Genomic DNA, 54,653 nt, shown 5'->3' with positions numbered 1-54,653 from the left:
GAGCGAGTGGAAGGCCGCGGCGGCCTCGGCGACGTCGTCAACGTCAAGGACGGCTACGCCCGCAACTTCCTCCTGCCCCGCAACAAGGCGCTGCGCGCCACCGAGGCCAACCTCAAGGTCTTCGAAGGTCAGCGCGCCGATATCGAGGCCCGCAACGCCAAGGCCAAGCAGGCTGCGGAGACGTCCGGCGAGAAGCTGGACGGCGCCTCCTACGTGCTGATCCGCCAGGCCGGCGAGAGCGGCCAGCTCTACGGCTCGGTGTCGGGCCGCGACGTGGCCGACGCGGTCAACGCCGAGGGCGGCAAGGTCGAGCGCGCCATGGTGGTGCTGGACAAGCCCATCAAGACGCTCGGCCTGCATGAGGTGAAGATCCGGCTGCATCCCGAGGTGTCCATCACGGTCACGCTCAACATCGCCCGCAGCCCAGACGAGGCCGAGCGTCAGGCGCGCGGCGAGAACATAATCTCGGCGGCGTTCGAAGAAGAGCGCCTCGCCGCGGATCAGGCGGCTGCCGAGCTGCTGGAAGGCGGGGCGGGCCAGATCGCCGCGGACTTCACCGAAGCCGAGGCGTAACGCCGCAGCCCTTACAAAGTACGCGGCCCGGGAGGCCCTTTTCGAGTCGTTTTGCATCTGCTGTTGCGAAAATGTCATTCCGCGTTGCAGCAAAGCCGCCTAGCTAGGCCCCTGATCATTGTTAAGGTCCCGCGTGCTGCGGGACCGCAAGGGGGTCTTGCGTCCATGAAATCACGGATCTTGCTGTTCACCGCAGCCTCCGCCGCTGCGCTGGTCTCCTCGCACGCCTTCGCCCAGACCGCCCCGGCCACCAAGGCCGCCGCCCCCTCCGAAGTAGAGGAGTTGGTGGTCACGGGTTCGCGGGCCCAGCCACGCTCGGCGCTGGAGTCGCTGTCGCCGGTCGACGTGGTGAGCTCCCAGACCCTCAAGCACGTCGGCACCACCGAACTCGGCGCGGCGCTCGCCATCACCGTCCCCTCGATCGACTTTCCGCGCCCGTCGAACACCGACGGCACCGACGCCATCCGCCCGGCCACCCTGCGCGGCCAGGGCCCCGACCAGACGCTGGTGCTGGTCAATGGCGTGCGCGCCCACCCCTCGGCGCTCGTCAACCTGAACGGCTCGGTCGGCCGCGGCTCGGCCGGCGTGGACCTCAACACCATCCCGACCGTCGCCATCGACCACATCGAGGTGCTGCGTGACGGCGCCTCGGCGCTCTATGGCTCCGACGCCATCGCCGGGGTCCTGGCGATCAAGCTGAAGGAAGCCTCCGAAGGCGGCGGCGCATCCTTCACCCTCGGCCAGTTCGACACCAGCTTCGACGGCTTTGTCGGCGGCAAGCGGAACATCCACGACGGCGCCACGCTGACGGCCGACGCCTGGCAGGGGTTCAAGCTGCTGGGCGACGGTTTCCTGACGGTCTCCGGCGAGTACCTGCACCGCGATCCCACCAACCGAAGCGACAAGGATCCCCGCTTCCCGGCGCTCGGGATCGACTCCCGCTTCGGCGATGGAAGTGTGGTCCAGGGCACGGCGTATGTGAACGCCGGCAAACCGCTGGGCGATGGCTGGGAGCTCTACGGCTGGGCCGGCGGCCAGTACCGCCACACCGAAAGCGCCGCGACCTTCCGCGCGCCGAACGACCTCGCCAAGAACATCCCCTCGGTCTATCCGAACGGCTTCCTGCCGCACATCCGCACCCACTCCGACGACTACACCCTCGGCTCATCTCTGAAGGGCGACCTGGCCGGCTGGCACTCGGTGTTCAGCGTCGATTACGGCTGGAACCGGCTGCGGTACGACACGGTCGACACCATCAACGTCTCGCTCGGCCCGACCTCGCCGCACAACTTCTACGCAGGCAAGCTGATCTACAACCAGCTGGTCGGGAACGCCGACTTCAACCGCGACTTCGACGTCGGCATGGCCGGGCCGCTGAACGTCGCCTTCGGTGTCGAGGCGCGCAACGAGGGCTACCGTATCGGCCAGGGCGAGCCGTTCTCGTATCTCAAGGGGACGTTCCAGAACGGGACCACCGCGGCCGGCGTCGGCGCCCAGGGCTTCCCGGGCTTCCTGCCGGACAACGAGGTCCGCGTGCACCGCACCAACGTCGGCGGCTATCTGGCCCTGGAAGGCAAGGTCCTCGACCAGCTCACGCTGTCCGGCGCGGTGCGTGAGGAGCACTACTCCGACTTCGGCGACAACACCTCCGGCAAGGTCTCCTTCCGCTACGAGGTCGCGCCCTGGCTGGCGTTCCGCGGCTCGGCGGAATCCGGCTTCCGCGCGCCCAGCCTGCAGCAGGAGTTCTTCACCTCCACCGCCAGCCTGTTCATCAACGCGGTGCAGTTCGACACCGGCACGTTCCCGCCGACCAGCCAGGCCGCGGCGGCGCTGGGCGGAAAACCCCTGCAGCCGGAGAAGTCCAAGAACTATTCGCTGGGCGCCGTGATCCGCGCCGGCGGCTTCGACGTCACCATCGACGCCTACGAGATCGACGTGAAGGACCGCATCGTGCTGTCCGAGAACTTCACCTGCGATCCCACAGCCAAGCCCGGCACCAACGGCTTCGTCATCTGCCAGACGATCCAGCCGCTCGGCGCCTCGGCCGCGCGCTTCTTCATCAACGGCGTCGACACCAAGACCCGCGGCCTCGACGTCGTCGCGACCTACCGGTTGGACACCCAGCCGTGGGGCGACCTGGCGTTCACCGCGTCGGGCAACATGAACGACTTCGATGTCACCAAGACGCCGACCAGCGCGCCGGGCCTGCTGCCGACCCCGCTCAATCTGTTCGCCCGCCAGGCCACCTACCGCTTCGAACGGGGCACGCCGAAGTACAAGGCCGGCCTGCAGGCCGACTGGTCGCTCGACGCCTGGAGCGCTACCGGCCGGGTGACCTACTACGGCGACGTGCTTTCGCCCGGCACCACCGACAACTCGTTGAGCGACGTGCACGTCGGCGCACACGCCATCGTGGACCTGGAGGGCCGCTACAAGGTCGGCCACGGCGTCGAGCTGGCGCTCGGGGCCGAGAACCTGTTCGACGAGTATCCGGACCAGGTCCCCCTGTCGATCGACACCACCGGCGCCGCGCCCTGGAGCTCGTTCTCGCCGTTCGGTTTCAACGGCCGCCGGATCTACGCCCGGATCAGCGCCACCTGGTGAGCCCTGGGCGATGATCCACGACAGCGGCGCGGAGGCCATCTCCGCGCCGTTTTCGCGTGCGGCGATGCGGACTGTTTTCCTTCGCCGTCCAAGCCCCTAAGACTCGATGCCGCTGGCGGGAGGACGGGGCGCCGGCCAGATATTTGCAACGCGGCCAGATCATCGCCCAGACCCGCCCATGCCCGACGTCGACCTTTCCACCCTGAGCGCGGCGGAGCTCCGCGACCTCCTTGATTCCACCCGCCAGCGCGGCCAGGCGGCCCAGTCGTACCAGATCCTCCAGGAGATGGCGGAACGCCGGAACCATCCTGCGCGGAGCCCCGCCGGCCGCGCACGGGTGATCGCGCTCGATTTCGGCGACTCGCTCGAGACCTTCGATGGAGACCCGGTCAGGCCCGAGGCGACCGCAGCCCCCGGCGACGCGCCGGCCGAGGACGCCATGGATGCGGACCTCACCCTGAGCCTCGATGAGCGGCCGCCGCGGCGACGCAAGGCGCCGCGAGCCTCCAAGCCCGACCGCGATCCGCCCTCTGCGCGACCGCCGCAGCGCCGAGGCTTTCCCATTCTCGGCTTTTCGGTCGGCGTGGCGCTCGGCCTGGTGATGGGGCTGGGACTCGGGATCCAGTCGCGTCCGCCGGCCCCTGAACCCGGCGCCGCGGTTTTCCCGCAAGCGCCGGCCCTGCGGCCGCAACCCGCCGCGGCCCCTGCAGCGACGGCGGCGGCGGGGGAGCCGGCGTCGCCGCCGGCTCAGACCACAGAGATCGACACCGCCCCGATCCCTGGGCCGCCTGCGCCCACCGCCGGCACGCCGACCACCGCGGAAACGGCGCCGCCGCCGGCCCCCGCCGCGACTCCGAGCGCACCCACATCGGCGGCGAGCGAGACCGCCGGCCCGGCCGTCGAGCCCGCCGCGCCGGAGATCGCAAGACCCGTCCAGTCGGCCGCTGCGGCTCCGAGCTCCAAGGCCTGCGTCAACCCGCCGACCCCCGCCGACCGCGCCATCTGCGGCGATGCGCGCCTGCTCCATCTGCAGCGGGAGCTTCGCGCCGCCTATGCGCGGGCGCTCGACGCCCACAGCGATCGCGCCACCCTGCGCCAGCGCCAGCTCGCCTGGGCGGACGCCCGCAACGGCGTCACCGACCCAGACCGGCTGGCCGAGCTCTATGAGGCGCGGATCAAGCGGCTCGATGCGGCGACCGAGGCCGCCAAGCGGGGGCGCTAGCGGCCGCTTCTCCGACCCTGCGTCCGCTTCAGTCGGGCCCCATGCTCACGCTTGTCCACAGCTGATTCGTTCCTGTGGACAGCTTCGCGCGCGGCGAGGTTGTCACATGGAGCGGTCGGAAGCTTCGGCTAAACGGTAAGTCATGGCCATCGTCCCGGCGCTCGATCTCCGCCCCGTCTCCAACGATGTCGACATCCCGCACGCGCCGGCCAACGTCGAGGCCGAGCAGGCGTTGCTCGGCGCGCTGCTCTACGACAACGCCGCCTTCGAGCGGATCGGCGACAACCTGCAGGGGCGGCACTTCTACGAGCCTTTCCATCAGCGGCTGTTCGAGACGGTCGAGGCGCACATCCGCAAGGGCCAGCTCGCCGAGCCGATCCTGATCGCCGAGCAGTTCGCCCGCGACCCCGGGTTCGAGGAGCTCGGCGGCGTCCGCTACCTGGCCGACCTTGTCGACCGCGCCCCACCGGCCGCCAATGCGCCGGATTACGCCCGCGCCGTCTACGACCTGGCGCTGCGCCGCGACCTGATCCGCATCGGCGGCGAGATCTCCACCCTGGCCGCCAACGGCGATCCGGAGCTCGACGCCAAGGAGCAGATCGAGCAGGCCGAGCAGCAGTTATATGCGCTCGCCGAGACCGGCGGCGTCTCGCAGGGCTTCGTCTCGTTCGCCGAGGCGCTGCACGGCGCGGTCACCATGGCGGCCGAGGCGCACAGCCGCGACGGCGGCCTGGCCGGCCTCTCCACCGGCCTGATCGACCTCGATTCCAAGATCGGCGGGCTGCACCCCTCCGACCTGGTCGTCATCGCCGCCCGCCCCTCCATGGGCAAGTCGTCGCTGGCGGCCAACATCGGCTTCGACGTCGCGCGCAACTATGCCTGGGAGCCCCAGCCTGACGGCTCGAAGAAGACCGTGCGCGGCGGCGTGGTGGCGTTCTTCTCGCTGGAAATGAGCGCCGATCAGCTGGCCATGCGCATGCTGGCGGAGGTCTCGGGCGTCTCCGGCGACCGGCTGCGCAAGGGCGAGATCGACGCCTCCGAGTTCGGTCGCGTCCGCGACGCCGCCCTCGAGATCCAGGACGCCCCGTTCTACATCGACGACACCGGCGGCATCACCCTGGCCAAGCTCGCCGCGCGCGCCCGGCGTCTGAAGCGCACCGTCGGGCTCGACCTCTTGATCGTCGACTACCTGCAGCTCATCACCATGGGTCTGGCCAGCCGGCAGGAGAACCGGGTGCAGGAGGTCTCGGCCATCACCCAGGGCCTGAAGGCGCTCGCCAAGGAGCTGGCGATCCCGGTGATCGCCCTGGCTCAGCTGTCGCGGCAGGTGGAGAACCGCGAGGACAAGAAGCCCCAGCTCGCCGACCTGCGGGAATCCGGCTCGATCGAGCAGGACGCCGACATGGTGATGTTCATCTATCGCGAGAGCTACTACCTGAGCCGCCTCGAGCCGCGCGAAGGCAGCGAAGAGCACTTCAAGTGGCAGGAGCAGATGGATCAGGTGAAGGGCCTCGCCGAGATCATCATCGGCAAGCAGCGCCACGGCCCGATCGGCACCGTCAAGTTGTCCTTCAACGAGGACCTCACCAAGTTCGGCAACCTGGCCCGCGACGGCCGCTACGACCCGCGCTGAAATCGGCCGCTGCGTAGGCCGGCTCCGCCGCGGAAGGGCTTGACTCTAACGTTTACACGCGTAAACATTCGGACGTTTACGGAGGTAAACATTCATGAAGGTCAGCGCCGCCGAGAGCGTCATCATGGAAGCCTTGTGGCGACGGGCGCCGCTCACCGCCGAGGAGATCATGGACGAGGTGGCCGAGGGCCAGGGCTGGTCCGACGGCACCGTGAAGACCCTGATCAACCGGCTCCTGACGAAAGGCGCAATCGCCGCCGAGAAGGACGGGCGGCGCTACCTCTACCGCCCGATGCTGGCGCGCGAGGCCTATGTGGCGTCGGAGAGCCAGGGCCTCCTTGACCGGCTGTTCGACGGGCGCGTGGCGCCGCTGGTCAGTCATTTCTCGAAGAACCGCAAACTTTCTGCCGAGGACATTGCCGAGCTGAAAAAGCTGATCGGGGAGCTCGACCCATGATGCGCGATCTGTTGATGGCGGTCGCGGCCGCCAATCTCGCCGCGGGCCTCGCGGTCGTCGCCATCCTGCCGTTCCGCCGGCCGATGCGGCCGAGGTTCGGCGCGCGGGCGGTCTATGCCTTGTGGATCGCCCCGCCCCTCGCTGCGCTCGCCGTGCTGATCCCGCACCGGACCGGCGATGCCATCGCGCCGTTCGTCGCCAATGCCGGCAGGGCCGCGGCGCGGGCCCTGCCCTCCTCGGCTGCGCAGGACCTCTGGGCCACGGCCCTCGTCACGATCTGGGGGCTGGGCGTGGTCACGTCAGTTATGATGCTGGCCAGGCGCCAGGCCGCGTTCCTGAAGAGCCTCGGGCGGCTGACGGCGGTGGCCGGCGAAGGCGGCGTGCTGCGCGCCGAGCGGGCCGTCGCGGGCCCGGCCCTGATCGGCGCGTTCAGGCCGCAGATCGTCACACCGGCGGATTTCGACAGGCGCTACGGCCGGGTGGAGCAGACGCTGATCCTGACGCACGAGCGGGCCCACCTCGCCAGCGGCGACGCCTTGGTCAACGCCGCGGCCTGCGCGGTCCAGTGCCTGGGCTGGTTCAACCCGCTCGCCCACCTGGGCGTCCGCCTCATGCGCGTCGACCAGGAGCTCGCCTGCGACGCAGCGGTGATCGGCAGGTTCCCGAGCGCGCGCCAGCTCTACGGCGAACTGCTCCTGAAGACCCAGCTCGCGCAACAGGCCCTGCCGCTCGGCTGCCACTGGCCGGCCAAGGGCCAGCATCCCCTGAAGGAGAGGATCGCCATGCTGAAGTCTCCCCTGCCGGCGCTCGGCGAGCGCCGCGCCGGCCTCGCCGTCGCCGTCCTGCTGGCCGTGGCCGCCGGAAGCGGCGCGTGGGCCGCGAGCGCCAAGGCGCGGCACATCGTAACCAAGCCGGATTGGGCGACGAAGCCGGTCCCCTCCGACCTCACCGACGTCTATCCGCGCGCGGCCGGGAAGTCCGGGCTGGGCGGACGCGCGACGATCGAGTGCGGGGTCGCGCGCGATGGTCTGCTGATCCATTGCAAGGTGCTTGCCGAGGATCCTCGCGGGGCGGGCTTCGGCGAGGCGGCGCTGAAGCTCTCCGAGCGGTTCAAGATGAAGCCGATGAGCCGCGACGGCCAACCGGTGGCCGGGGGCGTGGTGCGCATCCCGATCAAATTCCGCATTCCGACGCCGCCGGCTCCGCCGCGCGCGAGCTAAAGCCTCCCCGCCTCCCGCAGCCGGTCGACGAGCCAGAGGCGCGCCGGGGGCAGAGGGCGGTCCATCGGGTTGAAGATGAACGCGGCGAGAAAGTGCGCGGTGAGGGCGAGCCCGGCGGCGACATCGCCGGCCTCGAGCCGCGACTGGGCCGACAGCAGGAACGGCGGCAGCGGCAGGAGGCGATCCTTGTACGGCTCACCGGCGCCCCTGGACACCGCGCGGCCCGTGCGGGGGCTGAGGTAGACCAGGTCGTCCGCCTGGCCGGTCACGGCGCATTTGGAAAGATCGAGCGCGAAGCCCAGCTCCTCCAGCAGGCCGGCCTCGAAGCGGACGAAGACGGCCGGCCAGATATCCGGTTCGGCCAGCGCTTGCGAAAGCGCCTGGAAGGCCAGGTAGGCGCCCGGATGCGGCTCGCGCTCGGGCAGGGCGCCCGCCGCCACGGCGGCGGCGGCGGAGAGCCCGGCCAGCGCCAGGGCGTCGTCGAACAGCGCCGCGGGCCCCTCCCCTTGCGGCTCCAGGACGGCGGAGCCGAGTTGCTCGGGCGTCCGCGCACGGAAGCGCGCTAGCACGGGGGCTCCGGCCTGCAGGAAGGGGCGCATGCGCTTCGAAGCGCCGCCGGCGACATGCGCGGCGTAGCGGCCATGCCGGGCGGTCAGCAGCTCCACCACCGCCCCGGTCTCGCCGTGCGCGCGGGCTGCGAGCACGAACGCCTCGTCCTCGAATTCCATGCGGGCGATTGTTTCACGGATTGCGCGGATGGCCGACCGACCATCTCGACCCTCGCGGCGGGTCCTTACTTCTTCTTCCCCTCGTAAGCCTTGATCCGGTCGGTCATGTCCTTGGCCAGATCGTTGGGGATCGGGAACGTGAGGGCGTACTGCGCGACCTTCCAGCCGTTCAGGGTCTTCAGGAGCACGCCGGTGCCGCGGCTGGACCCGTACGACTTCGACTCCAGAATTTCGTCGAAGTACGCGACGCAGCGGCAGGGAATGCGCGCCAGCGTCAGGTGGCGCGAGCGGGGCGTGTAGACCCAACCCTTGCCGGCCGCGAAGGAGGCTTTCGCGTAGGCCTTGAACTGCGGCACGGTCCAACGTTCGTGGGCGTCGGTGCCGATGAACACCCCGTCGGGCGTGAAGAGGTCGAAGTAGCCGTTGAAATCGGAACGCGCCGCTGCGGCGTGGAACGCGTCGAGGGTCGCGGCGGCCGCGGCTTCATCGGGGGTCTGGGCGGGCGCCGGGTTGGCGAGGACTCCGCTCAGCGTCATCCCGGCCGCGGCGAAGCGGAGAGCCGCGACCCACGGCGTCGGATGCCTCCACAGGAGGCGCATGCTCGGCCGCTGTGCGCGCTTACCGCGATCGGGCGCTGAGGGTCCCAGCGAGGCGCTGCGCGCAGTCCGGGAGGACAGGTAAAGGTCAGACATCGAAATCGAGCCCCAGGTCCGCGTAGCGCTCGCGGCGTTCGGGCCAGGCCTCGTCGACCTCGACATGGAGGAAGAGGTGAACGGGATGGCCGAGAAGCTCGCCCAGCTCCTGGCGGGCGTGCTGGCCGATCCATTTCAGCGTCTGGCCATGCTTGCCGAGCACGATCGGACGCTGGCTCTCGCGCTGCACGAAAATGGTCTGCTCGATGCGCGCCGAGCCATCGGTCTTCTCCTCGAACTTCGTGGTCTCCACGGCCGCCGCGTAGGGCAGCTCTTCGTGGAGGCGGAGGTAGAGCTTTTCGCGGGTGATCTCGGCGGCCATCAGACGGGCGGGCAGGTCGGCGGTCTGGTCCTCCGGATAGAACCAGGGCGCCTCGGGCATCAGCGAGGCCAGACGCCGCTTCAGGTCGGCGACGCCGGACCCGGTCTTGGCGGATATCATGAAGACCTCGCCATAGACGCCGGTATCGAAAAGCCTTTTGGAAATCTCCAGAAGCGCCTCGCGCTTGACGCCCTCCACCTTGTTGAGCGCCAGGATGGCCGCACGGCCCGCCCGCTTGAGGCCCTCGATAATGGCTTCGACATCGGCCTGGGCGCGCCGGTCGGCGGGGCTCTGGCCGAGCTCGGCGGCGGCGTCGACCAGGTGAACCACGGCGTCGGCCTCCTCGGCCCGGCCCCAGGCGGCGCGCACCATGGCCCGGTCGAGCCGGCGGCGCGGCTGAAAGATGCCCGGGGTGTCGACGAGCACGATCTGCGCGGCGCCCTCGATCGCCACGCCGCGGATCGGGAACCGGGTGGTCTGCACCTTCTGGGTGACGATCGACACCTTGGCGCCGACCAGCCGGTTGGTGAGGGTCGACTTGCCGGCGTTGGGGGCGCCGATGATGGCGACGAAGCCCGCACGGCGCGGCTCATCGCTCATGGCGCCAGCGTCCGCTCGTCCGGCGGGCCTTCCCGTTTCAGGAGCATGACCTGGGCGGCGGCCTTCTCGGCGTCCTGGCGCGAGCGGCCCTGGGCGCGCTCCGGGGGGAAGCCCTCCACCCCCACCTCGACGGTAAAGCACGGCGCATGCGCCGGACCTTCGCTGGAAATGATCTCGTAGCGCGGCAGCGGCAGCCCGCGGCCCTGCGCCCACTCCTGCAACTGGGTCTTGGGATCCTTCCTCTGCGGCTCGTCGAGGCGGTCGAACTCCTCGGTCCAGGTGTTCAGGAAGAAGGCGCGCGCGGCCTCCAGTCCGCCATCGATGTAGAGCGCCGCGATCAGGGCTTCGCAGGCGTCTCCGAGGACGGCGTCGGAGCGGCGGGCGCCCACCTTGGTGGCGCTGGCGGAGAGCCTGAGCGCCTCCTGCAGCCCGATCCGGCGGGCGATCCGGGCGCAGGCGTGGTAATTCACCAGGCCTGCCAGGAGCCGCGACATCTCGCCCTCCCGCACGTCGGGAAACAGCGCCATCAGCCGCTCGGCGGCGCACAGGTTGAGCACCCGGTCGCCGAGGAACTCCAGACGCTCGTTGTGGCGCACCTCCTTGGCGCCGTCGCCGACGCTGGAATGGGTGAGCGCTCGCTCCAGGAGATCGCGGTCGGCGAAGAAATGCCCGATCCGCGTCTGCAGGGCCTCGACCGCCGCGGCCCTCCCGTTCATGCCCCGCGGGTCACTGGAGAAGGTGCGCGAAGCGGCTCGGGCGGGCGTCGAGCACCCAGGTCCACGGCTTGAAGATCGAGGCGCCCGGCTTCCAGGAGAGCAGGATGATCTGCGCCTTGCCCTCGAGATTCTCGGCCGGCACGAAGCCGACGCCGCCGTCGGCCGGCGCCACCCGGCTGTCGGAGGAGTTGTCGCGGTTGTCGCCCATCATGAAGTAGTGGCCCTCGGGCACGACGAAGACCCCGGTGTTGTCGAGGTCATTGTCGGGCCCCCAGTCGTCGGTGACGAAGGTGGCGCCCCCGGGCAGGGTCTCGCGGTAGCGGAACACGTCGCGCACGAAGCCGTAGCCGGTGTCCTCCTTGACCGTGCCGGCGTACTGCCGCGGCACCTGCGCGCCGTTGATGTAGAGCAGGCCCTTCTTCATCTGGATTCGGTCGCCGGGCAGGCCGATCAGCCGCTTGACGTAGTCGGTGTGGTTGTCGCGGGGCAGCTTGAAGACGACGATGTCGCCGCGGTGCGGCTGGCGCTCGAGGATGCGGCCGTGGAACAGCGGCGGGCTGAACGGGATCGAGTGCCGGGACCAGCCATAGGTCCACTTGGAGACGATGATGTAGTCGCCTTCGTAGAGGTTGGGCTCCATCGAGGCCGAAGGGATGGTGTAGGGCTGGAAGAAGATCACCCGCAGGAACAGGGCGATCAGCAGGGCGTAGACGACCGTCTTGATGATCTCGACGACTTCCCCCGCGGCGCTGGTTTTCGTTTGGCTCTGCGCGGCCACGTTCTCGCTCATGGATGGTCCTGGATCGCGTCCGGCGCGCCGGACGGGCTGTTGCTACGCGCTGGATACGGCATGAGCAAGGCTGATGCCCGTGAACTTCTGCTCATGACCGCGCCGTAAGCCAGGCGGCCGGCGGCGGGTTCCATTCGCCAGGCCAGCGCTAATCGCGGGTTAACCGGGCGGGCTTAGGCTGCTCTCGATCCATCCGGGGAGCCGCCGAATGGCCGACTTGGGCCCATCGTGGTGGCCGGCTGGCCTGAACCGTTGGGGAGTGGATTCCAGCAAACCTCTCCTCCCGCAGGTCGTCTCGTCGCTCGCCCAGCTGGCATTCATCCTCGGCGGCCCGATCATAATGCTGGTCATGGTCGAGGTTTGGCCGCCTCTCGTGTCCGATCGGACCGTTTACGCGACCGGCCTGGGCGCAATGGTCGCCTTTTTCTTGCTCAGCTTCGCGGTCGTTCCAGGGCGGAGCCTGCCGCCCAAGCTGCCGACGATCATGCGGATCATGTACCGGCTGGGTTTGGCCCTGGCGGCGACCGGCTGGCTCCTGGGCGTGGGCGGAATCGTCAACGGCTGCGGCACGCCGGTCGCACAGCGCGACGTGCCGGTCGTGGCCAAGCACGAGACGCTGCAACGCGATCCCGGCCGGCGGACGCTCTACGTCTCGCTTCGGCCATGGCCCGGATCGCGCGAGGTCCTTGACTGGGGCGCGCGGCGCCGGGTCTACGATGCGCTCGAGGTCCCGATCACCGGTATCCATACGCCGCGCTCGCAGCTCGAGGCGATGCCGCAATCGGCGACCGCGCGCCTGGTCATCGGCCACGGCCGCCTCGGGCTCGAATGGATCAAGGCGGTCCGGACAACCAGTCCCGCAGAACCTTGATTCCGCAGCCGTATCGCGAGCCGGACGATGCTGCCGCGGTGAGCGGCCGGGGCGGGTCGGGAGCCGCCCCGGCTCACGTCAGGCGGCCTTCGAGGCGGCCATGTTCTGGACGTCGCGGGCGGTCAGCGCTTGTCCCCCGATCGCCCAGTCGCCCTGCTCGATCTCGTTCACCTTCACCCAGGTGACGCCGCGCAGCGCCTCGCCCTCCACGGACACCATGGCGTCGGTGACCCGCTGGATGAGGTCGTGCTTCTGGGTGGGAGTGAAAGCGTCCTTGATCACGTCGATCGTCACGAGCGGCATCTGAAGCCCTCCTTGTTCGCGGCCCGGCGCCTGTCACCGGAGCCATGGTGAGAGCTTGCGCGGGTTCGGCCGGCGCCGCTTGGAGAGCGCCTGGAGGCTTTTGGGAGGAGGTCTGGAGATATGCTAGGCTGAGCCCGGATGATCTATCGCTTCGGGACATTCCGTCTCGACACTTCGACGTACGAACTCCGCTCGGGCGGAGACGTCGTGGCGGTCGAACCGCAGGTCCTGGCGCTTCTTCGCCTGCTGATCGAGAACCGGCATCGGCTGGTCGGCCGCGACGAGATCATCGAGAGCATCTGGAACGGGCGGATCGTCTCGGACGCGGCGATCTCCAGCCGCATCAAGTCGGCCCGGCGCGCCGTCGGGGACGACGGGGCGACGCAGCAGGTCATCCGCACCGTGCCGAAGCTGGGCCTGCGCTTCGTGGCCGCGGTCGAGGTGGAACGCGGTCTCGAGCCTGCTCCGGCGGCGCCGCAGCCGGGGCCGGGCGACGCGCCGCCCGCGGAGGGCCCTTCGCTCGCCGTCCTGCCCTTCGCCGTGCTCGGCGAGCCGGGGCCCAGCGCCTGGATCGCCGAGGCCCTGCCGCATGACCTGATCACCGCCCTGTCGCGCTTTCGCTGGCTGTTCGTGATCGCCCGCGGCTCGTCGTTCCGTTTCCGCGGGCCCGAGGCGACCCTGGAGAAGGTGCGCGAGGCGCTGAAGGTCCGCTACTGCCTCTCCGGTGCGGTGGAGATCGACGGCGCGGCCATGGCGGTCAACGTCGAGCTCAGCGACACGCGCGATGGGCGGGTGCTGTGGAGCGAGCAGTTCCAGGCGCCGCTGGCGGCGGTGCACGAGATCCGCGAACAGGTGACGCAGGCGGTGATCGGAGCGCTGGAGCTGCAGATCCCTTTCAACGAGGCGCGGCGCGCACAGCTCAGCGCGCCGGAGAGCCTCGACGCCTGGTCCGCCTATCACCTGGGCCTGCGCCACATGTATCGCTTCAACCAGGAGGGCACGGCGCGCGCGGCGGCGCTGTTCGAGCAGGCGATCGCGCTGGAGGCGGGCTTCGCGCGGGCGCATGCGGGCCTCTCCTTCGCCCAGTTCGAGACCGCCTTCCTGAGCTTCACCGACGATGCGGCCCGGGCGGCGGCCCTGGCCAGGCGCACCGCCGAGGCCGCGCTGGAGCGCGACGCCCTGGATCCGTTCTGCAACCTGGTCATGGGGCGGGCCTTCTGGCTCACCGGCGAATTGGAGGCGAGCCTGCCGTGGCTCGAGCGGGCCGTTCGGCTCAACCCCAACTACGCCCAGGCGAAATATTCCCGCGGTTGGAGCGAAACCATGCTCGGCGCGGCCGACGCCGGCCGCGCGAGCGCGGACGCGGCGCTGTCGCTGAGCCCGCTCGATCCCCTGGCCTACGGCATGCTCGGGGTGAAGGCGATGTCGCACATGGTGACGGGGGATCCCGCCCAGGCCGCCGAATGGGGCGAACAGGCGGCGCGCGCGCCCGGCGCGCACCCGCTGATCGAGATGATCGCCGCCGTGGGCCACACCATGAACGGCGACGAGGCGCGCGCCGCCGCCTGGGCCGCCTCCGCCAGGCGCCGCAACCCGAAACTGCGCGCCGCCGACTTCCTGCAGGCCTTTCCCTTCCGGGAGGCGGCGACCCGGCGGCGGATCGCGGAGGCTCTGCGGCGGCTGCAGATGCCGTCCTGATCGCGGCCGATGGTGCGAGGGCGCGGCGAAGCTATAGTCGCGCCATGATCCACCCCGCCCTGCTCGTTCTGACGCTCGCCCTCACCGCCCCGGCGGCCCGCGCCGCCGAGGCGCCGGCGCTCTGTACGGCGCTGAAAGGCCTGGCGGCGGAGGCGCAGCGCACGGGCGAGCCGCAACGTCTCTCGCTGGCGGTGAGCGGCGACGAGGTCAGCTGCGGCGCAGACGCGACGAGCGGGCCGGCCCGCGCGTTCTGCGAGGCGGCGCAGGCGAGCCTCGGCAGGCGCCCCTTCCCCTGGCCGCTCAGGACCTGCGTCGACAGCATGGCCGACGACCCGCGGCTGTACGCGGACCCAGGCGGGGCGTTCCTGCGGCTGGGCGCGAAGCTCGGCCGGGGCGTCAGGCTGGACGTCAGCGCCGCGGACGGCGCGCGCGGCCGCTACGACCTGGTGGTCTGGAAGGCGCGCTGAGGCGCCTCACTGGCCGGCCGTAGGATGGCGACGTCATCCCTGGTCTGGAAGATCTGCAGCAGGTTGGCGTCGTCCTTGCCCGAGGGTGGGCGGTAACACCGTCGCGCGAGGGGCGCAGCGCTACGCGCGGCTTGGCGCGGGCGCCGGTTCGGTGGCAGCCTGGGCCCGAGAAGGGAGCCCGCGATGACCCGCCCCGAAGCTTCGCTGCCGCAACGCCTGGGCTACGCGCCGGACGCGCGGCTGGTGATCATCAACTGCGACGACATCGGCTCCAGCCATGCGGCGAACCTCGCCAGCCTGGAGGCCATGCAGAGGGGCGTGGCGACGAGCGCCACCCTGATGGTCCCCTGCCCCTGGGCGCGGGAGGCCGTGGAGCTGTTCGCGGGCCAGGACGTGGGCGTGCATCTCGTGTTGACGGCGGAATATCCGACCTACCGCTGGCGCTCGCTCACCGGCGCCAAGTCGTTGCACGACAACCAGGGCTACCTGCCGTGGACGGTGGCCGAGGCGCGCGAGCGGGCGCGGGTGGAAGATGTGGCGGCGGAGTGCCGGGCGCAGATCGAGCAGGCTTACGCCTGGGGCGTGGACGTCACGCACTTGGATTCGCACATGGGCACGGTGCAGCTCGATCCCCGCTTCTTCGAGGTCTACCTGGCGCTCGCCGAGGAATTCCGCCTGCCGGTCAGGATGGTGAGCGCGCGGGCCGAGCCGGTGCTGGGCTTCGAGAGCCGCGCGCCGGCGGCCGGGCGGGGCATCCTCTTCGCCGACGAGGTCTGGGCGCAGTGGGGCCGGCCCACCGGCGAGCAGATGCGCACGGTGATGCCACGGCTGAAACCCGGGACGGTCGCCGAATTCCTCGTGCACCCGGTCTTCGACGGGCCGGAGCTCAGGGGCTACGACCTCACCGAGGCGCAGATCCGGGTGGACGACCACGCGGTCGCTGTAGACCCGGAGATCCGGGCGCTGATCGAGGCCGAGAGCCTGATCCCGATCAGCTACCGGCCCCTGCGCGAGCTGCAGCGGGCGGGCGCGCTTGAGGCGGCCTGATGCCGGACGATCTGCCGCCCAGGGAGACGACGGCCGAGCGCGGCAGGGCGAAGCGGCGTTGAAGCGCTAGGGCTTCGAGAGCGTGTCCGCCTTGCCGGTGTCCAGATCGACCGGCACCGAGACGTGCTCCTGGACGATGCGCCATTGGCCGCCGAACTTGCGATAGACGTCGGTGACCCGGACCACGATGTGGTTCTTGCCGCCCTTGGCGTCCGAGAGCGTGACGTCCTGGATGGAGTGGCCCCAGGCCACCGGACCCACGACGTCGACGTGCAGATCGGAAATAGCCATCTTCGCCGGGCCCGAGAACTGCTTGAAGAGACCCTGCCAGTCCTTCCGGTAGGCCTCCCAACCGACGTACTGGCGTGGGGGTGTGACGTCGAACACGAAGAGGCCCTGCTTGGCGTAGCAGGACATGATCTTGCCGATGTCCTTGGCGTTGAAGGCGGCGGTGAAGCCGTTCTCCAGCGCCACGATCTGATCGTGGTCGGACTTGGCCGGCGCGGCCGAGGCGGAGCCGGCGAGGGATGCGGCCGCCAAGGCGGCGAGCGCGAAGGTGCTGAATCGCATGGTGAAGGTCCCTCTTTCGTGCGCGCCAGATTGGCGTCAACAAACGCCGTCCGGCAAGATGCCTCACCGCAGCCGGCCGCCCACCCGCAGCCTGCGTGAGCCCCGAACGGCTATCCGTCCACAGCCTCGATGATCACGAAGGCCTGGGCGTAGGGGTGATCGTCGGTGAGCGAGAGGTGGATCACCGGCTTGGCGCCCGGCGGCAGGATCTCGGCCAGGCGCGCGGCCGCGCCGCCGGTCAGCGCCATGGTGGGCTGGCCGGAACGCATGTTGACCACGCCCATGTCGCGCCAGAAGACGCCCCTGCGGATGCCGGTGCCCAGCGCCTTGGCGCAGGCCTCCTTGGCCGCGAAGCGCTTGGCGTAGGAGGCGGCGCGGTCGGGCTTGCGCTCCGAGCGGGCGCGCTCGGTCTCGGTGAAGACGCGGTGCGTGAACCGCTCGCCGAAACGCGCCAGGCTCTGCTCGATCCGGCGGATGTCGGAGAGGTCCGAGCCGATGCCGAGGATCAAGCGGCCCTCACCGAACGAGCCTCGTCCATCAGCGCCCGCATCCGCTGGATGGCGGGTCCGAGGCCGATGAAGATCGCCTCGCCGATGAGGAAATGGCCGATGTTGAGTTCGACGAGCTCAGGAATGGCGGCGATCGGCTTGACGGTCTCGTAGTCGATGCCATGCCCCGCGTGGACCTCCAGGCCCAGTCCCGCGGCCTGGGCGGCGGCGGCGCGAAGCTTCGCGAGCAGGGCGGCGGCGTCCGGCGAGCGCTCCCGCGCGGCGTCGCACCAGGCGCCGGTGTGCAGCTCGACGACCGCCGCGCCGCATTCCCTCGCGGCCGCGATCTGAGCGGGATCCGGCTCGACGAAGCAGGAGACGCGGATGCCGGCGGCGGCCAGCCGGCCGATGACCGGCGCGATCTGATTGTGGCCGCGCACCACGTCGAGCCCGCCCTCTGTGGTCACCTCCTCGCGCCGCTCGGGCACCAGGCACGCGGCGTGCGGCAGGTGGGCCAGCGCGATGGCCTCCATCTCGGGCGTGGCGGCCATCTCGAGGTTCAGCGGCCGGCCGCGGCGCCGGGTGATCGCGGCGAGCGCGTCGATGTCGGCATCGGAGATGTGGCGGCGGTCCTCGCGCAGGTGGGCGGTGATGCCGTCGGCGCCGGCGGCGAGCGCCATCTCGGCCGCGCGCACCGGATCCGGATAGGCCGCGCCCCGCGCATTCCTGACGGTCGCCACGTGGTCGATGTTCACGCCGAGACGGATCTTGGACACGCCTGCTCTTCCTCCGACTACCCGGTCATTACATAGGAACCACGCGCCGCACGAACCACACGAACTTGGCTGGGATCACTTCAGGCGCTTGGAGCCCGGTTCCTCGGCCGGGATGGCGGCGAGATCGGGGGGAATCTCGTCGGGGGCGTAGGAGGGCACGTCGACCGTCGCCAGCGCCACCAGCGGCCAGCCCACCTCCGCGCGGCCGCCGGAGCGGTCGACCAGGCAGGCGCAGCAGAGCACCTTGCCGCCGGCCGCCTCGATCGGCTCGACGGCTTCGCGGAAGGAGCCGCCGGTGGTGATCACGTCCTCGACCACCACCACCTTGGCGCCGGGCGCGATGCTGAACGCGCGGCGGAGCTTGAAGCGGCCCTCCTCGCGCTCGACGTAGAGGGCCGGCACGCCCAGCCAGCGGGCGGTCTCGTAGCCTGGGATGATGGCGCCGACGGCCGGGGCGACGATGACGTCGGGCTTGCCGAACCGCGCTTCGATCTTCTCCGCCAGCGCCTTGCAGAGCCGCGCCGTCCGCTCCGGATACTGGAAGACCAGGTTCTTCTGCAGGAACATCGGCGAATGCCGGCCCGAGGCCAGGATGAAATGGCCCTGGCGCAGCGCGCCCGCGCCGCGGAATTCCTCCAGCACCTCGTCCGTGTCCATGCGCTGCGCACATAGTCCGGTTCGCGGGCGAGCGGAAGGCGGGGCTACCGCGGCTGGGGCGCGAATGGCGCAAGCTCGGTGTCGCGCAGCACCGCTCGCGGCGAGACGAACCGGTAGCCCAGCGCGCGCAGGCCGCGCACCGTCGCCATCAGCTCCCGCGGATCCTCGTACCAGTGGAAGAAGAAGCTCGCGAACCCGTCGCGCACCACGAGGTCGCGCCGGGCGGTGGCGATCAGCGCCTGGCTGGAGCGGCCGAAGCCCGGGCCGCGCTGCCCCCGGGCGAGATAGCCCAGGTCCTCTGGCAGGATGACGTCACCGCGCTGGTCGACGGTCTCGAAGGGGAAGAACTGATCATACGGGCCGAAGATCGCGGCCTTGGGAAAGTAAGTGACCCGCTCGTAGCGGGCTGCAAAGCGCGCCTTGAAGGCCTGATAGGCGCTGGGCGAGGCGGCATAATGCGGGGTCGTGAAGATATCGGGCGGCTCAAGGCCGGCGGCGCGCCAGCCGCGCTCGGCCGCCGCGAGCCGGTCGCGCCACATGGGAACGCTGTCCCCCGGCAGGAGACCGGCGACCCCAAATCCGCCGCCGGGCTGCAGGCGGGCGGCGATGAACTCGTAGTCGCCGCCGCTCACCGCCGCGTAGGGGTTGGGCGTGCGGCCGAACTGATGGGTGTGGCCGTGGGCCACCAGCACGCCGCCGCGCCAGACCGCGTAGCGCAGGGCGCTCACCAGCGCGGGGCGGTCGTGCAGCTCGAAGGCGAGCGGACGGCCGTGGGTGAAGTGGCCGAGCGGATCGCGGTAGCCGTCGTAGACGGCCAGCGAGAACGGCACGCCCTCTCCCGCCAGGAGGTCCGCCAGCGCGCGGATGCGCTGCGGGTCGGCCTCGGGACCGACGTCCTCGATCCGGACCATCGCGCGATGCCGCTCCGGCGCATCGGGGGCGAGGATGTCGAACAAGAGGCCCGCGAAGGCGACGTAGCGGTCGTCCTCGGTCGCATAGGCGAACGGCGCTTCGAGCACATAGGTCAAGGCGCCGGCCCGGAGCGCCCAGGGCGTGCGTCGGCCGTCCGGCGCGACCGCCCAGGCGAGCGGCTGGACGCGGGTGGGATCTAGCACCTCGGCTTCGGCGACCTGGGCGGCGGCGCGGCGGTCGCGGGTGAAGGCCTGGCCCTTGTAGACGACCGAGAGGTAGTCGGCCGGCCGCGGCGGCGAGACCCGCCAGCCGACGACGCGGGCGTAGTCGGGGTCGGCGAACAGCTGGGCGGCGCCATGCTGCACCCAGACCACCGGGCGCCGCGCGCGGCGGACGTCGGCCAGCAGTGCCGGCGGCGCGGGCGCGCCGCCATAGGCCGGCAGGACGAACGTCGCGGCGTAGCGCGCGCTCTCGCCGGGGCGGTAGCCGGCCAGGTCCTGCAGTTCGGCGCGACCGAAGCGGCCGAGCAGGTTGGCGGTCAGCAGGCCGTAGAACCGCGTGCCGGGGCCGGCCGGCTCGGTCTGGAAGAGCACGAGATAGCGCGCCGGCGGGGGACGGATGGCGGCGGCCGGTGCGACCAGGGTCCAGGCCAGGACGGCGAGGCCGCCCACGAGGGCGGCCAGCTGCAGCCCGAGGATGAGACGCCAGACCCGCAAAATGCCACCGCCCCACGACCCTGCCGCTCAGCTAGCGGCGGAGTGGATGAGATTGGGTTAACCGGCGACGGCCGGAGAGAAGAACTAGGCCTTCGTCCGGTCCACGGTTTCGACGCTCGGGTTGGCGCGCAGGGCCGCGGCGATGTGGGTCAGGTGACGGGCGTCGTTGACGTCGACGTCGATGTCCACGTCGAAGAAATCCGACTGCCGGTGGCGCATCCTGAGATTCATGATGTTGCCGCCAGCCTGGCCGATGATCGTGCAGACTTGGCCGAGCACGCCCGGCGCGTTGCGGATGGTGGCGGTGAGCCGCGCCCGGGCGATGGCGTTGCGCTCGGCTTCCGGCGTCCACTGCAGGTCGCGCCAGAGCTCCTCGCGATCCTCGAACTCGGCCAGCCGCTCGCAGTCGATGGTGTGGACTGCGAGTCCTCGCCCGTCGCTCTCCAGGATGCCCACGATGCGGTCGCCCGGCACCGGCGAGCAGCACTCGCCGAAGTGGATCGAGACGCCCGGCGTGAGCCCGCCGCCGCGGACGTAGAGCCTGGCCTGCTTGCCGCCCTCGATGCGCCGGCGGGCGGCCGCCACCTCGCGCTCGGAGACCTTGAGCCCCGGGAAGATGGCCTCGAGCACCTGCGGCGGCGAGGTGCGGCCGCGGCCGACGGCCTCGAACAGGTCGTCCTCGCTGCCGGCCGCGAAGCGGTCGAGCGCCGGGCGCAGCGAGACGTCCTTCAGCGTCTTGCCGACGCTCTCGAAGGTCTGCTGGACGGTCGCGCGGCCGAGCTTGGTGAACTCCTCGCGCTCGGTGAGCCGGATGTGCCGGCGGATCGCCGAGCGGGCGCGGCCGGTGACGGTGAGCGAGCGCCAGTCCGGCGGGACGGCCGGGCGGCCGCCGCGGATCACCTCCACCACGTCGCCGTTCTGCAGCACGGTGCGCAGCGGCTTGAGCTCGCCGTTGATCTTCACCCCGACCGTGGAATCGCCGATGTCGGTGTGGACGGCGTAGGCGAAGTCGAGCGGCATGGCGCCCCGGGGCAGGCTGACCAGCTGGCCCTTGGGCGTGAACACGAACACCTGGTCGAGGTACATCTCGAGCTTGGCGTGCTCGACCAGCTCCTCGGCGTCGCCGCCGTGCTCCAGCACCTGGACGAGGTGGCGCAGGTTGACCAGCGGATCGCGGCCGCCGGCCTCCTTCTGGTGCTCGACGTCGAAGCCGTACTGCTCCTCATGGTTCTTGTAGCGCCAGTGCGCGGCGACCCCCTCCTCGGCGACCCGGTCCATGGCCTCGGTCCGAATCTGCATCTCGATGCGCATGCCCTTGGGCCCCACGACGGTGGTGTGCAGCGAGCGGTAGTTGTTGCGCTTCGGCGTGGAGATGAAGTCCTTGAACCGCTCCGGCACCGAGGGCCAGGCGCGGTGGATGACGCCCAACGCGCGGTAGCAGTCCTCCTCGGAATCGACGATCACCCGGAAGGCGTAGATGTCGGAGAGCTGGGAGAAGCCGATCGATTTGCGCTGCAGCTTGCGCCAGATCGAATAGGGGTGCTTCTCGCGGCCGAAGACGCGCGCCGGGATTCCCGCGGCGTCCAACCGGCTGGCGATCTCGCCCGACGCCATGGCCACGGCCCCGCCCTGGTCGTGCCGCAAGGTCTCGAGGCGGCGGCAGATCGCCGAATGGGCCACCGGGTTCAGGTGCTCGAAGGCCAGCTCCTCCAGCTCGGTGGTCATCCGGTGCATGCCGATTGAGCGGGCGAGCGGGGCGTAGATGTCGAGCGTCTCGCGGGCGATGCGCTCGCGCTTGGCGGGCTGCTTGATGTGCTGCAGCGTGCGCATGTTGTGCAGCCGGTCGGCAAGCTTGACCATCAACACGCGCACGTCGCGAGAGATCGCCAGGATGAATTTCCGCAGGCTCTCCGCCTGCCGCAGCCGCTCCGAGGAGAGCTCAAGCTTGGAAAGCTTGGTGACACCCTCGACCAGCTCGCCGATCTCCGGGCCGAACAGCTCGTCAATCTCGGCGCGGGTGACCGGGGTGTCCTCGATCACGTCGTGCAACAGCGCGGTGACGATCGTCGCGGTGTCGAGCCGGTAGTCGGTGAGGATGCCCGCCACCTCGATGGGATGGGCGAAATAGGGATCGCCCGAGGCCCGCTTCTGCGCCCCGTGCATGCGCATGGCGTAGACGTAGGCGCGATTGAGCAACGCCTCGTCGGCGGTGGGATCGTAGGAGCGGACCTTCTCGATCAGCTCGAACTGGCGAAGCAGCTTCGGACGGCCGACCGCGCGCGGGGTGTCTGTCTTGGGGCCGTCCGGGGGCGTGGCGGCGGGCGGGTTCGCCGTCGTCTGGGCTAGCGGTTCTGCGCCTTCGGCGTTCAGTACCGCTCCTCCTGACCGCCATCGCGGTCGCTCTGCAGCGCGCGCACCAGCTCCATCTCGCTCATCTGCGTGTGAGTGGGGTCGGCCAGCAGCGCGAGGGTTTCGGCCTCTTCCTCCGCCTCGGAACGCTCGTCGACGCGCTGCAGCGTGCCGATCAGGCCTTCGCGCAGTTCCTCGGGATCGACCACATCATCGGCGATCTCGCGCAGCGCCACCACCGGGTTCTTGTCGTTGTCGCGATCGACCAGGATCTGCGATCCGGCGGAGATGCCCCGCGCGCGGTGCGCCGAAAGCAGAACCAGGCCGAACCGGTTGGGGACCTTATCGATGCAGTCTTCGACGGTGACGCGAGCCATGGAGACCTCAGGGGCGCAGGGGGAGGACCCTGGAAGATAGAGGGCGGGGGGTTTTTGTGCAATGCGGGAACGGTCGCAGGGGGCGAAGAGAAGGAACCACGAAAGGCAGGAAAAACGCGAAAGACGCTTCGCGCCAGACCACGGAAAGCACGGAGAGGAGCCCATCGGCAGAGGTCCGGCCGGCACGGGTGCCGGGGGCGCGCTCGCTCGCGGTCGCCCCCGCCGTCTTACGTGTCATCCGTGTCTTCCGGGGTTCCTTCGCTTTCGTGATTTCGTCGTGGCTCCAACGAGAGGCGCCGCGTCGCGGCCGACGGTGGCGGCGCGGGCGAGGTCGGCGGCGCTCCGGCCTAGGGTGGGGTGCACCCAGCCGGGAGCGATCTCGGCCAAGGGGCCCATGACGAACAGGCGCTCGTGGGCGCGGGGGTGCGGCACGATGAGTCCGGGGGCATCGATCACTGCGCGGCCGCAGGCGATGAGGTCGAGATCGAGCGTGCGCGGCGCGTTCGGCGCCACGCGCGTTCTGCCAAAGCTCCGCTCGATGGAAAAAAGCGCCTCCAGAACGGCCTTTGGCCGCATGGTCTTCTCGACAAGCGCGACGCCGTTGCGATACTCAGGTTCGCCGGGATCGGGCCAGGCGGCCGAGCGCCACCAGCCCGACCGGGCGAGAACGGGCAATTGGGCCCCAGGGAACCGCGCCAAAGCCGCCTCAAGCAGCGCCTCGGACGACGGGAAATCGCCGGCCATATTGGAGCCCAAGGCGATGATCGTCACCTCATCCAGCGCCTCAAGCCCTGCCTTCAGGAATTTCAATTTATGACCTTTTACCCCACTGACAGGCTCGCTCTCTTCATCGACGGGGCCAACCTCTATTCGGCGGCCAAGGGTCTCGGCTTCGACATCGACTACCGCAAGCTGCTGGAGGAGTTCCGCAAGCGCGGGGTGCTGGTGCGGGCCTACTACTACACGGCGCTGGTCGAGGATCAGGAGTATTCGCCGATCCGGCCGCTGGTCGACTGGCTCGACTACAACGGCTACCGGCTGGTGACCAAGGCGGCCCGGGAGTACGTCGACAGCCAGGGCCGCAAGCGCTGGCGCGGCGATATGGACGTCGAGATCGCGGTCGACATGATGGAGATGGCCGGTCCGGCCGACCACCTCGTGCTGTTCTCCGGCGACGGCGACTTCCGCTGTCTGGTGGAGGCGGTCCAGCGCAAGGGCGCGCGGGTGACCGTCGTCTCGACCGTCAAGTCGCAGCCGCCCATGGCCTCCGACGACCTGCGACGCCAGGCCGACAACTTCGTGGACCTGGCCGACCTGGCCGAGATCATCGGCCGGCCCTCGCGCCTGCCGCGCTTCATCCAGGAGGCCCGCGCCCACGAGCGTGAGGCCGATGCCGAGGCCTGAGCCGGCCCGTGCGGCCTGTCCGCCGGAAGCGCCGCCCGACTGCCCGATCTGCCCGCGGCTGGTCGCCTGTCGCGCCGCCAACCGCGCGGCCCATCCCGACTGGTTCAACGGGGCGGCGCCCTCGTTCGGCGATCCGGATGCTCGGCTGCTGATCGTCGGCCTGGCCCCAGGGCGGACGGGGGCGAACCGCACCGGGCGGCCGTTCACCGGCGACTATGCGGGCCTGCTGCTCTACGAGACGCTTCTCAAGCTCGGCTTCGCCGAAGGGCGGTACGAGGCCAGGCCCGACGACGGCTTGAGGCTCGTGGACTGCATGATCACGAACGCGGTGCGCTGCGCCCCGCCCGGCAACAAGCCGGAGACGGCCGAGGAGGCGAACTGCCGGCCCTATCTCGCGGCGCGGATCGCGGCCCTGCCCCGCCTGAAGGTCATCGTGACCCTGGGCGACGTCTCCAGGCGCAATGTGCTGCGCGCGCTGGGCGGCAAGGCGAGCGACGGCGCGGCGGGCCATGGCTCGGAGTTCCAGGCCGGGCGCTACTGGGTGATCAACAGCTATCACTGCTCGCGGCTCAACACGAACACCGGCCGGCTGACCGCGCCGATGTTCGAGGCGGTGTTCGAACGGGCCCGGGCGCTTCTCGCCGCCTGAGCGGCTTGCCAGCCGGAGCCGGCGGCGCGAACCTTCGCCGGGTGGGGTTCGGAGGGTGCGGCCATGCTGTTCGAGCAGATCGCGACCGGCGGCTGCCAGTCGTATCTCGTGGGTTGTGCGGCGACGCGGGCGGCGGTGCTGATCGACCCCGAGCAGTCGCGGATCGCCGAGTATCGCGGCCTCGCCGGCCAGCACGGCCTCAACGTGCGCTACGTGATCGACACCCACACTCACGCCGACCACTTCTCCGGCAGCCGCGAGCTCGGCAAGGCGCTCGGCGCGCCGGTGGTGATGCATCGGCTGAGCCCCGCCCCCTACGCCGACCTGCGGCTCGACGACGGCGACATGCTGATCGCGGGCTCGCTGAAGGTGAAGGCGCTGCACACGCCCGGCCACACGCGCGATTCCATGTGCCTGCTGCTGGACGACCGGGTGTTCACCGGCGACACGCTGCTGATCGGCGGCACCGGGCGCACGGACCTGCCGACCGGGGATCCGCATGCGCTCTACGAGAGCCTGTTCGACAAGCTCCTCAAGCTGCCGGCGGAAACGCTGGTCTACCCGGCGCATGACTACAAGGGCCGCTCCCACTCCACGATCGGAGCGGAGCTGGCCGACAATCCGCGTCTGCAAAAGACCGAACGGGCGGCGTTCGTGGAGATGATGCAGCACCTCGACCTGTCCGCGCCGACGCACCTCACCGAGGCTCTGCGCACCAACATGAGCGGCGGCAAGACGGTGGACCAGCTGCTGGCGGAGGCGGCGGCCAAGGTGCCGTTCATGTCGCTGGCCGAGCTCGCCGAGCGGATCGGCGGCAACAGCCGCGACCTGGTGGTGCTGGATCTCCGCGAAAGCGAGGCTTTCCGGGCCGGCCATGTGCCCGGCGCGACGCATCTGCCGCGCGGACAGCTTGAGCTCAGGGTCAACAGCGAGCTGCCGGATCCGACGGTCCGGATCCTGACCTGCTGCGAGCTCGGCAAGATCTCCACCCTGGCCGCCGCGACCCTGCGCGAGCTGGGCTATGGGCGCGCGACCGCGCTCGATGGCGGCGTCAAGGCCTGGCGTGAGGCGGGATATCCGGTGGAGACCTGACCGGCTCGCGCGATGGCCGAGGCTCCGCTACACAGCCCAGGTCCTCGTCTACCGGAACGCCGCTAAGTGCCGAAAATGAACGTCCTGGCGGGCCTCGCCGCCCTCCTCGCCCTGCCCCTCTCCACGGCCCTGACTGCCGCGCCGCCCGCCCCCGCGCCCTCGCTCCACGAGCAGGCGCTGGAGACGCTCAAGCGCGGGGTGGCGTTCCGGACGGTGCTGCCGGGCGACCAGGTCCCGGCCTATGCCGCCTACCTGAAGTCCGTCCTGGTGCAGTCGGGCTTCGCGCCCGAGGACGTCACCGTCACGCCGATGGCCGGCACGGCGCGGCTGGTCGCTCGCTACCGCGGCGCCGATCCCGCCAGGAAGCCGATCGTGATCATCGACCACATGGACGTGGTGGAGGCGAAGCCCGCCGACTGGACCCGCGATCCGTTCACGCCGGTGGTGGAGAACGGCTACGTCTTCGGCCGCGGCGCCTACGACGACAAGTTCGACGTCTCCGTCATCGTCACCGTGCTCGGGAAGCTGAAGCGCGAAAGCTGGAAGCCGGGGCGCGACGTGGTGCTGGCGCTCTCCGGAGACGAAGAGACCCAGATGCAGACCGGCCGGGCCAACGCCGCCGAGCTGAAGGATGCCGAGCTGGTGCTGAATGGCGATGCCGGCGGCGGCGTGCTCGCCCAGGACGGCAAGCCCTTGTTCTACGGGCTGCAGGCGGCGGAGAAGACCTACGCCGACTTCGCCGTCACCGTGACCAACCCGGGCGGCCACTCCAGCCGGCCCGGTAAGACCAACGCCATCTACCAGCTCGCCGCCGACCTCGGACGCCTGGCGGCCTACCCGTTTCCGGTGATGCGCAGCGAGATCACGGATCAGGCGCTGCGCGCGGCGGCCCCGATCACCTCCGGCCCCCTAGGCCAGGCGCTCCGGCGCTATGTCGCCAACCCCCGGGACCAGCAGGCGATCGCGATCCTCTCGGCCGATCCGGACTACGTGGGCCAGCTTCGCACCACCTGCGTGGCGACCATGCTCAACGCGGGCCACGCGCCGAACGCCCTGCCGCAGCGCGCCGAGGCCAACGTCAACTGTCGCATCTTCCCGGGCACGCCCTCGGAAGAGGTGCGCAGGGTGATCGAGAAGGTGATCGCCGATCCCGCCGCCAAGGTGACCCGCAAGGACGACGGCTCGATCGACGCGCCGGGATCGCCGCTGCGGCCCGATGTGGTGGCGGCGGTGACCCGGGCGGTGCGCGCCCGCGCGCCCGGTCTGCCGATCGTGCCCTCGATGTCGGCCGGCGCGACCGATTCGATGTTCTTCCGCGCCGAGGGCGTGCCGGCCTATGGCGCCTCGGGCATGTTCATGAAGCCCTCCGACGACTTCGCCCACGGCCTCAATGAGCGCGCGCCCATCGCCTCGATCGACGGGGCGCTGATGCAGTGGGAGATCATCCTGAAGGAGCTGGCGAAGTAGCCTCGCCCTTGCGCCAGTAGTGATACCGCCAAGCGGGCGTGAAGCCGGCGGCCCTGTAGAGGCTGCGCGCGGGGTTGTCCTCGACAACCTGCAGGTAGGCGCGATCGATCCCGCGCTCGCCGGCGGCGCGGCCGATGGCGGCGAGGATGCGGCTCGCGTGGCCCTTGCGGCGCTGATCGGGGGCGGTGCGCATGCCGTGCACGCCCGCCCAGCCACGGCCGAAGGAGACGACGCCCACGGCCAGCGTGCGCCCACACCCGTGGACCGCGGCGAACAGGGCCCCAGGCGAGCGCATGAGGTTGCGGATGCGGCTTTCGGCCTCCTGCGGATCGAAGCCCTCGCCCGCGAAGCAGGCGATCCAGGCCGCGCCGGGCGTCTCGCGGAGCTCGGCGGGATCGTCGGATAGGGCGACGCACCCCGCGGGCGCGCCGAGCTTCATGATGGTGGGCGTGGCGGGCGCATAGCCGCGGGCGGCGAGGGCCTCGCGAACCGGCCCGAGCGTCTCCGTCTCGGCGATCCGGAAGGCGGGCGGCAGCCGGGCGGCGAGGTAGATCTGCTCGATGTCGCCGACGACCCCTGGGTCGGCATCGTGCGCGAGGGGCACGGCGCTCCTTGCGCGGCCGATGGCGCCCGGATCGAGCGGGACCAGCCAGCCGGCAATTTCCACCGCCCGCTCGGGCGCGACCGAGGCCACAATGGCGCGCTCGAGGGATTCGATGTCCGTGTCGCTGAGCCTCACCCCTGCCCCGCTCCGAAGGCTCAGCCCTTTTCCCGCATCAGCCTCGCCTTGTCGCGCTGCCAGTCGCGCTCGGCCGCCGTCTCGCGCTTGTCGTGCAGCTTCTTGCCCTTGGCCAGCGCCACTTCGAGCTTGGCGATGCCGCGGTCGTTCCAGTAGAGGCGGGTCGGGATGATGGTGCGGCCCTCGCGCTGCACGGCGCCGATCAGCCTGTCGATCTCGCGACGCTTGAGCAGCAGCTTCCGGTGGCGGCGCGGCTCGTGATTGAAATAGGGGCCGGCCTGCTTGTAGGGCGGGATGTCGGCGTTGATGAGGACGATCTCGTGGCCCTCCACCGCAGCGTAGGATTCGGCGATGTTGGCCCGGCCGTTGCGCAGGGACTTCACCTCGGAGCCGGTGAGCTGCAGGCCCGCCTCGAAGGTGTCCTCCAGGAAGTAATCGAACCGCGCGCGGCGGTTCTCGGCGATCAGCTTGCCGGCCATGTCAGATAACGCCGGCGTCTCGCATCGCGGCCAGGACCTCGGCGCGGGCGGCCTCGGAGCACGGGACGATCGGCAGCCGCGCCTCCTCGGAACAGAGGCCGAGCTGGGCGAGCGCAAATTTCGTGGGTGACGGTGAGGCGTCGGAAAACAGCGCCTTGTGCAGCCGGATCAGCCGGTCCTGGCCGGCGAGCGCGCCCTGCCACTTGCCGGACAGCGCGTCGTTGTAGAAGGCGGCGCACAACTCGGGCGCGACATTGGCGGTCACCGAGATGCAGCCGTGGCCGCCGTGGGCCATGTAGCCGAGCGCCGTGTCGTCGTTGCCCGAGAGCATCACCCAGCCCTCGCCGCACATCAGCCGCTGCAAGGAGGCGCGCGGCAGATCGCCGGTGGCGTCCTTGACGCCCGCCATGTTCGGCAGCTTGGCGAGCCGGGCGAGGGTGTCGTTGGAGATGTCGATGCTGGTCCGCGACGGCACGTTGTAGATGATCACGGGCAGCTCGACCGCGTCGTTGATCGCCCGATAATGGGCGTAGAGGCCCTCCTGGCTCGGGCGGTTGTAATAGGGCGTGACGACCAGGGCGGCGTCGGCGCCGACCACCTTGGCGTGGCGGACGAGCTCGATCGCCTCCTCGGTCGAGTTGGAGCCCGCGCCGGCGACGACTGGCACGCGTCCTGCAGCGGTCTTCACGCAAAGTTCGACCACACGACGGTGCTCATCATGGCTGAGGGTCGCAGTCTCACCGGTGGTGCCCACGGGAACCAACCCATGGACGCCGCCCGCGATCTGCCGCTCCACCAGGCGCACGAACGCCGGCTCGTCGAACGCGGCGTCGCGGAAGGGGGTCACAAGCGCCGGCAGGACGCCGCGGAATAGGGGCTTGGGCATTTCAGCAAATTGCCGTGAAGGGGCCGCTTGTTAAGCGAAATTCAGAATTGCCGCGACAATATGGGGGAGTGGGCCAAGCTCGCAATGTTCGTATCAGATCGTCGAGGAAAGGGGGGCAGTCCGTTGGGGGACAAGCGCGTGCTCGCAAAGGCCCGGAAAGTCGCACTGATCGCCGGCGTGCTCGGTCTGGCCGCCGCCTCGGCGCGCGCGCAGCCGGCCGACCCGATCGGCGATCTCCTGCAGAACACTGCGCCCGAGGCGCCCGTCGAGGCGGCGGCGGTGGTGCATTCCGCCGGCGGCGCGCTTTCAGCCAACGACATCTCGCTGCTCCGCCGCGCGATCGATTCGGCCCGACGCGGCGACGTGAACGGCGCGCGCGCGGCGCGCAGCGAGCTCTCCGACCCGCTGGCCCGCAAGGTGGCCACCTGGGCGCTCGCCGATTCGGACGGCGATTCGCTGGGCTTCTTCGAGATCGACAACGCCCGCCATGAGCTTGGCGACTGGCCCAGGGGTTCCCGGCGGGAGCTTTCAGCCGAGCGGCAGCTCGAGAGCTCGGGCAAGTCGCCGGCCGACATCGTGACGTGGTTCCGGGGCGACGAGCCGGAAACCCCGCAAGGCGCCATGGCGCTGGCGTCGGCCTACCAGGCGCTGGGACGTCCAGCCGACGCCCAGAAACTCATCAAGCATTTTTGGCGCGACCGGGCGTTCGACGCCGAGTCGCAGCGCGCGATGCTCGCCCGCTTCGCCGGGTTCCTCACCCAGGACGACCACGTCCGGCGCGTCGACATCCTGCTCTACGAGAAGAACACGCAGGCCGCGCGCGATCTCCTGCCCCTGATCCCGGCCGACCAGCAGCAAGCCGCCGAGGCCAGGCTGGCGCTGAGGGCCAATGCGTCGAACGCCACCGAGCTGCTGTCGGCGCTGCCGCCCAGCGTCGCGAACGCCCCGGGGGTCGCGTTCGAACGGGCGGCCTACTATCGCCGGCATAACCTGGAGACGCTCGCCCAGGCCCTGGTCAAGGACTTCCCGCGCGAGGCGCCGACCGCCGAGATGGCCAAGCAGGTCTGGGAAGAGCGCAAGCAGCTGATCATCGCAGCCCTTCGCGCCGGCGACGCCAGGGCCGCCTATGCCGCCGCCGACTGTGACAGCATGACCGGGCCCGATGCGGCTGAGGCCGCCTTCTATGCGGGCTGGATCGCGCTCAGCAAGCTGAAGGACCCTGACGCCGCGGCCAAGCACTTCGCAACGCTCGACCACATCGGCGTTTCGCCGATCACCCGCGCCCGCGCGCTCTACTGGGAAGGCCGCGCCGCCGAGGCGAAGGGCGACCAGGCCTCGGCTGCGAGCTTCTATCAGGCGGCCGCGGCGCACGGCACGACGTTCTACGGCCAGCTCGCCATGGAGAAGGTGGGCCAGAAGCTGACCCTCGCCGCCGATCCTGTGATCACCCCGGCCGACCGCGCCCGCTTCGAGGGTCGCGAGCCCGTGCAGGCGGCCCGGCTGCTCTACGAGCTGGGCTACCGCGACCTCTACCGCAGCTTCGTGCTCAGCCTCGACGACGTCCTGCCCTCCACTGTCGACGAGGCGCTGCTGATCGACCTGGTCCGCGGCTACGGCGACCAGTACCTGTCGATGCTGGTGGCCCGCTCGGCCGCACAGCACGGCTTCATCCTGCCCCAGCGGGCCTATCCCTACCGCGCCCCGCCGCAGGTGGCCGGCGCGCCGGAGCCGGCCCTCGTGCTGGCCATCACCCGCCAGGAAAGCGGCTTCGACGCCTATGCCCACTCCGGCGCGGGCGCGCGCGGCATGATGCAGCTGATGCCGGCCACGGCCGCCGTTGTCGCCCGCCGGATGGGCGTCAGCTATTCGCCGGGCCGCCTGGACGAGGCCGACTACAACATGCAGCTCGGCTCCAGCTTCCTGGGCCATCTCGTGGACCAGTTCTCCGGCTCCTACGTCATGGCCGCCGCGGCCTACAACGCCGGTCCCGGCCGCCCCGCCCAGTGGGTCTCGTTCTGCGGCGATCCGCGCGGGGCCACGGACCCGGTCGACTTCATCGAGTGCATCCCCTTCTCCGAGACGCGCAATTACGTGATGCGGGTGATGGAGAACGTGCAGGTCTACCGGGCCAAGATGAACGGCGGCACCGCGCCCATCACGCTGCACGCCGACCTGCGCCGCGGCAGCTACGGCTTCGCCGCCGCGCAAGCCGCGCCGCTCACCCCGATCAGTGCGGCGCGCTAGCCTGCGCCGCCGTCGCGGGGCGGCGCCGTTCTGAGCCAGCTCACCGCGAACAGCACCGCCCAGAGGGCGTCGACGCTGCCGATGACAAGCGGCGATCCGCGCACGCGACCCATCATCGCCAACGGCCACAGCCCGGCCAGCCAGGTGACCTTCTCGAGGACGGCGACGATCATCACCGGCCGATAGCGCCGAGGATCGGCGCTGATCAGCAGGAACAGGAACTGGAAGACCAGGGCCGCGGAGATCCAGCCGTAGAAGTACTCCGGGTGGGTGATCGCCGGCGGCGTCATCGTCGAGATCGCGCCCTCGGCGAAGTACATCGGGGCGAGCGTCAGCACGCCGTAGATCCCGGCGACCCGGAACGCCCATTTCGCGAATGTCATGCGCCCGCCCCTGATGCTCGCCCGGGCGCGGCCCTAGTCGATGACGAGACCGTCGATCAGGCCGTCGAGGGTGACCTCGATCAGCGCCTCGCGGTCCGCCCAGGCGAAATTGGGCCTGGCGGCGAGCAGCGCCACGACGCCGTGGCACGACATCCACATGGCCTGGGCGGCGCAATCGGCCGAGCCGTTGCGCAAACGCCCGGCGGCGGCGATCTCGCGCACCACGCCGGAGAAGACCTCGTAGCACTCGGCTCCCAGGTCGGCGGCCTCCGAGCCCGCCATGGCCGCTTCGGGCCGCGGCACGGAATAGACGAGCTGGTAGGGGTTGGGGTGATCCATGCCCCAACGCATGTAGGCTTCCAGGATCATCTTCAGGCGCACGACGGCGTCGATCGGCTTAACCGCGATCTCCCGGTTGCGCTCGAGCAGCACCTTGATGGTCTGCTCGCAGATCTCCAGGAGAATCGCGCTCTTGTCGGCGAAGTGCATGTAGAGGGCGGTCGAGGAGACCCCCACCTCGTCGGCGATCCGGCGTATGGTCGCGCCCTCATAGCCCTCGGCCACGAAGATCCGCTCCGCCGCCTCCAGGATCTCGGCTCGTCGCAGATGGCCGTCGCCCTTCGCCTTGCGCGAGGACCGACGGGTCGTGGTCGCTGCAACCGTCACTGGATTCCGATCCTCCCCTACCCCCAGGGCAGCGGACCCCAATTCCTTCGACGTGACAAGCCCGTAACGCACGCCTGCGGCGCCAAGCTGTCCCGGCGGAAGCCCGCGCGCACTGGACGGGCGGCGCCGGAAGCTCGTAAGGGCGCGCCATGAGTCGTTCCGGACCGGTGGTGGCCGACGCGCCCGGCCTGATGCGCACGACCGGCTGGTCGGACTATGCGCTGCTGGATTCCGGCGCCGGCCGGAAGCTCGAGCGCTATGGCCGCTACACGGTCGTTCGGCCCGAACCGCAATGCCTTTGGCGGCCGGCGCTGCCCCCGGACGCGTGGGCGGCGGCCGATGCGGTGTTCGACCCCGCCGACGAGGAGGACGCCGGCCGGTGGCGCTTCCGGGAGACGCCCACGGAGGCCTGGCCGCTCGGCTGGGGCGAGGTGCGCTTCCTGGGGCGCTTCACCAGCTTCCGGCACCTGGCCTTCTTCCCGGAGCAGGCGGCCAACTGGGCCTGGCTCGATCAGCGGATCCGCGGCCTCGCCGACCAGCCGAAGGTGCTGAACCTGTTCGGCTACACCGGGGTCGCAAGCCTGGTGATGGCCGCGGCGGGCGCGGCGGTGACCCACGTCGACGCCTCGCGGCGGGCGGTGGGCTGGGCGCGCGAGAACGCCCAGCTTTCGGGTCTCACCGAACGGCCGGTCCGCTGGATCGTCGAGGATGCGCGCAAATACGCGGCCCGCGAGGCGCGCCGCGGCTCGCGCTACGACGGCATCATCCTCGATCCGCCGAAATATGGCCGGGGGCCTGCCGGCGAGGTCTGGCGGCTGTTCGAGGACTTGCCGGACCTTATGGGGCTATGTGGCGAGCTTCTTTCGGACAATGCCTCGTTCCTGGTGCTCAACGCCTATGCCGAGCGGATCTCCGGCGCGGCGCTCTCGGGCCTGCTCGCCGAGACCCTCGCGGGTCGTGGCGGGCGCATCGAATGGGGCGAGCTCGCGCTGGCTCAGGCCGGCGCGGAGCGCCAGATCGGCATGAGCTTCTACGCCCGGTGGGCCGCATGAGCCGGATCACCTCGCTGCAGAACCCCACGGTGAAGGCGGTGCGCGGCCTGCACCTCAAGAAGGCGCGTGACGAGAGCGGCCTGTTCGTCGCCGAAGGCCTGAAGACCGTCACCGAAGGCATCGAGACCGGCCACGCGCCGCAGCTGCTGCTCTACGGTCCCGAGGCCGCCGAGCATCCGCTGGCCAGGGCCGCGATCACTGCGACGCGACAGGCCGGCGGCGAGGCCTCGGAGGTGACCGAGGCGATCCTCGCCAAGGTCTCGCGGCGCGACAACCCGCAGGCGGTGGTGGGGGTCTTCCGCCAGGCGTACCGCTCGCTCGACCAGATCGAGCCGCAAGCGGCGCGCTGCTGGGTGGCGCTGCACCGGGTGCGCGACCCGGGCAACCTCGGAACCATCGTCCGCACGGCCGACGCGGCGGGTTGCGGCGGGGTGATCCTGGTCGGCGAATGCTGCGATCCCTATTCCGTCGAGGCGGTGCGCGCGACCATGGGCTCGATCTTCGCGGTTCCGCTGACGCGGGCCTCGGAGGCGGAGTTCGCCGCCTGGCGCGATCGCTGGCCGGGCTCGGTCGTGGGGACGCTGCTCGCGGCCAACCTCGGCTATCGCGCCGCGGACTACGTCAAGCCCGCGCTGATCCTGATGGGCAACGAGCAGCAGGGCCTGCCGCCGGAGATGGCCAGCCTGTGCGACGTCAACGTGAAGATCCCCATGCGTGGCCGGGCGGACTCGTTGAACCTGGCGGTGGCGACCGGGATCATGATCTACGCCGCGACGCCTTAGGCCGGCATGGCGGCAAGGTTGCGGTAGCTGAGCGCCAGCATCTCCAGCACCGGCCTCTCGAACGGCGGCTCGTGCTCGACGAAGAACTCGCGCACGCCCTCGGCATAGGCGGCGCGCAACAGGCGCGGCCAGTCGATGACCCCCTCCCCCACCGAGGTCGTCCGGACGTGGAAGGCGTAGTTCGGCTCGACGCCCTTGGCGACGTCCTTGACGTGCATCTGGGTGAAGCGACCGCGATGCGCCTCGAGCAGGGCGGCAGGATCGTGACCCCCGGCGACCACCCAGCCGGCGTCCATCTCGAAGTGCACGAGCGTGGGGTCGGTCTCCTTCAGCAGCAGATCGAGCGCTGTTCCGCCCGCCAGCGGCGCGAACTCCGGATTGTGGTTGTGGTAGCCGAGCTCCAGGCCGTCGCGCTTCAGCGCCGCGCCGGTGCGGTTCAGGAAGGCCGCGGTCGCACGCCAGTCATCGAGCGTCAGCTCTGATCTCAGCGACCTGCCCTCGGGAACAAGGAAGCTGGGCGCCACCACCTGGCGGGCGCCCAGCACGTGCATGTCGGCGGCGAGCCGGGCGAGATCGCCGGAGAGGGTTGGCTCCGGCCCGTTTCCGCGCGTCGGGACGTGGGCGCTCGTGCAGGCAAGGCCGAATTGGTCGAAGGCGGCGCGCAGCGCCCGCGGGCTCTGGCCAGCGTAGCCCGCCGTCTCGACGGTCTTGTAGCCGATCTCGGCGACCGCCTTCAGCGTGCCTACGAGATCACGGCGCAGCTCGGCGCCGACCGAATAGAGCTGCAGGCCGATCGGCAAGCGGTGGCTCCGGAAGAAGGGCTGCGCGGCTGCGTTGGTGCCGCCGGCTGCGAGTGCGAAGGCGGCGGACGAGGCCAGGACCCCGCGGCGTGTGATGGTCATGGCCCCTCCATGGCGGCCAGTGAGCGGCGCCCGCGGCCGGTTGGCAAGCGCCAGGCGCCGCTTGAACGCGGCGCCGAGGACGGGGATGATCGCGCGATACGGACGTCACAGACCGGTGGGCCCGCGCGTCCTTGAGCGCGAAAGCAGAAGGAGCCTCCCCGTGACCCAGCGCCTCAACCTCTACGCCATGAACCAGAAGTCCATCGAGCCGATGCTCGCCATCGAAGCCTATCTGAAGGACTGCGGGCTCGAGCACGCCCTCATGCACCTGGTGAAGATGCGCGCCTCGCAGATCAACGGCTGCGCCTATTGCCTGCACATGCACTCGGCCGAGGCGCTGAAGGAGGGCGAGGATGCGAAGCGCCTGTTCCTCCTCGACGCCTGGCGGGAGTCGAAGCTGTACACGCCGCGGGAGCGGGCGGCGCTGGCCTGGACCGAGGCCCTGACCAACATTTCCGAGACCCATGCGCCGGACGAGGACTTCGCGGCGCTCAAGGCGCAGTTCAGCGACAAGGAGATCGGCGACCTCTCGCTGTTGGTGGCGACGATCAACAGCTGGAACCGCCTCGCCATCGGCCTGCGTTCCGAACATCCGAACGACAAGCCGGCGAGGGCTCGAGTCGAGGCGGCGGAATAGGCCCGATCGATCACGCGCCCCTCGGCTTCGCGCGGGTGGTGGGGGCGGCGGAAACAGGATCCTCCGGCCAGACGTGCTTGGGATAGCGGCCCTTCATTTCGGTGCGGACCTCCTTCCAGGAGCCTTTCCAGAAGCCCGGCAGGTCCTTGGTCGTCTGGATCGGTCGGTGGGCTGGCGAGAGCAGCGATAGCGTGAGCGGGACACCCGCCACCTGCGGGTGCTCAGAGAGGCCGTAGACCTCCTGCACGCGGACCTCGACGCGCGGGCCCCCTTCGGCGGCGTAGTCGATCTCGAAGGAATTGCCGCTGGGCGCGGCCCAGCGGGCGGGCGCCTCGGCTTCGAGCCGGCGCTGCCGGTCCCAGGGGATGAGCGCGCGGAGCGCATCGTCCAGGGCGGCCGGCTTGAGCGCGGCGAGCGAGCGGACGCCGGGGAGCAGCGGGGCGAGCCACTCGTCCGCTCGGGCGATGAGCGCCTCGTCCGAGAGGTCGGGCCAGGCCTCGTCCAGCCGGCGGAGGAAGGCGATGCGCTGCCGCAACGTGCGGGCGGCCGGACCGAACGGAACGTTGGCGAGCCCTTCGGCCCGCACGCGATCGGCCAATGCGCGGGAGATCAGCGCTGGATCCGGATTGTCATCGACGCTCTCGCGGACGGCGAGGCGGCCGAGGCGAAGGATGCGCTTGGCGCGCAGACGTCCGCCGCCGCTCTCCTCCAGGCGGTCCTCCTCCGCAAGCTGGCCCTGGAAGGCGGCGACGATTTCCGGCTCGGTGAGCGGGGCGGCGAGCAGGATGCGGTCGCGCCGCGGGCCGCCGCCGAGTTCGGCGACCGCCAGCCAGGTCTCGCGGGCGAGCGCGTCCGTGGGCTCCAGGAAGGCGCCTCGGCCGGACGTGAGCTGGAACTCCCCGAGCGGCCCCCGGGCGCGGGCGATCCGCTCAGGGTAGGCGAAGGCGAGGATCAGGCCATCGGAGAGCGGCTCTCCCCCGCCGGCCTGGCGGGTAAGCCTCGCCCAGCGCTCGGCGAGCGCCTTGGCGTCGCGGGCGTGGGGCGACCGGTCGCGATCAATCGCGGCGAGCCGGTGGCGCAGGTCGACGTCGCGGCCGCCGAGATTGTGCTCGCTGACGAGGGCCGCGATGCGCGAGGCGCGGGGCGCCTGGCCGGTGTCAGCGGCCTTCAACACCATGTGCGCGAGGCGCGGCGCCAGAGGGAACTCGGAAAGCGCCCGGCCGTGCGCGGTGAGCACGCCCTCGGGCGTGAGCGCTTCCAGGCGCGTGAGGAGCGCGCGCGCCTCGGCGTAGGCGGCGGCGGGCGGCGGATCCAGGAAGGCGAGGTCGGCCGGATCCCTCGCGCCCCAGCGGGCGAGGTCGAGCGCCAGGCCCGCGAGATCGGCCTGCAGCATCTCCGGCTCGGCGTAGGCCGCAAGCGCCCGGGTCTCGGGCTCGTCCCACAGCCGGTAGCAGACGCCGGGCTCCGTGCGGCCGGCGCGGCCGCGGCGCTGGTCGGCGGCGGCGCGCGAGACGCGGATGGTCGCCAGGCGGGTCAGCCCGCTCGCCGGGTCATAACGCGGGACGCGGGAGAGGCCAGCGTCGATCACCAACCGGACGCCCTCGATCGTCAGGCTGGTCTCGGCGATGGCGCTGGCCAGCACCACCTTGCGGCCTCCCCGCGGCGCCGCGGCGATGGCGCGGTCCTGGGCGGTGGGGTCCAGCGCGCCGTAGAGCGGCGCGATCTCGACGTCACGACGGCCTTGCAGACGCTCCGCCAGCCGCTCGGCGGTGCGCACGATCTCCCTCTGGCCAGGCAGGAAGACCAGCATCGAGCCGGTCTCTTCGGCGAGGCCGCGCTCGATCGCCCGGACGGTCTGGTCCTCGATGCGGAGGGCGGGGTCACGGCCGAGATAGCGCGTGGCGACCGGGAACGTCCGACCATGGCTCTCGATCACCGGAGCCGCGTCCAGGAGGCGGGCGACCGCCGCGCCGTCGATTGTGGCGGACATCACCAGCAGCCTTAGGTCCTCGCGGATCAGCCGCTGGGCGTCGCGGGCCAGCGCCAGGCCGAGATCGGCGTCGAGGCTGCGTTCGTGGAATTCGTCGAAGATCACGCAGGCGACGCCGGCGAGCCCCGGGTCGGCCAGGATCATGCGGGTGAAGACGCCTTCGGTGACCACCTCGATGCGCGTCTTCGCAGACACGCGGGACTGCAGACGGACGCGGATGCCAACGGTCTCGCCGACGCTCTCGCCCAGCGTCCGGGCCATGCGCTCGGCGGCGGCGCGCGCGGCGAGCCGCCGGGGCTCGAGCACGATGATCCTGCCGCCGCTGATCCACGGCGCGCCGAGGAGCTCAAGGGGAGCCACCGTGGTCTTGCCGGCGCCCGGCGGGGCGACCAGCACGACCGCATTGCGCCGGGCGAGCTCGGCCTGCAGCGCCGGCAAGGCCTCGTGGATCGGGAGCATGGGCCGCACATAACACGCCTCCGCCGCGCGTGCGGCAGGGCGCATCGGCTCGGGACGGAAGCCCTACTCGTCGGTGCTCGGCAGCTCCATGGGCTCGGCCTCGTGGCCGCGGACGATGATGCCGCGGCCGAGCGCCGACATGCGGATGCCGTAGAGGAAGTAGATGACGATCCCCGCCACCAGGTAGATCAGGAAGAACTTCCGGGTCGCGGGCGTCGACATCAGGCTGAGCAGCAGGATCAGACACATGATCGCGCCGAGGATCGGCACCACCGGGAACAGCGGCGTGCGGAACGGCCGCGTCAGGTTGGGCTCGCTGACGCGCAGGTAGATCACCGTGATGCAGACCAGGGCGAAGGCCGCGAGCGAGCCGACGTTCGAGAGGTCCGAAAGCGCGTCCAGCGACAGGAAGCCCGCTGCGCCCATGGCGACCACGCCCACGATGATGGTGTTGATCCAGGGCGTCCGGAACCTCGGGTGGACGGTCGCCAGCGAGCGCGGCAGGAGGCCGTCGCGGCTCATGGTGTAGAAGATCCGGGTCTGGCCGTAGAGCAGCACCAGCATCACCGAGGAGAGGCCCGCGATGGCGCCGATCTTCACCAGGGCGGAGAACCACTTCAGCCCCATCATGTCGGTGGCGAGCGCGATCGGGGCGGGCACGTCGAGCTGGCTGTAGGGCACGATGCCGACCAGCACCGCTGAGGTGGCGATATAGAGCGCCGTGCAGATGATCAGGGCGCCCAGGATGCCGATCGGCATGTCCTTGGCCGGATTGCGGCTCTCGGCCCCGGCGGTGGAGACCGCTTCGAACCCGAGATAGGCGAAGAAGATGATCGCCGCCCCGTGGATGACGCCGCCGACGCCGTACTTGGTGGAGTTGTCGCCGGTGATGACGGCGACCAGCGCGCGGCCGATCTGGTGCCACATGTCCATCGGCGTGCCGGCCGGCGGCGCCGGGATCTGCGGCGGCACGAGCGGGCTCCAGTGCGCGGCGTTCACGTAGCGCGAGCCGATGGCGATGAAGGCGATGACCACGGTCAGCTTGATGGCCACGATGATGTTGTTGACCGTGGCGCTTTCCGAGACCCCGCGCACCAGCAGCAGGGTGACCAGGGCGATGACGATGATCGAGGGCAGGTTGACGACGCCCGTGCCGACCACGTGACCGGCGACGTCCTTGATGGCCACCCCTGGCGCGGCGGTGAGCTCCGGCGGGATGATCCAGCCCAGGTCCTTCATCAGGCTGACGAAATAGCCCGACCAGCCGACGCTGACGGTGGAGGCGGCCAGGCCGTATTCGAGCAGCAGCAGCAGGCCCATGACCCAGGCCGCTCCTTCGCCCATGGACGCGTAGGTGTAGGAATAGGCCGAGCCTGAAACCGGCAAGGCCGACGCCAGCTCGGCGTAGCAGAGGGCGACCAGCGCGCAGAGCACGCCGGTGATGACGAAGGAGACCATGATCGCCGGGCCGGAGTACTGAGCCGCCGCCCGGCCGGTGAGCACGAAGATGCCGGTGCCGATGATGCAGCCGATGCCCAGCAGCACCAGGTTCAGCGCGCCCAGCGTGCGCTTGAGCTCCCCGTGCTCGTGCTCGGCCTGGATCTGGCCGACGGATTTGCGCAGGAAGATGCGCGAGATGCCTGACGCGTTGGCCATTAGGGCTTCCTCGAATCCCCGACTCCCCCGAGCGGGTGTTTGAGGGCACGCTAGCCGCGCCGCCCGCCCCCGGCAATCGGGGCTTGCAGGCTGCGGCGCAAGCGCCGGGGTTTGTTGTGGTTTCGCGCGGTCTTCCTATTCTTAGGGCGAACCGCGCCGCGCCGCGGAGCCATAGGATTCGATCTTGAACGCCCCCGCCCGCCCCGACCTGCCCATTCATGCGCTGATCGCGCCGGTCACCCCGCTGCAGCAGAACTGCACGATCGTCTGGTGCGCCAAGACCAAGAAAGCGGCGGTGATCGATCCCGGCGGCGAGGTCCCTCGCCTGCTGGCGGCGCTGCAGCAGTACGAGCTCGATCTGGAGAAGATCTGGGTCACCCACGGCCATCTCGACCACGCCGGCGGGACCGCGGCGCTGAAGGCGGCGACCGGCGCGCCGATCGAGGGGCCGCATCGCGAGGATGCCTTCTGGATCGACCAGATCGAGGCCTCCGCCGCCCGCTGGGGCATGCCCGACGCCAAGGGATTCACCCCGGACCGCTGGCTCGAGGAGGGCGACACCGTGACGCTGGGAGAAACCCGCTTCGAGGTCCGCCACTGTCCCGGCCACACGCCGGGGCATGTCATCTTCTTCCATCCGGGCGCGCGCTTCGCCCAGGTGGGCGACGTGCTGTTCCAGGGCTCCATCGGGCGCACCGACTTCCCGCGTGGCGACTACCAGACGCTGATCCGCTCGATCACCGAGAAGCTCTGGCCGCTCGGCGACGACGTGAGCTTCGTGCCTGGCCACGGCCCGATGTCGACCTTCGGCCAGGAGCGGCGGACGAATCCCTTCGTGGCCGACGAGATCCTCGCCGAAGGTCCGCTCCAAAGCTGATTTCAAGCACGAAATCCGGGTGTTACCCTCACCTTCCAGCATCCGGCGCATGGAGACCGCGCAAGACATGACCGCCCAGGGGGCTCGCATCCTGATGGTGGACGACGATCCGGGCATCCGCGACGTGGTCTCCGAATTCCTGGGCCGCCACGGCTACACGGTGTCGACCGCCGCCGACGCGCGCGAGATGGAGCGGGCGCTTGAGCGCGGGCCCGTCGACTTGATCGTGCTCGACGTCATGCTGCCGGGGGAGGACGGGCTGGCGGTCTGCCGGCGCGGCGCCTCCCGCGACGGCGGGCCGCCGATCATCATGCTCTCGGCCATGGGCGAGGACACCGACCGCATCGTGGGCCTGGAGCTCGGCGCCGACGACTACCTCGCCAAGCCGTGCAATCCGCGCGAGCTCCTGGCGCGGATCCGCGCGGTGCTGCGACGCGCCGAGTCGCGCGGCGCGAGCAGCACGGTAGGCGCCTCGTGCGAATTCGCCGGCTGGGCGCTCGATCTCGTCCGTCGCGAACTGCGCTCCCCGCAGGGCGTGGTGGTGAACCTGTCGTCCGGGGAGTTCTCGCTGCTGCGAGTGTTCGTCGAGCGGCCGCAGCGGGTGCTGACCCGCGACCAGCTGCTCGAACTGGCGCGCGGTCCCGATTCCGACGCCTTCGACCGGGCGATCGACGTGCAGATCAGCCGTCTGCGCCGCAAGCTTGACGACGGCGGCGGCGGGCAGGACCTGATCCGCACCATTCGCAACGAAGGCTATATGTTCACGGCCAAGGTGAGGCGGGCATGAGACTGGCCTCGCGGGGGCGGCCGACGGCGTCGCTGTTCGTCCAGCTGCTGGCGCTGGCCATGCTGACCCTGGTCGCGGCCGAGGTGATCAGCCTGGTGCTGATCTTCAACCTGCCGCCCCCGACGCCCGACTTCTATCGGCTGAGCGAGATCGTCCAGACCTTCCGGGGCGGAAAGGCCCTGTTCACGGAGCGGCGGCCGCTGGAGCTGCGCACCGTCAGCGCGCCGGCGGGCGTGCCGCTCGACACCCGCCTGGCTCCGACGCTGCGCGCGGAAATCGCCAGGAACCTGGCCGTCGCCCCGAACCGGGTGGTCATCGCCGTCGACCGCAATCCCTTCTCCGACCGGCGGGTGCTCCGGACATTGCGCGACAAGATCGTGCGCGAAGGCGTCAATGAGGAGCACTTCCTCGTGGCCCCCTTCGAGGTGGCCGTGAAGCGTCCCGACGGGCGCTATGACGAGGTGCGCCCGCAGCCCGCCTTCGGGCTCAATCCCTGGCAGCAGCGGATCGCGCTCTGGTTCGTGCTTTCGGCGCTGGCCATGGCGCCGGTGGCCTACATCTTCGCGCGACGGCTGTCGGCGCCGATCCGTCTGTTCGCCGGCGCGGCCGAGCGGCTCGGCCGCGATCCCCGCGCCCCTGCGCTGGCGCTCCGGGGCTCGGCGGAGATCGGCGTCGCGGTGCGCGCCTTCAACGACATGCAGGAGCGGCTGCGGCGCTACGTGGAGGACCGCACGGCCATGGTGGGCGCCATCGCGCACGATCTGCGCACCCCCCTAACCCGCCTTCGCTTCCGCATCGAGTCCCTGCCGGAGGACCAGCGGGCCAAGATCAGCGCCGACATCGACCAGATGGAGGCGATGATCTCGGCGGCGCTGACCTTTGTGCGCGACGCCGGCCAGCCCGGCCAGCGCACGCCATTGGAGCTCTCCTCCCTGCTCGAGAGCCTCTGCGACGAAATGGCCGAGACCGGCGCGAGGACCGAGATCGAGACCGGCGAGAAGGTGGTGCTGGAAGGCGATCCCATGGCGCTCAGGCGGCTGTTCGCCAACCTGCTCGACAACGCCGTGAAGTTCGGCGGCCGGGCCAGCGCGCGGGTCACGCGCCAGGGCGCGACCGCGGTGGTCGAGATCGACGACGACGGCCCGGGGATCCCGCCCACCGATCGCGAACGGGTGTTCGAGCCCTTCTATCGGCGCGAGCCGTCGCGCAACCGCCAGACCGGCGGCGCGGGCCTGGGCCTGGCCATCGTGCGCTCCATCGCCCGCGGCCATGGCGGCGACGTCGCCCTCGTCAACCGCGCCGGCGGCGGCCTCACCGCGCGGGTGCAACTGCCGCTCTAGAGCGCAGCCCGTCTAAGTATAACCTGCCGCACGACGCCGATTTTCGCCAGAAGAAGCGCCGCCAGCTTCCGCATCCCGATCGGTCCGATACAGGCCGCACGAAATAGCCGCTGGCGCGAAGCTTCGTGGCGCGACCCGCAACGGCTTCACGGGCTTGCGAAAAACTCGTGTGGCGGCGAACGCAACCTTGGCTGCGTCTCGATGGTTAGCCTGACCGCAACCCCCTGCGAGGCGCCATGTCCGAGCCGGAAATCCCCTTACAGCCGAATTTTCCGGTCGGGCCGGGACGCGTGGTGATGCGCGTCTCGGGCCGGGGCGGCCGCCTGAGCAACGGCCCCGCCAGCTCGCGCCTCGCTCGCCCTGACCACACCCGATTAGGAGAGCCGTTCTGATGCCCAGCGTTGAATCCAATAAGCCGCGCGCGCGCCGAGGTTTCGCCGCGATGAACCCCGAACGTCGTCGCGAAATCACCCGCAAGGGCGGCGCCTCGGTGCCCGGCGAGAAGCGCAGCTTCGCCAAAGACCGCGACCTGGCCGCTTCGGCCGGGCGCAAGGGCGGCGAAGCCTCCCGCGGCGGCGGCCGCTCGCGCAGCCGCTCCGGCTAAGCCTTCAGGAGCACGACCGCGAAGGCGGGCTGGGCCTCGGTCCATGCCCGCTGGAGCGTCCAGCCCGCTTCCGCCGCCAGCCGCGCGAAGCCCTCGACGGTGAACTTGTACGAGTTCTCCGTGTGCAGGGTTTCCCCGACCACGAAATGGAACCGCCGGCCCGCCACGACGACGTCCTGATGGCGCCGGCTCTTCAGGTGCATCTCGATCCGGCTCTCGGCGGCGCTCCACACCGCTCGGTGATCGAAGGCCTCGAGATCGAAGTCGGCCCCGAGCTCGCGGTTCATCCGGCCCAGCAGGTTCTTGTTGAAGGCGGCGGTGACGCCCAGCGCATCGTCATAGGCTGCGATCAGCTGCGGCTCGGGCTTGATCAGATCGAGCCCGACCAGGAAGCCCGCGCCGTCGCCCAGCAGGCGGCGCGCGCGCTCCAGGAACGCCCTCGCCTCCTCCGGCGTGAAGTTGCCGATGGTCGAACCCGGGAAGAATCCGACGACGGGGCGGCCGCGCGCTTGCGGCGGCAGCTCGAGCGCGCGGGTGAAGTCCTCCGCCAGCGGCGCGAGCGCCAGCCCGGGATAGTCGCGGCCGATGGCCTTGGCGGCGGCCGACAGCGCCTGCGGGCTGATGTCGATCGGCGCGTAGACGGCGACCTGGGGGGCCGCCTCCAGCACCACGCGGGTCTTGAGGCTCGCACCGCTGCCGAACTCCACCAGCGCGGCGTTCCCGGGGATCTCGGCGGCGATCTCGGGGGCGATGCGGCGAAGCAGGCCGATCTCCGTGCGGGTCGGGTAGTATTCGGGAAGCTCGCAGATCGCCTCGAACAGCCGCGAGCCCTCGGCGTCGTAGAAGTACTTGGGCGGAACCGACTTCTGCGGCTTCGCAAGGCCCAGCAGCACGTCTCGCTCGAACTCGGCGTCCGGCTGCGCCGGCTCGCGACCCGGCGCTGTGTCCCGCGCGAGCCGCACGCCGGAGAACATCCAGCGTTGGTGCGGGTAGAAGAAATTGCGATAGCTCGGCCGCACATGGCCGGCTGGCGTCACGCAGGCGCCGCCGCGCAGCACGAACTGGCCGGCCATGAACTTGCCGTTGTACTCGCCGACCGCGCCGGCCGCGGGCCGGAACCCCGGATAGGGGGAATAGGCGCTGCGGGTCCACTCCCAGAGGTCGCCGAACATCTGGCGAAGCCCGGGACCCGGGGTGGCGGGCGCGGCATGCAGCCAGCCGGATCCCAGAAACTCGCCACCACCGGAGCGCACCTCGCGGGCGGCATGCTCCCACTCGGCTTCGGTGGGCAGGCGCGCGCCGGCCCAGGCCGCGTAGGCCTCGGCCTCGTAGAGCGAGACGTGGCTGACCGGCGCCGCGTGATCCAGCGCCCTGAGCCCGTGCAGGCCCATTTCCAGCCAGCCCTCCTCGGCCTGCCGCCAGTAGAGCGGAGCCTCCCAGCCCTCGGCTTGCACCCGGGCCCAGCCCTCGGAGAGCCACAGCCCGGGGCGGCGGTAGCCGCCGTCGCGCATGAAGGCGAGCCATTCGCCGTTGGTGACCAGCCGGTCGGCGAGCTCGAAGGGCTCGAGCCAGACCCGGTGCCGAGGCGTCTCGTTGTCGAACGCGAAGCCTTCGCCGGCATGGCCGATCTCGGTGAGTCCGCCCTGGAAGGCCACGAAGCCGAGCGGGGTGACCTCGACGGTCGCGGTGCGCCGGGGCGGCGCATAGGCGGGATGCAGCGGCGAGGCCGCGAAGAGGTGCAGGATGTCCATCAGGATCAGCTCCTGATGCTGCTCCTCGTGGGCCAGACCGAGCTCGACGAGCGGCCGCAGAGCGTCCTCGGATTCCGTCGCGAGGAGCCGCGCCATGGCCTCGTCCACATGGCGGCGATAGGCGATCACGTCGGCGACCGAGGGACGCGTCAGCAGACCGCGCTCGGGGCGCGGCTGGCGCGGGCCCAGGGCCTCGTAATAGGAGTTGAAGAGGTAGGCGAACCGCGGGTCGAAAGGTCTGTAGCCGGCGAGCCTCGGCTCCAGGAGGAAGGTCTCGAAGAACCAGCTGGTGTGCGCCAGGTGCCACTTGGTGGGGCTGGCGTCCGGCATCGACTGGGCCTGCTGGTCCTCCGGCGTGAGGGCGCGGGCCAGCGCCTCGCTCGCGCGGCGGACGGCGCGGTAGCGGGCGACAAGCGTCCGCGGCGCCTCGGCCTGCGGGGCGGCGATCCTGGTGGGCTCGTCCGGCTGGCTCATGCGCTCCCCCGTTCAAGCGAACGACGTGTGGTCGCTCCCGGCGCGTTTCAAGATCGAGCGCCCCGTTTCCCGAGAACGCCGCGCAACGCGAATCCGACGACCCAGGTTCCGGGCCTTTTGCCGGTTTTGCGCGTTGTTCCAAGCCGGAACAGATGACTCGGGGATGCGTTCATCGCTCGCCGGAGGGCTTGAGGCAGATGCCCGGGGTCGGGCGGAATGAGGGCACAATGGACGCGACGTCCAATTGGCGGGACGATGTCGTCGGATTGATTCCAGCGTTGCGAGCGTTCGCCTGGTCGTTGAGTCACAATGGATCCGACGCCGACGACCTGGTGCAGGACACGCTGATCAAGGCCTGGACCAACCGGGACAAGTTCGAGCCCGGGACGAACCTGCGCGCGTGGCTGTTCACGATCCTTCGCAACACCTACTACACCAACGTTCTGCGTCGCCGCCGCGAGGTGCGCGACGAGAGCGGCGAGTACGCCGGCACGCTGAAAGCCGCGCCCACGCAGGACTGGAGCGTGGCCATGCACGCGCTTCAGACCGCCCTGCAGCAGCTGCCGGACGAACACCGGGAGGCCCTCATCCTGGTCGGCGCGGCGGGCCTTTCCTACGAGGAGGCGGCGGAGATCTGCGGCTGCGCGCTCGGCACCATCAAGAGCCGGGTGAACCGCGCGCGGGCGCGCCTGCTCAAGATCATGGAAGCCGACGACGCCACCGACGTGATGGCCTTCGAGACTCTCGGCGCGATGGGCCGCGCCTGATGCTCGGTCCGCGCTAGCCTTCCGCGGTCTCGGGCGGCGGCCTCGCGGGCGCGTCGAGCTGATCGACGACGGACAGCAGGCGCTCCGGCGCAGGCCGCGCCTTGAGACGCCGGAACATGCTCTGCAGCGCCTCGGTCAGCGCCGCCTTTTTCGCGCGCTCGCTCGCCATCCCGCCGCGATAGGTAGCCCGCCGCGGCGCAGGCGGCCATTGGATTTGCAGGCTCCGCCTGCGGCAAGTTGGCCTGCGCGCCGCCGCGCTCGACGTTGCGCGCGCCGACCACGGAACAGCGCGTCCGGGCGCCGGGTTGAACCCGGGCCTGACCCCGCACAGCTCTGGAGGATGAAGATGGCTGACGGCGACCGAGACTGGGGATTCAGCGGACGCCGCGACGAGGGCCGCCCGCAGGACGAGGACGATCGGCGCCGGGCCGAACGAACCCGCGAGGGGGAGCGCCGCTCCTTCGACCAAGCGGGGCGCTTCAACTCCGACGAGGACCGCTACGGCCCGGGGTCACGTGGGCGTCGCTGGGAAGGCGCCGAGCCCCGGCGCGCCGAGGGTCGCTGGGAATCCCGCTACGACCAGGACCGTACGGGCTACCGAAGCGCAGGGCGCGAACAGCGGTTCGGCGGTTATGGCGGCCAGGAGTACGGCATCGAAGCCGGCCGCGAGGCGTGGCGAGGGCGCGAGCCCGAGCGCGGCGCGGCCGGACGCAACGAGCGCGAGACCTGGCGACCGGCCGAGGGGGCGCCGTACGGCGACCTCGAGCTCAACGCCCGCAACCGCAGCGTGGAGGAGTATGGCGCGCCGCATGACTACGCCTATCACCCCCACGAAGGCCACGAGTTGGACCCGGAGTACCTGAGCTGGCGTAACGAGCAGTTGCGCAGCCACGACCGCGACTACCAGGAATGGCGGCGCGCCCAGCAGCAACTGTATGACGACGACTATCGGCGGTTCCGCGACCATCGCCGCGACCACTTCGGCCGCACCTTCCAGGAGTGGCGTTCACAGAAGATCCCGGCAGGCGGCGTCCCCGACGCCGGCGGCGGCTCAGGATCGGAATTCGGGCGCGAACCCCCGCAGGTGCAAGCCGCAGCCAGCGGCTGGGATGGCCGCGGCGCGCCCGAGGATCGCATCGCACGCGTCAGCGAGGAGGCCCGCCAGCGCCAGGACGAGCACGCCCCCGACGAGGCGAAGGGCGAGGAGAACCGCTGAGAGGGCGGCGAGGCCCGGCCGGCCGCCTCAGCGCTTCGCTTCATCCGGATAGACCACCGGCAGCACCAGCGCGGAGGGGTGGGCGACGTCCATGTAGACGCTGTTGACCGCCACCCGCGGCGGCAGCTTGTGCTCGCCCGGCGCCTCGCCGGTATTGGGATTCACCTCGAACCGCGGGCTGTTGCTCGAGGTCACGTGCAGGGCGATGCGGTGGCCCTTCTCGAAGGTGATGGCCGTGTTCCAGAGGTCGATCACCAGCTCCTCCAGAGCGTTCGGCGTCATCATCCTGACGTCGTCCGGCATGCGGCCGTTCCGGTAACGGGCGCGGATCGGCGCGTCCAGCACCAGGGCCTCGTAGCCATCCGGGTAGACGTCGACCAGCTTGGCCATGAAGTCGGTGTCGCGGCCGTCGGTCGCGCCGTAGAGCTCGACCTTCACCGGACCCGAAACGACGACATCGTGGTCCAGCACCGGCGTCTGGAAGCGCAGGTAGTCCTGCCGAGCTGGGATCGCGCGCTGGTCCATGGGGCCGCGCTCGAAGGTGAGGTTGGCGCCGCCCACGGTCGGGACCGGATTGGCCGGATCGTCGCGATAGGAGATCTTCGCCTCCGCCGTCGTCGGCGGCGTCTCGGAGAGGCTCTTGTCCGGCTCCAGGTAGTAGCGCACCTCGCGGTAGGCCGGCGGCCAGTTGGCGGAGCGCAGGATCCGGTTCTTCGAGGAATAGGCGCCCTTCTCGGCGGAGGCCATCATGACGTAGGTGACCGGCGGTTCGGCCATGATGCCGTTGTCGATCCCCTTCAGCCAGTAGTCGAACCAGCGGATCTCCTGATCGCCGCCCAGCGCCAGCCGGTCGAGGCCGGGATATTCCAGACCGCCTGACAGCGGCCCATGGCCGAACGGGCCCATGTAGAGCTTCTGGTTGCCGCGCGCGCCCTGGGCGCCCTCGTTCTGCAGGTACTCGAAGTTGGCGATGTTGCCGCGGTTGAAGATGTCGTACCAGCCGCCGACGTTGTAGATCGGGATGCGGATGAACTTGGCGTTGGCGCTCATCGCGAGCCGTTGCCAGAACGTGTCGTTGACCACCCGCCGGCGTCCCTGATCGAGCACATCCTCGGCGATGCCCTGGCCGCGCTCCCAGCCGAGGACGTCCTTCTCCTTCAGGACCCCGCCCGGATAGGAGTTCTTCACGAGGTCCTGCGGCGCGACGACGACGTAAGCGGCGACCAGGTGCGGCGGGGCGGCCATCGCAGCCTCGTTGGAGGTGATGCCCATCGCCGAGCCGCCGGTCAGGCCGACCTTGCCGTTGCTCCACGGCTGCCTGGCCGCCCATTCGACGCTGTCGTAGCCGTCTTCCACATCGTTCTCGAACGCGGCGTAGAAGCCCTGCGAACGCCCCTTGCCGCGCACGTCCTGCAGCACGAAGACGTAGCCTGCGTCGGTGTAGTGCTTGGCCTGCTTGGCGAGCGCCGCCTTGGCCTTCGCGCCCTTAGGGTCCTTCTCCGGATCGATACGGCCGTCCTTGAGGTACGGCGTGCGGGTCATGATCACCGGCCAGGGCCCCTTCCCGGCCGGCTTGAAGACGTTGCCGGCCAGCTTCGTCCCGTCGCGCATGACCGCGTATTCCTCGACAGCGCCGGGCGGCAGGCCCGGCCAGCGAGACTCGGCCGCCGGTTTCGCCGCGGCCGCGGGTCGTGCGGCGGACTGCGAGGGGGCGGGCGCGGCGCCCGCAGCCAAGACAAGAACAACGGCCGTCGTTGCGGCCAGACGCGTCACTGCGATCATCCTGGTCAGTTCCCCCGAGCGGGTCGTGCGCCCGCGAAATAGCTGGCTCAAATCACGCGGCCCGAGCCACGGCATCCATCCAACCACAGCTTTCCGCCCGCGTCAGCGGGCCTTGGCCGCGACGCGCTCCAGCCAGGCCGCAAGGTCGGCGACGACTTCGGCGCGGTTGGTCTCGTTCAGCATCTCGTGGCGGCCGCCGGGATAGATCTTGACCGTGAGGTCCCGCAGGCCCGCGGCCTGGTAGCGATCGATGAGCGGCTGCAGCAGCCTGAGGTCGTCGTTGATCGGGTCCATGTCGCCGACGAACACATAGATGGGCAGGTCCTTGCGGATTCTGGCGATCTCGGCCGGATCGCGCAGCCGCGCGGAGACGCGGGCGAAGCTCTGCTCCGAGCCCGGCTTGCGGGAGAAGCCGCAGAGCGGGTCGGCGATGTAGGCGTCGACCTCGGCCGGGTCGCGCGACAGCCAGTCGTAGGGCGTGCGCGGCGCCTCGCCGTCCATCCGGATCTCGTCCAGTCGCTTGGCAGGCCCGCGGCGATCCCCGAAGGCCGCCGTGCCGGAGAGCACCAGCCCGTCGATCGCCTTCGAATGATCGAAGACGTAGGCCTGGGCGAAGAACGACCCCAGGCTGTGGCCCAGCAGGATGATCGGCAGGTCCGGATGCTCGGCGCGGGCGAGCGAGGTGAGCTCGTGCAGGTCCTCGACGATGAGCTCGGCGCCGTGCTCGCCGAAGTCGCCCAGCTGTTCGGGGCCCTCGACGGTGAGGCCGTGCGCCCGGTGGTCGTCGGCGTAGATCACCCACCCGCCGGTCATCAAGGGCTCGAGCGGCGCCTTGTAGCGGCGGGCGTGCTCGCCCATGCCGTGGGCGACCTGCAGGACAGCCCGCGGGGTCACCGCATCGTCGGCCCAGCGGAAGCCTGCGATCGAGGCGCCCTCGGCCCCGGTGAAGCGAAAGGTCCGTTCGCGGATCGCCATGGCCTCGCTCTCCCTCGCGCCCTAAAGAAAGCCTTGATGCCAAGGCTTTGGGACATCTCGCAACCGCTTCGGCCCGAGCTGCCGGTGTGGCCGGGCGATACGCCCTTCCAGGCGGCGGCCACCTGGAGCCACGGCGCGCGCTCGCCAGTGCAGGTCTCGAGGGTGATCCTCTCGACGCACTCCGGCGCGCATGCCGACGCGCCCCGGCACTACGATCCGACCGGCGCGACCGCCGAGGCGCTTGACCTCGCGCGCTATGTGGGCCCGTGCCGGGTGGCGGACGCGCGCGGCGCCAGGGGGGCCGTGCGGCCGGCCGACGTGGCCTCCGCCCTGCGAGATCCGCCCCCGCGGGTGCTGCTGCGGACCTATGAGGCCTTCCCGCACGACCGCTGGGTCTCGGACTTCACCGCGGTTTCGGCCGAGCTGATCGAGGTCCTGGCGGGTCTCGGCGTGGCGCTGATCGGCACCGATGCGCCTTCGCTCGATCCGGAGGCTTCGAAGGCCTTGCCGGCGCACCAGGCGGTGCGGCGGCTTGGGCTGTCGGTGCTCGAGGGCCTGGTCCTCGATCACGCGCCGTTCGGCGACTACGAGCTGATCGCCCTGCCGCTGCCGCTCAGCGGCCTCGACGCCGCGCCGGTGCGCGCGGTGCTGCGCGAGCTCGCCGGATGAGCCTGAGCCGCGGCGAGGCCGAAGCGCTGGACGCGGCCGATCCGCTGGCCGGCCTCCGCCAGGAATTCGATCTGCCGGACGGGGTGATCTACCTGGACGGCAACTCGCTGGGCCCGCCGCCGAGGACGGCGCTCGCCAGGCTGTCGCGGACCGCCGCGGCCGAGTGGGGCCGCGATCTGATCCTGAGCTGGAATCTCAACGGCTGGATGGAGGCGCCGCTGCGCATCGGCGGCAAGATCGCCCGCCTGGTCGGCGCAGAGCCGCACGAGGTGGCGGTGGCCGATTCCACCTCGGTGAACCTGTTCAAGTTGGCGGCCGGCGCCCTCAGCCTTCGGCCGGGCCGCACCACGCTCTTGGCTCAGACCGGCGAGTTCCCGACCGATCTGCACATCCTGCAGGGCCTGGCCGCGCTGCTCGGCGAGCGCGCGCGGCTGAGGATCGTTCCCGAGGGCGAGCTCATCGCCGCCATCGACGAGGACACCGCCGCCCTCGTGCTGACCCACGTGCACTATCGGACCTCCAGGCGCTGGGACATGGCCGCCGTGACCGCTGCCGCCCACGCCAAGGGCGCGCTCGCGCTCTGGGACGTGAGCCATAGCGCCGGCGCGATCGGCGTCGACCTGAACGCGGCCCGGGCCGACCTCGCGGTGGGCTGCGGCTACAAGCACCTCAACGGCGGTCCGGGCGCGCCGGCCTTCCTGTTCGTGGCCGAGCGGCACCTCGGAACGATCCGCCAGCCGCTGACCGGCTGGCTCGGTCACGCGGAGCCCTTCGCCTTCGAGGACCTGCACCGCCCGGCGCCCGACGTCCGCGCGCTCACCACCGGCACGCCGCCGATCCTCAGCCTGGCGGCGCTGGAGGCCGGGATCGACCTGCACCTGTCGGTCGACCGCGCCCAGGCCGAGGCCAAGGGCGCGGCGCTCTCGGACCTGTTCATCGCCCTCGTCGAGGCGGGCTGCCCCGAACTCGGGCTCGCCTCGCCCCGGCGCGCGGCGGAGCGCGGCCTGCACGTCTCGCTCACTCATAAGGACGGCTACGCCATCGTCCAGGCGCTGGCCGCGCGCGGCGTGATCGGCGATTTCCGCGCCCCCGACGTGCTGCGCTTTGGCGTCTCGCCCTTGTTCACCCGCTTCACCGAGGTCTGGGACGCGGTGGAGGCGTTGCGCGACATCCTGGCCACCCGCGCCTATGACCGGCCCGAGCACCGCGCGCGCAAGGCGGTGACCTAGCGGCCTTTGAACTTCGGGGCGCGCTTCTCGCGGAAGGCGGCGACGCCCTCGCGGACGTCTTCGGAAGGGTTGGAGATCATCACCGCCATCTGGGCGTCGGCGAGCGACGACTCGAAGCCGGTCTCCATGGCCTTGGCCATCATCATCTTGGTCAGGCGGACGGCGAGCGGCGCCTTGGCGGCGAGCGCCTCGCACATCGCAAGCGCCCGCGCCTCCAGCTCGGCGTCGGCGACCACCTCCGTCACCAGCCCCAGACGCTCCGCCCTCGGCGCGTCGTAGATCTCGTGGAGCAGGCTCATCTTCAGCGCGCGATCCAGGCCCATGAAGCGCGGGAACAGCCAGGCGCCGCCCTCGTCCGGCAGCAGGCCGACCTTGTTCGAAGTGTCGCCGAGCCTGGCGGAGGCGGCCGCGAGCCGGATGTCGCAGCCCAGCGCCAGCGCCAGCCCGCCGGCCACCGCATAGCCGCGGATCACCGCGACGGACGGCTTGTCCAGCCGTCGCAGCATCGCGACGACGGCCTGCATGCCCTCGCGCATCTCGCGCCCGTGGCCCATCGGCGCCTCGCGCACCCAGCGGCCGTGCGCCGGATCGCCGCCGGTCCCCGAGATGTCGCCGCCCGTGCAGAAGGCCCGCTCACCCGCGCCGGTGATCATCAGCGCGCCCATGCCGTCGTCGTCGCGGAAGGCGGCGATCGCGTGCTGCAGCTCCTGGGTCATGCGCCAGGTGTAGGCGTTCATCGCCTGCGGCCGGTTCAGCGTGATGCGGGCGACGCCTGCGCCCGGATGGTCGACGAGGATGGTCTCGTGCTCGGCGGACATGGATCGCTCCGGGGCCTTGCGAGAGCTTAGACGCCGCCGCGCGCGCGTCGACAAGCGGGCGGGCTCGTGAGAAGCTTTGCGTGAAACAGACTAGGCCACAGGGAACGGGCTATGACAGCCATGGCGCAGCCGGCCGAGCTAGACATCGGCGGCGTGATCCGCGACATCATCGGCGTGCTGCGGCGCAATTTGACGCCGTTCCTGCTGCTGGCGGCGATCCTGGTGGGCATACCCTCGGTGCTCACCGGCCTCGCCCAGACCATGTATCTCGGCGCCGGCGGCTGGTCGCATTTGCCGAGCTTCGCCTTCGCCGGGCTGATCCGTCTGGTCGCTTCGCTGATCCTGCAGGCGGCGCTGATCTACGGCGCCGTCACCGACCTCAACGGCCGTCGCGCCTCGGTGAGCCAATGCCTCTCGGTCGGCCTCAACGACTTCCTGCCGCTGTTCGGCATCGGACTCCTGGCCGGCATCGCGATCTGCATCGGCCTAATGTTCCTGATCGTGCCCGGCGTGATCCTGGCGGTGATGTGGTGCGTGGCCGTTCCGGCCTTCGTCGCCGAGCGCATGCCGGTGATGGAAAGCTTCGGCCGCAGCGTCCGGCTCACCGAGGGCAATCGCTGGCGCATCTTCGCCCTGTTCGTGATCTTCGCGCTGGCCTCCGCGGTCCTGAGCGCGGTGGTCGGCGCGGTGACCGTCTTCGCACCGTTCGCCTTCCGCGCGGTGGTGGTGCAGCCGATCGTGGCGGTGATCACCGGCCTGGTCGGCGCGACCGGCGCGGCGGTCCTCTACGTCGAGCTGCGGCGGATCAAGGAAGGCGTCGACCCGGCGCGGATCGCCACGGGGTTCGAGGCGAAGGACGGCGCGGCGCCGTAGGCCCGAGGCGTTCGCGCAGAGCCATGAGAAGATTTGTGTTGAAGCCAATCCTCGGACTCGTGCTGGCGGCATGTTTGTCCGCCGGCGTGGCGCAGGCCGCGGAAGCGCCGTTCATCGGCACATGGAAACTCGACCCGGCGCGGAGCCGGCTCCCCGATGCGATGAAGGTTCAGCGCCGGGGCGACGCCACCTACGCGTTCGATTTTGGCGGCGGCC

General features: G+C 70.6%; 54 protein-coding genes (1 of these 54 running past the window's edge). 27 read left to right on the top strand and 27 right to left on the bottom strand.

Going from position 1 to position 54,653, the window contains the following annotated elements; all coding sequences use genetic code 11:
* The 6 genes from rplI to Q0W60_RS05855 form a co-directional block, all read left to right on the top strand.
* Nucleotides 1-573 carry the 3' portion of a 50S ribosomal protein L9 gene (gene rplI / locus Q0W60_RS05880; protein ID WP_297693540.1) on the top strand. The gene continues 18 nt to the left of window position 1, outside the view, so the window shows 573 of its 591 coding nt (coding positions 19-591); the start codon falls outside the window, past its left edge; its stop codon occupies nt 571-573.
* Between the two features lie 165 nt (nt 574-738).
* Entirely contained in the window at nt 739-3,177 is a 2,439-nt protein-coding gene (locus Q0W60_RS05875) for a TonB-dependent receptor (protein WP_297693538.1), read from the top strand.
* Nucleotides 3,178-3,355: 178 nt separating this feature from the next.
* Nucleotides 3,356-4,399 carry a hypothetical protein gene (locus Q0W60_RS05870; RefSeq protein ID WP_297693536.1) on the top strand — a complete coding sequence of 348 codons (1,044 nt, stop codon included), beginning with the start codon at nt 3,356-3,358 and terminating at the stop codon, nt 4,397-4,399.
* Between the two features lie 142 nt (nt 4,400-4,541).
* Nucleotides 4,542-6,032 (top strand): replicative DNA helicase, encoded by a 1,491-nt coding sequence (locus tag Q0W60_RS05865; RefSeq protein ID WP_297693534.1) that lies wholly within the window; start codon nt 4,542-4,544, stop codon nt 6,030-6,032.
* A 94-nt stretch (nt 6,033-6,126) separates the two neighbouring features.
* Nucleotides 6,127-6,489: a BlaI/MecI/CopY family transcriptional regulator gene (locus tag Q0W60_RS05860; RefSeq protein WP_297693532.1), complete on the top strand. Its 363-nt coding sequence runs from the start codon at nt 6,127-6,129 to the stop codon at nt 6,487-6,489.
* On the top strand, nt 6,486-7,709 hold the full coding sequence (locus Q0W60_RS05855; RefSeq protein ID WP_297693530.1) for a TonB family protein: 1,224 nt from the start codon (nt 6,486-6,488) through the stop codon (nt 7,707-7,709). Before Q0W60_RS05860 ends, Q0W60_RS05855 begins: the two co-directional genes overlap by 4 nt.
* On the opposite strand, the gene recO is transcribed toward Q0W60_RS05855, so the two are convergent.
* The 5 genes from recO to lepB all read right to left on the bottom strand — a co-directional run bounded on the left by recO (nt 7,706) and on the right by lepB (nt 11,557).
* Entirely contained in the window at nt 7,706-8,437 is a 732-nt protein-coding gene (gene recO / locus Q0W60_RS05850; protein ID WP_297693528.1) for a DNA repair protein RecO, read from the bottom strand. The two genes, Q0W60_RS05855 and recO, sit on opposite strands and share 4 nt — an antisense overlap.
* A gap of 65 nt (nt 8,438-8,502) precedes the next feature.
* The gene (locus tag Q0W60_RS05845) at nt 8,503-9,036 is read right to left on the bottom strand and encodes a nuclear transport factor 2 family protein (RefSeq protein ID WP_297693527.1); all 534 of its coding nucleotides are present in this window, start codon (nt 9,034-9,036) and stop codon (nt 8,503-8,505) included.
* An 85-nt stretch (nt 9,037-9,121) separates the two neighbouring features.
* Entirely contained in the window at nt 9,122-10,051 is a 930-nt protein-coding gene (gene era / locus Q0W60_RS05840; protein WP_297693525.1) for a GTPase Era, read from the bottom strand.
* Entirely contained in the window at nt 10,048-10,767 is a 720-nt protein-coding gene (gene rnc, locus Q0W60_RS05835) for a ribonuclease III (RefSeq protein ID WP_297693524.1), read from the bottom strand. Before rnc ends, era begins: the two co-directional genes overlap by 4 nt.
* A 10-nt stretch (nt 10,768-10,777) precedes the next feature.
* Nucleotides 10,778-11,557: a signal peptidase I gene (gene lepB / locus Q0W60_RS05830; RefSeq protein WP_297693521.1), complete on the bottom strand. Its 780-nt coding sequence runs from the start codon at nt 11,555-11,557 to the stop codon at nt 10,778-10,780.
* Between the two features lie 208 nt (nt 11,558-11,765).
* Here lepB and Q0W60_RS05825 point away from each other — a divergent pair, with 208 nt between their 5' ends.
* Entirely contained in the window at nt 11,766-12,428 is a 663-nt protein-coding gene (locus Q0W60_RS05825) for a hypothetical protein (protein ID WP_297693519.1), read from the top strand.
* A 78-nt stretch (nt 12,429-12,506) separates the two neighbouring features.
* Here Q0W60_RS05825 and Q0W60_RS05820 read toward each other — a convergent pair whose 3' ends face one another.
* Nucleotides 12,507-12,731 carry a tautomerase family protein gene (locus Q0W60_RS05820; protein WP_297693517.1) on the bottom strand — a complete coding sequence of 75 codons (225 nt, stop codon included), beginning with the start codon at nt 12,729-12,731 and terminating at the stop codon, nt 12,507-12,509.
* 138 nt (nt 12,732-12,869) lie between these two features.
* On the opposite strand from Q0W60_RS05820, the gene Q0W60_RS05815 reads away from it, so the two are divergent.
* The 3 genes from Q0W60_RS05815 (at nt 12,870) to Q0W60_RS05805 (ending at nt 15,943) form a co-directional block, all read left to right on the top strand.
* On the top strand, nt 12,870-14,429 hold the full coding sequence (locus Q0W60_RS05815) for a winged helix-turn-helix domain-containing protein (RefSeq protein WP_297693515.1): 1,560 nt from the start codon (nt 12,870-12,872) through the stop codon (nt 14,427-14,429).
* A 44-nt stretch (nt 14,430-14,473) separates the two neighbouring features.
* Nucleotides 14,474-14,896 carry a hypothetical protein gene (locus Q0W60_RS05810; RefSeq protein ID WP_297693513.1) on the top strand — a complete coding sequence of 141 codons (423 nt, stop codon included), beginning with the start codon at nt 14,474-14,476 and terminating at the stop codon, nt 14,894-14,896.
* Nucleotides 14,897-15,079: 183 nt separating this feature from the next.
* Nucleotides 15,080-15,943, top strand: coding sequence for a polysaccharide deacetylase family protein (locus Q0W60_RS05805; protein ID WP_297693511.1), 864 nt, complete (start codon nt 15,080-15,082; stop codon nt 15,941-15,943).
* A 66-nt stretch (nt 15,944-16,009) separates the two neighbouring features.
* On the opposite strand, the gene Q0W60_RS05800 is transcribed toward Q0W60_RS05805, so the two are convergent.
* The 8 genes from Q0W60_RS05800 to folK form a co-directional block, all read right to left on the bottom strand.
* Complete coding sequence (locus Q0W60_RS05800; protein WP_297693509.1) at nt 16,010-16,513, bottom strand: nuclear transport factor 2 family protein; 504 nt, start codon at nt 16,511-16,513, stop codon at nt 16,010-16,012.
* 110 nt (nt 16,514-16,623) lie between these two features.
* A complete protein-coding gene (gene acpS / locus Q0W60_RS05795) occupies nt 16,624-17,022 on the bottom strand; it encodes a holo-ACP synthase (protein WP_297693507.1) in 399 nt (132 codons plus the stop codon).
* A complete protein-coding gene (locus tag Q0W60_RS05790) occupies nt 17,019-17,777 on the bottom strand; it encodes a pyridoxine 5'-phosphate synthase (RefSeq protein ID WP_297693505.1) in 759 nt (252 codons plus the stop codon). Before Q0W60_RS05790 ends, acpS begins: the two co-directional genes overlap by 4 nt.
* A 75-nt stretch (nt 17,778-17,852) precedes the next feature.
* Nucleotides 17,853-18,434, bottom strand: a complete 582-nt coding sequence (gene pyrE / locus Q0W60_RS05785) for an orotate phosphoribosyltransferase (protein ID WP_297693504.1) — start codon at nt 18,432-18,434, stop codon at nt 17,853-17,855.
* 44 nt (nt 18,435-18,478) lie between these two features.
* Nucleotides 18,479-20,062 carry a DUF2334 domain-containing protein gene (locus Q0W60_RS05780; protein WP_297693502.1) on the bottom strand — a complete coding sequence of 528 codons (1,584 nt, stop codon included), beginning with the start codon at nt 20,060-20,062 and terminating at the stop codon, nt 18,479-18,481.
* A gap of 84 nt (nt 20,063-20,146) precedes the next feature.
* Nucleotides 20,147-22,321 carry a bifunctional (p)ppGpp synthetase/guanosine-3',5'-bis(diphosphate) 3'-pyrophosphohydrolase gene (locus Q0W60_RS05775; protein ID WP_297693555.1) on the bottom strand — a complete coding sequence of 725 codons (2,175 nt, stop codon included), beginning with the start codon at nt 22,319-22,321 and terminating at the stop codon, nt 20,147-20,149.
* Between the two features lie 107 nt (nt 22,322-22,428).
* Complete coding sequence (rpoZ, locus tag Q0W60_RS05770; protein WP_297693500.1) at nt 22,429-22,788, bottom strand: DNA-directed RNA polymerase subunit omega; 360 nt, start codon at nt 22,786-22,788, stop codon at nt 22,429-22,431.
* A gap of 234 nt (nt 22,789-23,022) precedes the next feature.
* Nucleotides 23,023-23,598, bottom strand: a complete 576-nt coding sequence (folK, locus tag Q0W60_RS05765; protein ID WP_297693498.1) for a 2-amino-4-hydroxy-6-hydroxymethyldihydropteridine diphosphokinase — start codon at nt 23,596-23,598, stop codon at nt 23,023-23,025.
* A 3-nt stretch (nt 23,599-23,601) separates the two neighbouring features.
* Between folK and Q0W60_RS05760 the strand changes: the two genes are divergently transcribed.
* The 4 genes from Q0W60_RS05760 (at nt 23,602) to Q0W60_RS05745 (ending at nt 27,400) form a co-directional block, all read left to right on the top strand.
* Nucleotides 23,602-24,192: an NYN domain-containing protein gene (locus Q0W60_RS05760; RefSeq protein ID WP_297693496.1), complete on the top strand. Its 591-nt coding sequence runs from the start codon at nt 23,602-23,604 to the stop codon at nt 24,190-24,192.
* Entirely contained in the window at nt 24,179-24,841 is a 663-nt protein-coding gene (locus Q0W60_RS05755; RefSeq protein ID WP_297693494.1) for a uracil-DNA glycosylase, read from the top strand. The genes Q0W60_RS05760 and Q0W60_RS05755 overlap by 14 nt, the downstream gene beginning before the upstream one ends.
* A gap of 63 nt (nt 24,842-24,904) precedes the next feature.
* Complete coding sequence (locus tag Q0W60_RS05750; protein WP_297693492.1) at nt 24,905-25,933, top strand: MBL fold metallo-hydrolase; 1,029 nt, start codon at nt 24,905-24,907, stop codon at nt 25,931-25,933.
* 75 nt (nt 25,934-26,008) lie between these two features.
* Nucleotides 26,009-27,400: a M20/M25/M40 family metallo-hydrolase gene (locus Q0W60_RS05745; RefSeq protein WP_297693490.1), complete on the top strand. Its 1,392-nt coding sequence runs from the start codon at nt 26,009-26,011 to the stop codon at nt 27,398-27,400.
* Here Q0W60_RS05745 and Q0W60_RS05740 read toward each other — a convergent pair.
* The 3 genes from Q0W60_RS05740 to dapA are packed head-to-tail and all read right to left on the bottom strand — an operon-like array spanning nt 27,375 to nt 29,504.
* Nucleotides 27,375-28,139, bottom strand: coding sequence for a GNAT family N-acetyltransferase (locus tag Q0W60_RS05740; RefSeq protein WP_297693488.1), 765 nt, complete (start codon nt 28,137-28,139; stop codon nt 27,375-27,377). The two genes, Q0W60_RS05745 and Q0W60_RS05740, sit on opposite strands and share 26 nt — an antisense overlap.
* Before the next feature lie 20 nt (nt 28,140-28,159).
* Complete coding sequence (gene smpB, locus Q0W60_RS05735) at nt 28,160-28,618, bottom strand: SsrA-binding protein SmpB (protein ID WP_297693486.1); 459 nt, start codon at nt 28,616-28,618, stop codon at nt 28,160-28,162.
* Between the two features lies 1 nt (nt 28,619).
* The gene (gene dapA / locus Q0W60_RS05730; protein ID WP_297693484.1) at nt 28,620-29,504 is read right to left on the bottom strand and encodes a 4-hydroxy-tetrahydrodipicolinate synthase; all 885 of its coding nucleotides are present in this window, start codon (nt 29,502-29,504) and stop codon (nt 28,620-28,622) included.
* Between the two features lie 138 nt (nt 29,505-29,642).
* Here dapA and Q0W60_RS05725 point away from each other — a divergent pair, with 138 nt between their 5' ends.
* Nucleotides 29,643-31,748 (top strand): lytic transglycosylase domain-containing protein, encoded by a 2,106-nt coding sequence (locus Q0W60_RS05725; RefSeq protein ID WP_297693482.1) that lies wholly within the window; start codon nt 29,643-29,645, stop codon nt 31,746-31,748.
* Here the strand turns inward: Q0W60_RS05725 and Q0W60_RS05720 are convergent.
* The gene (locus Q0W60_RS05720; protein WP_297693480.1) at nt 31,745-32,131 is read right to left on the bottom strand and encodes a hypothetical protein; all 387 of its coding nucleotides are present in this window, start codon (nt 32,129-32,131) and stop codon (nt 31,745-31,747) included. The genes Q0W60_RS05725 and Q0W60_RS05720 overlap by 4 nt on opposite strands.
* A 33-nt stretch (nt 32,132-32,164) precedes the next feature.
* Complete coding sequence (locus Q0W60_RS05715) at nt 32,165-32,797, bottom strand: TetR/AcrR family transcriptional regulator (protein WP_297693478.1); 633 nt, start codon at nt 32,795-32,797, stop codon at nt 32,165-32,167.
* A gap of 149 nt (nt 32,798-32,946) precedes the next feature.
* On the opposite strand from Q0W60_RS05715, the gene Q0W60_RS05710 reads away from it, so the two are divergent.
* Both Q0W60_RS05710 and Q0W60_RS05705 read left to right on the top strand, forming a co-directional pair.
* On the top strand, nt 32,947-33,849 hold the full coding sequence (locus tag Q0W60_RS05710; protein WP_297693476.1) for a class I SAM-dependent methyltransferase: 903 nt from the start codon (nt 32,947-32,949) through the stop codon (nt 33,847-33,849).
* On the top strand, nt 33,846-34,631 hold the full coding sequence (locus Q0W60_RS05705) for an RNA methyltransferase (RefSeq protein WP_297693474.1): 786 nt from the start codon (nt 33,846-33,848) through the stop codon (nt 34,629-34,631). The genes Q0W60_RS05710 and Q0W60_RS05705 overlap by 4 nt, the downstream gene beginning before the upstream one ends.
* On the opposite strand, the gene Q0W60_RS05700 is transcribed toward Q0W60_RS05705, so the two are convergent.
* Complete coding sequence (locus Q0W60_RS05700; RefSeq protein WP_297693472.1) at nt 34,628-35,533, bottom strand: sugar phosphate isomerase/epimerase; 906 nt, start codon at nt 35,531-35,533, stop codon at nt 34,628-34,630. The two genes, Q0W60_RS05705 and Q0W60_RS05700, sit on opposite strands and share 4 nt — an antisense overlap.
* 160 nt (nt 35,534-35,693) lie before the next feature.
* Here Q0W60_RS05700 and Q0W60_RS05695 point away from each other — a divergent pair, with 160 nt between their 5' ends.
* A complete protein-coding gene (locus Q0W60_RS05695) occupies nt 35,694-36,170 on the top strand; it encodes a carboxymuconolactone decarboxylase family protein (protein ID WP_297693470.1) in 477 nt (158 codons plus the stop codon).
* Between the two features lie 10 nt (nt 36,171-36,180).
* Here the strand turns inward: Q0W60_RS05695 and hrpB are convergent, their stop codons facing one another.
* On the bottom strand, nt 36,181-38,619 hold the full coding sequence (hrpB, locus tag Q0W60_RS05690) for an ATP-dependent helicase HrpB (protein ID WP_297693553.1): 2,439 nt from the start codon (nt 38,617-38,619) through the stop codon (nt 36,181-36,183).
* Nucleotides 38,620-38,682: 63 nt separating this feature from the next.
* Nucleotides 38,683-40,275 carry an amino acid permease gene (locus Q0W60_RS05685; protein WP_297693468.1) on the bottom strand — a complete coding sequence of 531 codons (1,593 nt, stop codon included), beginning with the start codon at nt 40,273-40,275 and terminating at the stop codon, nt 38,683-38,685.
* Between the two features lie 184 nt (nt 40,276-40,459).
* On the opposite strand from Q0W60_RS05685, the gene Q0W60_RS05680 reads away from it, so the two are divergent.
* The 4 genes from Q0W60_RS05680 (at nt 40,460) to Q0W60_RS05665 (ending at nt 43,883) form a co-directional block, all read left to right on the top strand.
* On the top strand, nt 40,460-41,152 hold the full coding sequence (locus Q0W60_RS05680) for an MBL fold metallo-hydrolase (RefSeq protein WP_297693466.1): 693 nt from the start codon (nt 40,460-40,462) through the stop codon (nt 41,150-41,152).
* Nucleotides 41,153-41,201: 49 nt separating this feature from the next.
* Nucleotides 41,202-41,939, top strand: coding sequence for a response regulator (locus Q0W60_RS05675; RefSeq protein WP_297693464.1), 738 nt, complete (start codon nt 41,202-41,204; stop codon nt 41,937-41,939).
* Nucleotides 41,936-43,279, top strand: a complete 1,344-nt coding sequence (locus tag Q0W60_RS05670) for an ATP-binding protein (protein ID WP_297693463.1) — start codon at nt 41,936-41,938, stop codon at nt 43,277-43,279. Before Q0W60_RS05675 ends, Q0W60_RS05670 begins: the two co-directional genes overlap by 4 nt.
* A gap of 391 nt (nt 43,280-43,670) precedes the next feature.
* Nucleotides 43,671-43,883, top strand: a complete 213-nt coding sequence (locus Q0W60_RS05665) for a general stress protein (protein WP_297693461.1) — start codon at nt 43,671-43,673, stop codon at nt 43,881-43,883.
* Here the strand turns inward: Q0W60_RS05665 and egtB are convergent.
* The gene (egtB, locus tag Q0W60_RS05660) at nt 43,880-46,108 is read right to left on the bottom strand and encodes an ergothioneine biosynthesis protein EgtB (protein ID WP_297693459.1); all 2,229 of its coding nucleotides are present in this window, start codon (nt 46,106-46,108) and stop codon (nt 43,880-43,882) included. The two genes, Q0W60_RS05665 and egtB, sit on opposite strands and share 4 nt — an antisense overlap.
* Nucleotides 46,109-46,335: 227 nt before the next feature.
* Here egtB and Q0W60_RS05655 point away from each other — a divergent pair, with 227 nt between their 5' ends.
* Nucleotides 46,336-46,875 carry a sigma-70 family RNA polymerase sigma factor gene (locus Q0W60_RS05655; protein WP_297693457.1) on the top strand — a complete coding sequence of 180 codons (540 nt, stop codon included), beginning with the start codon at nt 46,336-46,338 and terminating at the stop codon, nt 46,873-46,875.
* Between the two features lie 13 nt (nt 46,876-46,888).
* On the opposite strand, the gene Q0W60_RS05650 is transcribed toward Q0W60_RS05655, so the two are convergent.
* Nucleotides 46,889-47,044: a hypothetical protein gene (locus tag Q0W60_RS05650; protein WP_297693455.1), complete on the bottom strand. Its 156-nt coding sequence runs from the start codon at nt 47,042-47,044 to the stop codon at nt 46,889-46,891.
* 177 nt (nt 47,045-47,221) lie between these two features.
* Here Q0W60_RS05650 and Q0W60_RS05645 point away from each other — a divergent pair, with 177 nt between their 5' ends.
* Nucleotides 47,222-48,091, top strand: a complete 870-nt coding sequence (locus Q0W60_RS05645) for a hypothetical protein (protein ID WP_297693429.1) — start codon at nt 47,222-47,224, stop codon at nt 48,089-48,091.
* Between the two features lie 27 nt (nt 48,092-48,118).
* Here the strand turns inward: Q0W60_RS05645 and Q0W60_RS05640 are convergent, their stop codons facing one another.
* Entirely contained in the window at nt 48,119-49,702 is a 1,584-nt protein-coding gene (locus Q0W60_RS05640; protein WP_297693427.1) for a CocE/NonD family hydrolase, read from the bottom strand.
* Nucleotides 49,703-49,975: 273 nt separating this feature from the next.
* Entirely contained in the window at nt 49,976-50,848 is an 873-nt protein-coding gene (locus Q0W60_RS05635; protein WP_297693425.1) for an alpha/beta fold hydrolase, read from the bottom strand.
* A gap of 36 nt (nt 50,849-50,884) precedes the next feature.
* On the opposite strand from Q0W60_RS05635, the gene kynB reads away from it, so the two are divergent.
* Both kynB and kynU read left to right on the top strand, forming a co-directional pair.
* A complete protein-coding gene (gene kynB, locus Q0W60_RS05630; protein ID WP_297693422.1) occupies nt 50,885-51,517 on the top strand; it encodes an arylformamidase in 633 nt (210 codons plus the stop codon).
* The gene (gene kynU / locus Q0W60_RS05625) at nt 51,514-52,746 is read left to right on the top strand and encodes a kynureninase (protein WP_297693421.1); all 1,233 of its coding nucleotides are present in this window, start codon (nt 51,514-51,516) and stop codon (nt 52,744-52,746) included. Before kynB ends, kynU begins: the two co-directional genes overlap by 4 nt.
* Here the strand turns inward: kynU and Q0W60_RS05620 are convergent.
* On the bottom strand, nt 52,743-53,564 hold the full coding sequence (locus Q0W60_RS05620; RefSeq protein ID WP_297693419.1) for an enoyl-CoA hydratase-related protein: 822 nt from the start codon (nt 53,562-53,564) through the stop codon (nt 52,743-52,745). The two genes, kynU and Q0W60_RS05620, sit on opposite strands and share 4 nt — an antisense overlap.
* A 111-nt stretch (nt 53,565-53,675) precedes the next feature.
* On the opposite strand from Q0W60_RS05620, the gene Q0W60_RS05615 reads away from it, so the two are divergent.
* A complete protein-coding gene (locus Q0W60_RS05615; protein WP_297693417.1) occupies nt 53,676-54,437 on the top strand; it encodes a hypothetical protein in 762 nt (253 codons plus the stop codon).
* Nucleotides 54,438-54,653: the final 216 nt, after the last annotated feature.

The organism is Phenylobacterium sp. (genome assembly GCF_025934275.1).
Classification (GTDB): Bacteria; Pseudomonadota; Alphaproteobacteria; order Caulobacterales; family Caulobacteraceae; genus Phenylobacterium.
The sequence above is the reverse complement of the archived record's forward strand: the minus strand, read 5'-3'. Positions and strand labels throughout refer to the sequence as shown.

Bases quoted from the DNA above. Each gene is read 5' to 3' on its own strand.
- smpB (WP_297693486.1), bottom strand. From the start codon at position 28,618: ATGGCCGGCAAGCTGATCGCCGAGAACCGCCGCGCGCGGTTCGATTAC.
- recO (WP_297693528.1), bottom strand. From the start codon at position 8,437: ATGGAATTCGAGGACGAGGCGTTCGTGCTCGCAGCCCGCGCGCACGGC.
- Q0W60_RS05745 (WP_297693490.1), top strand. From the start codon at position 26,009: ATGAACGTCCTGGCGGGCCTCGCCGCCCTCCTCGCCCTGCCCCTCTCC.
- Q0W60_RS05670 (WP_297693463.1), top strand. From the start codon at position 41,936: ATGAGACTGGCCTCGCGGGGGCGGCCGACGGCGTCGCTGTTCGTCCAG.
- Q0W60_RS05675 (WP_297693464.1), top strand. From the start codon at position 41,202: ATGGAGACCGCGCAAGACATGACCGCCCAGGGGGCTCGCATCCTGATG.
- Q0W60_RS05650 (WP_297693455.1), bottom strand. From the start codon at position 47,044: ATGGCGAGCGAGCGCGCGAAAAAGGCGGCGCTGACCGAGGCGCTGCAG.
- rnc (WP_297693524.1), bottom strand. From the start codon at position 10,767: ATGAACGGGAGGGCCGCGGCGGTCGAGGCCCTGCAGACGCGGATCGGG.
- Q0W60_RS05750 (WP_297693492.1), top strand. From the start codon at position 24,905: ATGCTGTTCGAGCAGATCGCGACCGGCGGCTGCCAGTCGTATCTCGTG.
- dapA (WP_297693484.1), bottom strand. From the start codon at position 29,504: ATGCCCAAGCCCCTATTCCGCGGCGTCCTGCCGGCGCTTGTGACCCCC.
- era (WP_297693525.1), bottom strand. From the start codon at position 10,051: ATGAGCGATGAGCCGCGCCGTGCGGGCTTCGTCGCCATCATCGGCGCC.
- Q0W60_RS05755 (WP_297693494.1), top strand. From the start codon at position 24,179: ATGCCGAGGCCTGAGCCGGCCCGTGCGGCCTGTCCGCCGGAAGCGCCG.
- kynB (WP_297693422.1), top strand. From the start codon at position 50,885: ATGCCAAGGCTTTGGGACATCTCGCAACCGCTTCGGCCCGAGCTGCCG.
- Q0W60_RS05855 (WP_297693530.1), top strand. From the start codon at position 6,486: ATGATGCGCGATCTGTTGATGGCGGTCGCGGCCGCCAATCTCGCCGCG.
- Q0W60_RS05685 (WP_297693468.1), bottom strand. From the start codon at position 40,275: ATGGCCAACGCGTCAGGCATCTCGCGCATCTTCCTGCGCAAATCCGTC.
- Q0W60_RS05620 (WP_297693419.1), bottom strand. From the start codon at position 53,564: ATGTCCGCCGAGCACGAGACCATCCTCGTCGACCATCCGGGCGCAGGC.
- Q0W60_RS05760 (WP_297693496.1), top strand. From the start codon at position 23,602: ATGACCTTTTACCCCACTGACAGGCTCGCTCTCTTCATCGACGGGGCC.
- Q0W60_RS05705 (WP_297693474.1), top strand. From the start codon at position 33,846: ATGAGCCGGATCACCTCGCTGCAGAACCCCACGGTGAAGGCGGTGCGC.
- Q0W60_RS05800 (WP_297693509.1), bottom strand. From the start codon at position 16,513: ATGCGATTCAGCACCTTCGCGCTCGCCGCCTTGGCGGCCGCATCCCTC.
- Q0W60_RS05635 (WP_297693425.1), bottom strand. From the start codon at position 50,848: ATGGCGATCCGCGAACGGACCTTTCGCTTCACCGGGGCCGAGGGCGCC.
- Q0W60_RS05845 (WP_297693527.1), bottom strand. From the start codon at position 9,036: ATGCGCCTCCTGTGGAGGCATCCGACGCCGTGGGTCGCGGCTCTCCGC.
- Q0W60_RS05665 (WP_297693461.1), top strand. From the start codon at position 43,671: ATGCCCAGCGTTGAATCCAATAAGCCGCGCGCGCGCCGAGGTTTCGCC.
- Q0W60_RS05815 (WP_297693515.1), top strand. From the start codon at position 12,870: ATGATCTATCGCTTCGGGACATTCCGTCTCGACACTTCGACGTACGAA.
- kynU (WP_297693421.1), top strand. From the start codon at position 51,514: ATGAGCCTGAGCCGCGGCGAGGCCGAAGCGCTGGACGCGGCCGATCCG.
- Q0W60_RS05710 (WP_297693476.1), top strand. From the start codon at position 32,947: ATGAGTCGTTCCGGACCGGTGGTGGCCGACGCGCCCGGCCTGATGCGC.
- Q0W60_RS05805 (WP_297693511.1), top strand. From the start codon at position 15,080: ATGACCCGCCCCGAAGCTTCGCTGCCGCAACGCCTGGGCTACGCGCCG.
- egtB (WP_297693459.1), bottom strand. From the start codon at position 46,108: ATGAGCCAGCCGGACGAGCCCACCAGGATCGCCGCCCCGCAGGCCGAG.
- Q0W60_RS05875 (WP_297693538.1), top strand. From the start codon at position 739: ATGAAATCACGGATCTTGCTGTTCACCGCAGCCTCCGCCGCTGCGCTG.
- Q0W60_RS05825 (WP_297693519.1), top strand. From the start codon at position 11,766: ATGGCCGACTTGGGCCCATCGTGGTGGCCGGCTGGCCTGAACCGTTGG.
- Q0W60_RS05810 (WP_297693513.1), top strand. From the start codon at position 14,474: ATGATCCACCCCGCCCTGCTCGTTCTGACGCTCGCCCTCACCGCCCCG.
- hrpB (WP_297693553.1), bottom strand. From the start codon at position 38,619: ATGCTCCCGATCCACGAGGCCTTGCCGGCGCTGCAGGCCGAGCTCGCC.
- Q0W60_RS05645 (WP_297693429.1), top strand. From the start codon at position 47,222: ATGGCTGACGGCGACCGAGACTGGGGATTCAGCGGACGCCGCGACGAG.
- rpoZ (WP_297693500.1), bottom strand. From the start codon at position 22,788: ATGGCTCGCGTCACCGTCGAAGACTGCATCGATAAGGTCCCCAACCGG.
- Q0W60_RS05870 (WP_297693536.1), top strand. From the start codon at position 3,356: ATGCCCGACGTCGACCTTTCCACCCTGAGCGCGGCGGAGCTCCGCGAC.
- lepB (WP_297693521.1), bottom strand. From the start codon at position 11,557: ATGAGCGAGAACGTGGCCGCGCAGAGCCAAACGAAAACCAGCGCCGCG.
- pyrE (WP_297693504.1), bottom strand. From the start codon at position 18,434: ATGGACACGGACGAGGTGCTGGAGGAATTCCGCGGCGCGGGCGCGCTG.
- Q0W60_RS05865 (WP_297693534.1), top strand. From the start codon at position 4,542: ATGGCCATCGTCCCGGCGCTCGATCTCCGCCCCGTCTCCAACGATGTC.
- Q0W60_RS05700 (WP_297693472.1), bottom strand. From the start codon at position 35,533: ATGACCATCACACGCCGCGGGGTCCTGGCCTCGTCCGCCGCCTTCGCA.
- Q0W60_RS05640 (WP_297693427.1), bottom strand. From the start codon at position 49,702: ATGCGCGACGGGACGAAGCTGGCCGGCAACGTCTTCAAGCCGGCCGGG.
- Q0W60_RS05860 (WP_297693532.1), top strand. From the start codon at position 6,127: ATGAAGGTCAGCGCCGCCGAGAGCGTCATCATGGAAGCCTTGTGGCGA.
- Q0W60_RS05615 (WP_297693417.1), top strand. From the start codon at position 53,676: ATGACAGCCATGGCGCAGCCGGCCGAGCTAGACATCGGCGGCGTGATC.
- Q0W60_RS05720 (WP_297693480.1), bottom strand. From the start codon at position 32,131: ATGACATTCGCGAAATGGGCGTTCCGGGTCGCCGGGATCTACGGCGTG.
- Q0W60_RS05820 (WP_297693517.1), bottom strand. From the start codon at position 12,731: ATGCCGCTCGTGACGATCGACGTGATCAAGGACGCTTTCACTCCCACC.
- Q0W60_RS05655 (WP_297693457.1), top strand. From the start codon at position 46,336: ATGGACGCGACGTCCAATTGGCGGGACGATGTCGTCGGATTGATTCCA.